Here is a 57,152-nt window from a genome sequence, read left to right on the forward strand (position 1 = left end):
CTGGGTGAGGAAGCCGACGCCGCGGGGGCGGGCCCAGGTGTCGACCATGGCCTGCAGTTCCCGTGCCCGGTCCGCCTCGCCCCGCAGAGCGGCCAACAGACCCAGATACGCGCGGGTGTGATGCGCGAGCAGCAGATATCCGTGGGACGTCGTCAGTTCCAGGCAACGCTGTCCGGTCCGCTCGGCCTCGTCCCACTCACCTACCGCGATCTGGTCCAGCATGATCAGGTGCGATGCCGTCATGCTGTTGCGCACGAAGCCGGTTTCGGCCTCGCGGTCCACGGTGTGCTGGAGATGGCGCCGGTACTGGCCAAGGGTGTCCACGTGGTAGGCGGCGACCCCCAGTCGGCTGATGTCCCACGGTTCCATGCCCGCAAGGTTCGTGAACTCACGCTCCACCCGCTCGCGCACACCCGCACCGTGCCGGACCACGTCGCCCCACGCGTCGCGGTAGACGAGGGAGCGGGACGGGACCAGCGGGCCCAGGGAGCCGAGCAGTTCGCGGGTCTCCTCCCACTGGGCCGGGTCACCGGCGTACTGATCGATCGCGAGCAGCAGGTTCACCAGCCGTGTGAGCATGTCGGACGCCTGGTCCGGCGCACGGTCGCGCAGGCTCGCGATCGTCGCCGACACCCGGCGGTGCGTGAGCCGTACGTCCCCGTCCTCGAAGAGCGCCATGGAGGCCGAGGTGACCACGGCGGCCGGGGGATCGTCGGTCCCCGTTGCCAGGTCGGAGCGGACGAGCCGCTGCGCCTGGTCGAAGAGACCGGCGTGGCCCGCGACGAAGGCCGCGTCGCCGAGCCTGCGGGAGCGCTCCTCGCGGCTATCGCTCAGCTCCGCGGCCCGGGTCAGCCAGGTCACGGCGGCCACCGCGCCGCCGCGCCGGGTCGCCGAATCCGCCGCCGCCTCCAATGTGTTCGCGATCTCCTCGTCGGGGTCGATCACCGAGGCCGCCAGATGTGTGGCACGCCGTTCGATGTCGTCGCGGTGCACGTCGGCGAGGACCGCGTGGGCGGCCCGGCGCTGATTGGGCGTGGCCGTCTGCACCACGGTGGAACGGATCAGCGGGTGCCGGAACACGAAGTCGCCGCTGACGGGGGCGATGTCCAGCAGGCCGGCCGCCACCGCCTCGTGCGCGTCACGCATGCGGTACTGCCGCTGACCGGGTGCGGGCCTCGAACCCGGTGCCGCGCCGACACCGTCCAGGGCGCCGCGCAGCAATTCCTCACGGACGTCGGCGCTGAGCTTGTCGATACGGGTGCGGTACACATGCTGGAGGCGTCGGGGCAGCGGCAGGGGCGTGTCTCGCAGTCCGAGGGACTCCGCCGCCGCGACCTCTGCGTGCGCGCCGCTCAGATGGACGGGCAGTTCGAGCAGTGCCAACGGGTTGCCCTGGGCCCGGTCCAGCACCAGGCGACGGACCTGGGGAGCGAGGCCGGGGTGGCGCAGGTCCAGCAGCCGCCGCGCTTCCTCGTCCGGGAGGGCCCTGACCGGAAGTTCTGGCAGGGCGGCGGTGTCGAAGCCGGACGGCACGTCGCCACGCAGCCCGACGACGAGCTTCACGGAACTGCCGGTGAGCCTGCGCCCTGCGAACCCGATCACCGCGATGCTGGCGGCGTCCAGCCACTGGCCGTCGTCGAGGAGCAGCAGGAGTGGCCTGGTCGAGGCGGCCAGGGACAGCAGGTCCAGGGCGGCGATGCCGAGCGACATGACCGAAGGTGGCTTGCCGGTGCCCCGCCCGAAGGCGGCGTCGAACACGGTACGGTGCACCTGGTCCAAGCCGTCGACGGCGGGCAGCAGGGAGTACAGCAACTGGTGCAGACCGGCGAGGGGCAGCCCGGACTCGGCCTCCACGCCGACGGCCCGGATCACCTCCTGGCCCGCCCGCGCCGCCAGTCGCGCGGCATGGTCGAGCAGGGCGCTCTTACCCACCCCGGTCTCTCCCCGCAGGACGAGTGCCTGCCCCTCGGCGGCCGTCACGAACGCGGACAGCCGCCCCCTCTCGTCGTCTCGGCCGATCATCGTCACGTGTGACTCCACGGCGCCCCCACTCCCCTCGTCACCGGACCAGCCACGTGTGTTCATACTGGAGCATATGTGTGCGCAGGGTCGACCTTGCGGTGCCCCGTGCGGCAGGCGCGGGTTCCGCTCGCCCGTGGCGGCGGCGCACGCCGGACGGCCCGCCCTGGGCCGTTCCGGTGCCAGTGGTCAGTCCTGGACGGTGGCCGCTGACTCACGTTGCGGGTGCTGGGCACGCGCATGACGGTCGCGCGTGTTGCGGTGGTGGACGGTACGCAGGTGCAACTGTCCACGTGCACGGGTGCGGCGTCGCAGAAGTGGGCGGCGCAGTCGAACGGTTCGCTGGTGGCCACACGGTCCGGCAAGTGTCTGGACGCGGCCGGTCCCAGCTCGGCCAACGGCACCAAGCTCCAGATCTGGACCCGCGCGTCCAGCGCCAACCAGCTCTGGAAATTCCCCGCCTGACGGACTGCTCACACCGGCGCCGGGCCGGGCGGGATGCATGTCCTGCCCGGCCCGGTGTTTCTTGTCGTCGAGAGTCGAGAGTCCGGAGCGGGTTCTCGCAGCCGTCAGGTGAACCGGTCCCACGCATCCGACGGCTGCCCGTCCTCCGTCGGATGCGGCGACTGCCGGCGCAGAGTGCCGAGGCCACGCAGAAGCGTGTCGACCACGACGTCGGCCGCCCGCCCGGGGCTCAGATGCGACTGCTGATGCGGCGCGAGTGTCACCAGTTCGACCAGCAGGGCGTTTGCCCAGCTGTGGGGGAGGTCGGGGCGTAGGAGGCCTTCGTGGGTGGCGCGTTGGAGGAAGGTGTCGACTTCCTCGACGCATGCGTCGCGGCGGTTGCGGACGGTGTCGTGGGCGAGCATGCGGGTGAGGTCGACGGGCCAGGTGCGGTTGACGGTGATGATGTTTTCGACGTAGCGGTGCAGGGCGACGGTGACGGGTGCTTCGCGCAGGCGTGCGTCCTGGATGGCTTCTTCGATGGCGGTCACGCGGGATTCGTAGATCGCGGCGAGGAGTTCCTCGCGGGAGGCGAAGCGTCGGTAGACGGTGCGTCGGTCCACGCCCGCTTCGGTGGCGATGCTCGCGATGCTCGCGCCCGGATCGGCGGCGAGCATGCGGGCCCCGGTGGTCAGGACGGCTTCCAGGTTGCGCGCTGCGTCGGCTCTCATGAGTCAAGAGTAACGATGAAGTGGAATATAGAGACTTTCTCTCTACGCTTATGTGTAGCTAACGAATGGAAGTGCTACATTGAAGTGGCAGTTGAACGAGTCGTTCAAACAGACCGAGAGCACCGGAAGAGAGCACGCACATGATCACCTACGACCGGCTTTTCATCGGGGGTTCCTGGGTCGAGCCGAGCGACCCTGAGCTGCTCGACATCGCCTCGCCGCACGACCAGTCGCCGATCGGCCGTGTGGCACAGGCCCGGCCGGCAGACATCGACCGCGCGGTGGCGGCGGCGCGCGCTTCGTTCGAGGCAGGTGTGTGGCGGCTGACCCCGCCGGCGGAGCGGATCGCGGTCCTGCGGCGGTTCAACGCTCTGCGCGAGGAGAGCGCGGAGAAGGTCGCCCACCTGATCTCGCTGGAGAACGGCTCGGCCGGATGGTTCACCCGGGCCGGACAGCCCGGTCTGACCCGGCAGGCGAACGCCTACCTCAAGGCGGCGGAGGAGTTCGGCTGGGAGGAGACCCTGGTCCCCTCCGACCCGGCTTCCCCGGTGCGCAGTGTGGTCCGCCGCGAGGCGGTGGGTGTCGTGGCCGCGGTGATCCCGTGGAACTCGCCGTTCTCCTCGGCCACTTCGAAGATCATCCCGTCACTGCTCGCCGGCAACTCCGTGGTTCTCAAGGTGTCCCCGGAGAACTCGCTGAGCATGGCTTTCCTGGCCGAGCTGCTGGAGCAGGCGGGTCTGCCGGAAGGCGTGATCAGTGTCCTTCCCGCCGACCGGGAGACCAGCGAATACCTGGTTTCCCACCCGGACGTCGACAAGATCGCCTTCACCGGTTCGACGCGGGCCGGCCGCCGCATCGCCTCGATCGCCGGTGAGCAGCTCAAGCGCGTCAGCCTGGAGCTGGGCGGCAAGTCCGCCGCGATCATCCTCCCCGACGCCGACATCGAGAAGGCCGTCGCGGGCCTGAAGTTCGGCTCCCTGCTCAACAACGGCGAGTCGTGCATCGCCCAGACCAGGATCCTCGCCCCGCGCAGCCGGTACGAGGAGGTCGTGGCCGGGCTGAAGGAACTGGTGGAGTCGTTGAAGGTCGGGGACCCCAATGACCCGGACACCTTCATCGGCCCGATGATCCGCCCCGACCAGCAGGAGCGGGTGCGCAACTACATCCAGCTCGGCATCGAGGAGGGCGCCCGTCTGGTCACCGGCGGTCCGCAGATCCCCGAGGGCCTGGAGAAGGGCAACTACGTCACGCCCACCGTCTTCGCCGACGTCGACAACTCCATGCGGATCGCGCAGGAGGAGATCTTCGGCCCGGTCCTGGTCGTCATCGCCTACGACGACGAGGACGACGCCGTCCGCATCGCCAACGACTCCGAATACGGCCTCTCCGGCGGCGTCTGGTCCTCCGACGAGGCCCACGCCCTGGCGGTCGCCCGCCGCGTCCGCACCGGCACCATCACGGTCAACGGCGCCTCCGTCGCCTTCGATGGTCCGTTCGGCGGCTTCAAGGCCAGCGGTATCGGCCGCGAATACGGCGCCGTCGGCCTCGGCACCTACACCGAGTACAAGACCATCACCATCTGACCCGGCAGACACAGACCGATCCGCCGACGGCGGCAGGTGGGCTCGCCCACCCGCCGCCGTCGGCGGCGTTTCCGGCTGTCCACTGTCCACCGGCGGTGTCCGTCAGCGGCGATGCCGCTCACCGCGGCACGGTCAGTGCGGCGCGCCCCGTGCCGGAATCAGTCATCTGACTGTGCCGGTGGCGCTCGGCCGCCCCAAAGCCATGACCACGACCGCTGCGGCGTCCATGCTGACCGAGGTGCTGGAACGTGCCACGGATCCCGCCGCGAACGCGGTCCCTCCGGTCCCTGGGCCACCCTCGCACACCGGGTGCCGCGCGTTCCGGTCCTGCCGGGTGACAGTCAAACAACTGATCCACGGCACGCCCGGTGGTCTCGACAATGGGGACGTTGGCGACAACCGGGAAAGGAACCACACCCCATGACGATCATCACCAGCCCGCTGCCGGACAGAGAACGCGAGATCGCGGGAAGAGCCCTGCAGGCGACCCTCGTCGACCTGCTCGACCTCTCCCTCGTGGCCAAGCAGGCGCACTGGAACCTGTACGGCCCGCGCTTCCGCTCCGTTCACCTCCAGCTCGACGAGGTCGTCACCTCCGCACGCCTCTACGCCGACACCGTGGCCGAACGTGCTGCCGCCCTGGGGGTCAGCCCGGACGGACGGGCCGCCACCATCGCGGAGACCAGCGGTGTGCCTGCCTTCCCGTCCGGCTGGACGAAGGACGTCGACACCGTCGAAGCACTGGTGCGGACGTTCTCCGCGGTCGTCGAACGGGTACGGGGACGCATCGAGGAGACGGGCCCGGCGGACGCGGTGACCCAGGATCTGCTGATCGGGCTGACCGCCGACCTGGAGAAGCAGAGCTGGATGTTCCAGGCCGAGAACCGGACCTGAGGAGCGCGTGCCCCGCAGCGGGTGTACCGCCCTGCGGGGCACGTGTGCGTGGCAGTCCGGAGTGCGGCGCTCTCAACGCCGACGACGCGCCCGCAGAGCCGCTGCCTTGGCGCGGTTCCCGCAGGTTCTCATCGCGCACCATTCCCTCCTGCGGCCCCGGGAGCGATCGAGGTAGACCTGTGTGCAGTCGGGGTGTCCGCACTCACGCAACAGGGCTGACTCCTCGCCCGCGAAGACCTCGACAGCCTCGCGGGCGAGATCGGTCAGGGCCTGGGAGGCGGTACCGAGACGTCTCGCGCCTCCGGGGCACAGGAACGTCGCCACCGGCGTTCCGGCGGCCTGCCGGTTCACCGTGGTGACCGCCCCGGCGGGCAGGGGGCGGCCGTCGATTCGGGCCCGGGCCAGCGAGTAGATCGCCTCCCGCAGGGCCAGAGCCGCGCGCAGGTCAGCCGCGTCGGAACCAGGTTCCTTATCGAGCAGCCCGGACTGCACGAACCAGGCGTCGAGTCGCCCGGGGGAGCCGATCCGTTCGTCGGGAGTCTGCCGGCGACGCGCCTGCAAGGTGCCCACGAAGTCGAGGGCGGGCGTCCTGCACGGAAACACATGTCTCACATGACCCTCCTGGCAGGTGGCTGAACACACCTCAAGAGTAACCGTCTTGACAGGTGACGAAGGTGCGTGGGAATCTTTCGTCACCGGTCAGAACAGTTACTTCTTGGTGAGGAAAGCCCCATGGCAGTCGTACGGTTCCACCTCGTCTCCACGCTCAGCCCGAAGGACGTACTGGGAGTGCTGACCGACTTCGGCCCTTCCCGGGCGGAAGCCTGGCCCACGATCGACGCCGGACACTTCGAGGTCCACGAACTCGGCGACACCTGGGCAGAGGTAACCGAGGGCACCGCCGCCGCCTGGGAGCGCGCGCGCTACGAGTGGACGCCGGGAGGTGACACGGTCACCATCACCACTCTTGACTCCAAGCTCTTCGGAGCCGGTGGCGGCTGGGTCTTCCGGATGACCCCCGAGGCCGACGGAACCCGGGTCGACGTCGAGCTGACGCGGCAGCCGAGCACGCTCAAGGGCAAGATCCTCGCCTCGCTGCTCCCCGTCGTCGCTCCCTCGTCCCTGCGTAAGTCCTTCGCGGGCCCCCTGCAAGCCAACTGACCCGCTCCCGCTGCCTCAAGTCCCCAGGGTCACCGCAGCGGCGGGGCTCACCTCGCGAGGGCCGGCCATGTGCGTGGCCGGCGCCTCCATCGATCGGGGAGTGGGGGACGGGTGCCCTGAGGGTCCTCAGGTTGCTGTGGGTCCTCGGGTCGCGCGACAGGGTCCCCCGTCGGCGCCCGGATGTCGCCGCGTCCTCAGAGGGCGCGGGCGAAGCGGGCGAGCAGCTCCCTCCAGTGCCGCTCGGCCGCCGCCGGGTCGTAGGCGGCGGTGTCGGACTGGGTGTAGCCGCGGTGCGCACCCCCACTTCTCGGCGGTGTTCGGTGCGCGGCCGGTGTCCGCCGTGTATACGTGTTCGTCGATGTCTCTGTTCGCCGGGCCATGTGTGCCAGGTCTGCGGCGTGTTCCGCTGAAGATACACGTATGTCAGTGGCTGTCCCTCGGATCATGTTTCGGACCCGGATCACAAGGGTGGGTGGGGGATGGTGTCGAGGTGTCGCGGCCGATCCTGTTCACGTCCGTCGCGGGCCAAGGATGGGAATCCGTGGACGTGGACCGTCAACTGACTGTTGTCGAGGGCCTGATGCGAGCCCAGAGTGGGAACCGGGGGGTCGGTGGCGTCCTGCCGTCGACTCACCCGAATTCAAGCCCACCCCTCTTTCGTCACCGCCCTAACCGGTGATACGGTCTGATCGGTCTTCGGCGAACCCGAGGCTGCCTCGGGTCGCACACCCGGGTCACGGAGGCATGCACGCGGACATCGTCCGCGGGTGAGCCCGTCGCCCCGGCCCGCTGTCCTGCTCCTCTGCCGTACACATGTGTCGCCATGCGGCCAGGCACCCCTAACTTCTTGGATGGATACCCATGAGACGACTTCTGACTGTCCTCGCGGCCGGTGTGCCGCTGGCTGCGGCGGTGTACCTGCCGACCGCGTCGGCGGAACCCCAGAACGCCGCCGCGTCCACGCCGGTCAGCTGCAGCACCGTGCCGGTGAAGGCCCCGGCGGGTACCGAGGTGGAGTCCGTGACGGCGGTCCGCCAGGCGGGCGGCACCATCGACGGCACCGGGGTCCTGGGCGGGACGGTCTCCGGTGTCCCCGCCTTCTGCGAGGTGACCGTCACCCTCACCCACCCGGGCGACGACGACCACGCCAAGGTGCGGACGTGGCTGCCCGAACAGGGCTGGAACGGCCGCTTCCAGGCGCTCGGAGGCAGCGCCTATCTCGCCGGGGACAACGGTGTCGGTCTGGGCACCGCGGTCAAGAACGGCTACGCCGCGACCAGCACCGACGCCGGCGTCGGTGACGCCGTGGACGTCAGCTGGGCGCTGGACGCCAAGGGGCAGGTCAACACCGCGCTGCTGAACAACTTCGCCTCCCGCTCCCAGCACGAGGCGGCCGTCGTCGGCAAGCAGGTCATCGCCTCGGCCTACGCCAAGCCTGCTTCCTACTCCTACTTCACCGGCTGCTCCACCGGTGGACGCCAGGGCTACATGGAGGCCCAGCGCTACCCCGACGACTTCGACGGCATCCTCGCCGACGCCCCCGCCGTCAACTGGGACGAGTTCGAGGTCGCCACCCTGTGGCCGCAGGTCGTCATGAACAACGAGAAGACCTACCCGGCCCCCTGCGAACTCACTGCCTTCACCGACGCCGCCGTCAAGGCATGTGACTCGCTCGACGGTGTCAAGGACGGCCTGGTCAACGACTCCGCGCGGTGCGACTTCGACCCCCGCCGCCTGATCGGCACCAAGGTCGTGTGCAAGGGCAAGGAGCTGACCATCACCGCGGCCGACGCGGCTGTGGTCCGCAAGATCTGGGACGGCCCGCGCACCACCTCGGGCGAGAAGCTGTGGTCCGGCGTCCCGGTCGGGGCCGATCTGCCGGCGCTGGCGGGTACCTCCGACCCCGACGCCGACGGCAACGTCAAGGGCGTGCCCTTCCCGGTGCCCCAGTTCTGGGTGTCGTCGTGGCTGAAGAAGCAGCCGTCCTTCGACGTCTCGACGATCACCTACAGCCAGTTCACGGAGCTGTTCAAGCAGTCCGAGGCCGAGTACGACGAGATCATCGGCACGGACGACCCGGACCTGTCCGACTTCCGCGCGTCCGGTGGCAAGCTCCTGACCTGGCACGGCCAGGACGACCAGTACATCCCCACCCAGGGCACGGTGCAGTACCGCAAGCAGGTCGAACGGGAGATGGGCGGCTCGAAGAAGGTCGACGACTTCTACCGCCTCTTCCTCGCCCCGGGCACCAACCACTGCGGTCTCAACGGCGGTGACGGTTCGGCCGACGGCCTCGCAGCCCTGACCGCCTGGGTCGAGCACGGCAAGGCGCCCCAGACGCTGCCCGCCACGCTGATCAACTCCGCCAATGAGCAGGTCGACCGCGACCTGTGCAGCTACCCCCAGGTCTCCCGCTACAAGGGCTACGGCGACCCGGACGCCGCCTCCAGCTTCCGGTGCGTCGCCCCGTTCCAGCACTGACCGCGCCGCCGACGACCCGCTGACCTGAGAAAGGCCGAACCATCATGAGTACGCAGACCTCGACGCCGTCGGACCCGGCGGTGACGGACGGACGCTCATCCCTGCTGAGGCTGTACCTGGGCCGTGGCGTCCTCGCCGTGGCGTGGGCCCTGGCGTTCGCCGGAGCCCACGAGGACATCGACGCCGTGGCGATCACGCTGCTGGTCGTCTACCCGCTGATCGACGCGGTGTCCTCGCTGATCGACTACCGGGCCCTGCCCGACGGGTCGGAGCGCCGGGTCACGGCGTTCAACGGGGTGCTGAGCACGCTCGCCGCCGCTGCGGTCGGCATCGCCGGCGCCGGCGGTGTGGCGCCGGTGCTCCACGTGTTCGGTGCCTGGGCCGTTCTCTCCGGCGCGGCTCAGGTGGTCGTCGGGTTCCGGCGCCGCGGCCCCGAGCTGGGCAAGCAGTGGCCGATGCTGATCGCGGGCGGACTGTCCTTCCTCGTCGGCGTCTTCTACAACATCCAGGCCGCGGGCGACGATCCGTCGCTCGACGTGCTGTCGGTCTACGCCACGGGCGGTGGGGTGTTCTTCATCGCCCAGGCCGCGCTGCTGGGCTGGAAGACCCGGCAGCTGCGCACCCGGGCCGTCTGACCCGCCATACCCTCCCGGTGCCGTCCCGGCCCGCGCCCTGTGGCGCGGGCCGGGACTTCGCGTCGTTCCGGACGGGCCAGGCCGTCAGGCGACGCGGTAGTACGCCAATGAGAGTGGCCAGGTCGGCGGCGCCCGCCGGATCGTCCGCATAGCGGGTGATCTGGAGAGGGCCGACCTGCGGAAGCACGATGTCCTCGCGGGCCAAGACGTGGACCAAGGTCAGCAGGGCCGCGCGGGCATTGCGGTCGGTGAAGGGGTGGAAGAACGCCACGTCGAGGTACGCGCGGGCCGCACGGGCCGCCAGCGGGAACTCCGTGCCGGTCGCCTCACGCAGGCAGGCGGCAAAGTCAGCCTGGGTGCGCGGGGTCAGGCCGTAGCGCTCGCGGCCGGCCTTCGCATAGGCGTCGCTCGCGCGGAATGGCGCCTCTGTTTCGCCGAGAACCTCGCGTTGCCAGGCGGCCAGCAAGGCGAAGTCCAGTGGGGCTCCGCGTGTGGCATCGGCGCGGGCCAGGGCATGGGCTCGGAGCAGGCGCTTCGCACGGACGGGCTCGCGTCGGCGGACCGGTCCTTCACACCATGCCCGAGACCCGTCCCGCGCCGTCAGTTCCCGCCGCAGAGCAGGCGCTTGGTACCAGTCGGCCTCGCCTCGCACACACAGCCAGGTCGAAAGGCTCGGCCAGCCCCTCGAAGACCCCACCGACGCCCTGGAGGAATCCCGCCTTGGCCCGCCTGCCTGAAGTGCGAGATGGCCAGCCCCGTCACGCCGGCCACCGGCGCTCATTCGGTCGTCGGGTAACCGATCTGAGCGATGTCCTTGGCCAGATCACCACGTGTCACTTCCGGGTTCAGCGCCGAGACGATCTCCTGGGTCAGCGGTGTGAGATCAAAGACCGCTTGGACCGCGGCCGGGTCCAGCGTGACCTCGTAGACCTCCTCGGCGAACTCCCGGTAGGCCTCGGTACTGCCCGCGATGAGCACATCGAACAGCCACTCGGCACCATCGGCGTCTTCCATGTCCTCGTTCGGCACCTGAACTTCGCCGCACTTCCACTGGCTGTCGGAGCTCTCGCACCAGAAGCAGACGGTCGCTCGGGGCAGTCCGTTGTGGTCGGCGAAGGCGGGCTCGTCAACATAGGGACGGAAGACGTCCGGGACCGAGTCGAAGAGCCCAGGCCAGAGCTCCGGGGGCGAAACGCGATACGCGGACATCGGCGACTCGTGGTCGCACGCCTGGGCATACACCCCAGCGGCGGAGAACACGATGGCGTAGTCGTTGCCGGCGCCGTCCTTCATTGAGGCCATCTCCTCGCCCGGCGACCAGCGGGAATCGAAGGAGTAGTACCTCCACTCCCACTCAGGGCTCAGAACGGCGTCCAGCATCGCCAGGGCCTTGGACCGATCGCGGACAACCGCGATGGCAGGCAGCTGCTTGATCACTTCATGCACTGACACGCAGCTATCCAAGCGGGGCCCACTGGCACCCGCCCCACTGGCCCCATAGCCGCCCCAGCCTCACAACACGCCGAAGGATGATCAACTTGAACTGTCTACATAAACTCTGACATGGCCTTCGGTCTGTATAAGATGCTCGGCTTCCGCTTCGCCCCGCGCTTCAGCGACCTCGCGGACCAGAGGTTCTGGCGGGCCGACCTGCCCGATGGGGAGGCGCAGGCCGCCGGGTACGGGCCGCTGGAGGCCGTCGCGTGCAACAAGGTGAACCTCAAGCGGATCGCCACGCACTGGCCGGACATGCTCCGCGTCGCCGGGTCGCTCATCACGAACCAGGTCCGCGCCTACGACCTGCTGCGAATGTTCGGCCGCGAGGGCCACCCGACCCCGCTCGGCGCCGCATTCGCCGAGTACGGGCGGATCGACAAGACCATGCACCTGCTTGCCCTGGTCGACCCGGTCGACGACACCTACCGCCGACTGATGAACCGGCAGCTGACCGTGCAGGAGTCCCGCCACCGCCTGGCCCGCTACCTGTTCAACATCAAGGCCAGCGGGCCTGGCCACGGCCTGCGCCCTCTTCGGGACCCGGACGCCGTCGAAGACGACGAGGGCAACGACTGAACCGGCCCGCGACGCGCGGTGGAGACATGGCACCTACCCAGCCCGAGCTGTCAGAACGGTGGTTCGGTGCAGTAGGCGCCGTCCCAGGCGTCACCGTCCCACGCGGGTGTGATCGGTTCGGTCCTCGGCTGCTGGAGGACTCGTACAGCGTCTTCGATGCGGCCGAGGTCAATGAGGCGCCCGGCATAGAGAGGGCCGTCGGATGTCGAGTGCTGTTCGAGGACTGCGGCGGCGTCCTCGGTGCGGCCGGCTTCGGCGAGCACGTCGGACAGGGCCCAGGCCGCGTACCAGGTGTCGCCCTCGGGGTGCGCCCGCGCCTGCTCGATCGCTTCATCGAGCAGGCCGCAGTCGGCCATGAGCGGAAGCCGCATCCGGAAGAATTCCCATTCCTCCTTGCCGCCGCTTCGCGCCTTGAGGGCATCGAGGTGGGCCAGACCGTCCCGAGGCCGGCCGTGGTCGGCGTACAGGGTGCAAAGAGTGTGGACAATCCAGTCCTCCGCGCCGCCGGGCCGTTCGGCGAGCGCGCGCATCACCTCGATCGCCTCGTCGCCCCGTCCGTGCCGGACCAGGAGCTCGGACAGTGATACAGCCACATGCCACGTACCTTCCGGCGTAGCACCGAACGTGCGGTAGGCGGCGATCGCGCCTTCCACGTCACCGCCTTCCTCCAGCACTTCGGCAAGACGCTGCACGGCGCGCCCGTAGTGCCCGGACGCCGCGTACGCACGCAGTTCCGTGATCCGACCATGCCTGGCCAGCAGGTCGGCCAGCTGGTCACGGTTGTAGACGGAGGTGAGCAGCTGGCCACGGCCGTTGACGGAGGTGACCTCGCGGGTGTGCAGCAGGGCGATCGCCTCCTCGATCCGGCCCTGGCGTTCCCTGATCGTGGCGAGCAGACCGACTGCGTTGAACGGTTCCATCCGGAGGTTGTTGCAGTCCGGGTCGCTGCAAGCGGGGACCGCCGCTTCTACCCGGGCCTCCAACAGGGCCGCCGCTTCCTCGTCCATGCCCGCCGCTTCGGCGACGTCGACCAGGCACTCGGCGAGGAACCCGTCCTGGACCCCGGCGCGCAGCAGCATGAACGCCTCGCCGCTGCGGCCGTGACGGGCCAGCAGGCGCGCGAAGAAGACCAGCGCCAGCCGGTCACCGGCCTCCGCGTACGGGCGGGACAGCGCGATCGCCTCATCCACCCGACCCCAGCCCTCCAGCAGCTCCGCCCGGGCTCGGGACGCCGGCCACCAGTTCGTGGCGATGTACGGAGCGAGCACCTCCAACGCCTGCTCGCGCCGGCCCCGATGCCCGAGCAGCCGTGCCCACTCCAGCGCGCAGAACCACTCCCCGCGGCCGGCCTGAAACTCCACTTCCCGCTCATGACCGAGTTCGAGAAGCCGCGCCACCAGCAGCGGAGGAATGCAGCCCGTCAACGTTCGGGCCCGGTAGTCAAGATCAGCAGCGTCCACAACAGCGCACCTTAGCCCTCACCACCGACACGGCCCGCACGTCGGAGCCATCGCACGGGAGGGCAGGCGTCAAAAAACCTTGGTTTCCTGAAGGCTCGGCACCCGGCCGGCACCGTACACCGTGATCGACAGCGGCCCGTCCCCGCTTATTCACAGAGCAGTTCGGTGGTGACGAGGGCTCGACGGCTGAAGAGATCGAGGCGGGGATGCTGGAGAAGTCGAAGGAGTACGCGGCGGCGGGCAACCGTGTGCACCTGCCGCTCGCGGAGACGGGCGGCAGGTCGGCCGCCTGACCCGGCCGCCTCAGTGGAGGGGGGCCCGCCAGGCCACCAGTCCCGGCCGGCCCGCCTCCGCGAAACCCACCGCGAACGGCTTGTCGCCGTCGTCCGTCACCAGGTGGATGCTGCACTCCGTCACGCTGTCGCCCGGCGGGATCATCCGGGCGACCCAGTCGGACGGACAGCCGGGGATCTTCGTGTCGAAGACGAAGGGGGCCTTCCCCCGTATCTGCCGACCGCCTTCGGTGAGCAGGCGGACGCGGTCGGCCTGGTCGGCGTAGAGGTCTTTCGGCCCGGTGTTGGTGTAGGTGACCGACACGTAGTACGGGACGCCGCGTCGCTCGTTCTCGTTGAGGTCGAGGTCCAGGCCCGCGAGGTCGGCCGCGCTGCCCCGGCGTACGGAAACCAGCGTGGCGGGCAGTTCGAGGACGCCGTCCTCGCGGGCGTCCCACCGGACGCGGACGATGTCGCCCGGCTCCGCCAGCCCTGCTGACGCCGCCTCGAGGCCGCCCTCGACGGGCCAGGTGGCGACCGCGCCGCCCTCGTCGAGGTAGCCGTCGGCGTTGTGCGTCAGCGACAGCACGCCGACGCCCTTGGGCAACGCGTAGGTCACGCAGGTGCTGTACGAGTCGCCGGGCGCCAGCGTCTTCGGCGCGGTGTCCGCGCAGGGCAGGTCGACCCCGCCCGGCCTGCCGCCGCTGACGTAGACCTCCTCCCCGCGCGCCCAGTCGGTGCCGTTCAGGGCGAAGTTGCTGTCCACCATGTAGGCGGCGGGGATCTTCTTCCGGCCGGTGTTGGTGACCTTGAAGGTGAGGTAGTGGGGGACCATGCCCTTCAGCTCCTCGTCCACGCGCGCCCCCCGCATGTCCTCCTTCGAACCCCGGACCAGGCTCTTGACCGTGACCCTGACCTCGTACGACCGGTGGTCGGTGTCCGTGTGGACGACGTCCCGTGCGCCGGTCCGCACCGGCAGGTCCGTCCAGGAGGCAGGCCTCTCCGCGGCTCGCTCCACGGCCCCGCCCGCGCCCTGTTCCCCCGTGCACCCGGCGAGGAGGGGTATTGCCGCCGCGCCCATGGCGGCCTTTCTGATGTAGCTGGACAGGCGCATGGACTTCCCTTGCCGCACGATGATCCGGATCCGCCGGAGGACTGACGCATCGTAGGACGTCACAGCGGAGGCGGATGCGGCGGGTGGAAGGCCCGGTGCGGTTGCTTTCGCTTCTGGCCCCCTCAGCGAGAGTCTGGCCGAGCCGCAGGACCACGAGAGGCTGGTCGCGTTGCGCGCTCAACGCCGCCGCGCTCGTACGGCTCCACCGGAGGAGGCGCCCGAGACTGGAGAGGCCTCCGCCTGCTGAGCTGCGACCTCGCGCGCAGTTCGGGCCAGTGCTGTCCGCGCTTCTGCTCGGAGACCTTAGTGCCGCATCAGGCCGATTCGCTGCGTTGTGACGTGCTGCGGCACGTGTGCGGGGCACATCCTGCGGCTTGCCGACGAGCCCGGCTACCGGCGGCAGATCAAGACGCAGGCCAATCTGCAGGAGGGCCGCCACGCGCTCGCCCGGAAGATCTTCCACGGTCGAGCCGGGCAGCTCTACCAGAACTACCAGGACGGCATGGAAGACCAGATCGGCGCGCTCGGCCTGGTCCTCAACGCTCTGGTGCTCTTCAACACCCGGTACATGGACGCAGCCGTCGCCCAGCTCCGCGCCGACGGCTTCGACGTCCGCGACCAGGACGTGGCCCGGCTCTCCCCCGTTCGTGCGCCACCACGTCAACATGCTCGGCCGGTACTCCTTCCAACTCCCTGAGCTGCCCGGTGGCCTGCAGCCCCTGCGCGATCTGAGCGCCGCCGACGAGACGTGATCGTGGGCGAGCAACCGTCCTCCGTCCTCCCCGGGCCAGGCGGGTCCGTATCGTAGGCGCGAAGGTTGCTCACATGTTCGGGGGTTGGGTGCACATCGCAGATCACGTCAGGTGGGACCGGGGCTTTCCGGTGAAGTACCTCCTGGTTCAGGAGGACGACGATGGCGTGGAACAGCTCTGGGGGAGGTGCGCCGGCGTCGAAGGGTTGTTCGCCGACCCGGTCCCGCGGCCACGGGAGATCCTCACCCTCCGCGGATGCCGCCCCGACGGTCTCCTGAGCGAGGTCATGGCCGAGCCCGATGTCTCGCTACGGAGTCTGGGCGACGTGTGCGTCGAGGTCTGGGACGACGAGAAGCCCGTGCAGTGGTGGACTCTCGTCGATGCGGTCGTGGTGGCTCATCAGCCCCATCCGGCCGACCCGGAGCGGTACGACATCGTCCTCGTCGCCGGCGTCAGGAGCGAGGAGAGCTTCTTCGAACTGCCTGCCGCACCGCGCTTCGAGCTCTTCGCGGGAACGACGGTCGCTGCGGCAAGTGCAGGCCGGTGCTCCGCCGTTGACGGCCTGTTCAAGGCGCGAGTGGAGCCGGCCCCCGTTCCAATGGAGCTGATCGGCTGCGAGCCTGCGGAGCCCCTGCTCGCGGCGCTGCGGCGACCTCGTCGGTCGGAGCGCGACTGGGCCTACCTCCTGGTGCTGGATCGGCATGGTGCCGTGATGGCCTCCCGCACCGTGGGCCTGGCCATCACCGGAGCGCGACCATCCGTGCTCGGCGGCACGCTCGTCGACATCACCCTCACTGATGGTGGAGACGATCGGCCATCACCGGCGGCCCGCCCAATCTGGGCGCACTGGTATCAAGGCCCGTCGGCAGAGCCCAACATGTGGGCACCGTACGACTCGCGGGGCAGGGCCGCGTGGCTGGACCTCACCACCCGTGCCTGGCGAGTGCCCGCACCCCGACCGGACCACTCCGGCGGCGAGTACCACCTCGACGGCCGGTTCGTCACGGACGTTCCCGGGCTGCACTGCGCGATTGCCGAGGCCCTGCTCGGACCTGGCCGCTACTTTGGGCGGGAGTGGAACGCCTTCAAGGACTGCCTGTGCGGTGGCTTCGGAGTGGCCCCGCCGTTCACCCTGACCTGGCACGACTCCGAAGTTGCACGCCGCGCACTGGCGGACGTTGTGGAGGATCCGGAGGGTCAGCTCTCCTACTTCGAGGAGATCGTGCAACTCCTCGAACGGCGCGGCGTCACGGTCATGCTCCGGTAGGCCGTATGCGCCGAAACGACTACGACTCAGAGACAGGCTGAGCGGGCTTCAACGCCTGCTGTTGCCGGGCGCGAGCAGGCTGGTGACCTCGGCAATCGCCTCCGGCGACGGCTTGAAGTAACGGCGGACATTCTCCGTCTTCTTGTGCCGCGACTTCGCCATCAGCATCAGCAGGCTGGCCCCGGCCTTACCCAAGGTGGGTCAGGCCGGAATGGCGGTACTCGTGCAGGTCCCAGCCCGTGCCCGGCCCGCGCACCGCGGTGTGCTCATCAAGCAGCGCGCGGGCCTGCCCGTAGGAGAGACGGGCGAGCCCAGTGTCCGGGCAGACGTCGCGCGGGCTGACCACCTTGCCGGGGCCCGGACGGCGGTGGGTGACGAACACCGGCCCACGGGTGCGGCCCTTGAGTAGACGCGGCAGCAGCCGGGCGGTGCCGGCGTCCCAGAACACCGTCTCCAGCACGTAGTCGGTGCGGGCGGCGCCGCGGCGGCGGACCTTGGGCTGGGCGCCCTTGGACTTCACCGGGCAGCGGCGGCCGGCCAGGCCCGAGGCCGTCGCTGAGCTGTTCCGGGCCTACATTCGCTCCCGCCAGCACCTGCCCTACGCCAGCAGCAGAAGCTTCCAGTGGCTCTTCCCCGGCCGCCAGCCAGGACAGCCAATGAACCCCAGCAGCCTCCGGGCCCACCCGCACGAGATCGGTGTCCCCCCGCAGCGCGGCAGGACCTCCGCGATCCGCCAACTCGTCCTCCAGGCCCCGGCACCCGTCATCGCGAAGGCACTCGGCTACCACGACAAGACAGCCACCCGCCTGGTCACCGAAGCCGGAGGAACCTGGAGCCCATACGCCCCCGATGACCACACGCGGTGACACCCGTCAACCCGCAGCGGAATGCAGGGCTCCTCGGGTTGTGCAGACGACGTCAGGTCAGCCGCCCTCGAAGCCCCGAAACGCGCCCGATGCGTCCGCAGCATCGGCGAAGTCGGCGAAGTCCATGTTGGCGATCGTCAAATTGGCGGAGACGTTGACATAGCAACGAGGTGCAACACGGAACGTCCGGCCGGGTTCGTCATACAGATCGACGGCCAGGAGGGGATGCTCCTCATCCGTCATGGTGATCGTGTCCGCGACGAATAGGTGGCAGAGCTTGTCATCATCGTCAGCGGCCGCATCTGCGTCCACCAGCATTTGAACGCTTACACCGTTGAACGAACGATCGCTGACATATGTCGCGTGACGGTACTTGTCAGCGCCATCGATTGCCGCTCGCACTGCCTCCCACGCCGCGTCGCTGCTGAAGTCGATACGCAAGATGAGCGAGGTCAGATACTCGGGTTCAGGCAAGGCCATGCTGGCGATCCTCCCACCTGACCGGCCATGCCCGACACACAAGGTCTGGCCCCCTCCGTCTTGTCAGTACGCCGCCAGCACCGCGGCACGAGCCAGCCGTGACTCATCGTGTCCGCTGCATCAGGCGGCTCGCGAATACGCGACACCTCAACATGCGAGCCCACCAGTCTCAACCCCTGGGTCGTCCGGCGGGGCGCGCCATTCGTCCTCGGTCGCGGCCGGCCGGCAGCCCGGGCAGACCGACCGGCGCGCGTCCGTCCCGAAGGCCGGACCCGGGCTGACTCTGCCGTCCTGATACGGGCACTGCTCGTGGCGGCTCAGGGGACGCCTCTCCCGTTCCGCCGGTCTCGTGGGGTTCTCTGAGGACGGCCGGGTGGCGCCCTCGGGCCATCGCCCTGCGAACGAGCCCGGTCCGGTGCGGGGTCCAGGCCCGCCCGGCACGGGAACCCGGACACGCCACAGGGGCATGCGCGCCGCGCATGCCCCTGTGGCGTTCGGGGAACTCAGTTGTCGCTGTTGAAGATCGTCAGCACGCGCAGCACCTCCAGGTAGATCCACACCAGCGTCAAGGTGAGACCGAAGGCGGCCAGCCACGCCTCCTCGCGCGGGGCGCCGTAGGCGACGGCGTCCTCGACCTGCTTGAGGTCCAGGGCGAGGAAGGCCGCGCCGAGCAGGATGCCGACGACGCCGAAGATGATGCCCAGGCCACCGCTGTTGAAGCCGAGGCCGTTGCCCGCGCCGAAGGCGGAGAAGAGAAGGTCGGCGAGGAGCAGCAGGAGGAAGCCTGTCGCGGCGGCGGCGACGAACCCGGCGAACCGCTGGTTCACGCGGATCCAGCGCATCCGGTACGCGATGAGCACGCCCGCGGAGACCGCGAAGGTGCCGAGCACCGCCTGGACGATGACCCCCGGTGAGATGTACGTGGAGACCGTGCTGGAGAACACACCGAGGAACACCCCCTCGAACGCCGCATATCCGAGGATCAGCGCCGGTGTCGGTGTCCGCTTGAACGACTGGATCAGCGACAGGACGAAGGCGACGAGGGCGGCGCCCACGGCGATGCCGTAGGACCGGCCGAGGTTCGCCTCGTCGACGGGCAGCAGGAGCCAGGACAGCACGGCTGTCAGGGCCACGGTGCCGAGGGTCGTCGCGGTGCGGACGATGACGTCGTCCATGGTCACTGCACTCCGGCCGGCCCACGCCCCGGTGGCCGTGGCCGTGTCCGTGTCGGCAGCGGGGGCGTAGGGGTTGGTCCCGTAGCCGCCCGTCAGCCCGCCGCCGACCGCGGTACCCAGCGGCTCGCGCGGGTACGCGCCTGCCCGGCCGGCGTCACGGTTCGCGCCCCCCCAGCGGGAGAAGATCGGGTTGCTGGTCCTCACGTCATTCCTCCTCGTCCGCCGCACTCGCGGCCTGCCGCACAGCGTTGTCGTCGGGGCGCCCGTGGTGGCACACGTGTGACCGTGGAACATCCACCGGGGCGACGACTGCAACCCTGTTCGTCACCACTCTGACAGGTGACGGAATGGGAAGCAAGTTCCGCGGTGGCCTGCCCTCCCCGCCGGGGCAGGACATGCGGTCATTCGGACGGCATGCCCGGTTCGTCGAGCAGTTCCATGAGGAAGCCGTCCCAGTTCAGACCGTCCATCTCCGCCTCGGCCGAGACGATCCGGTAGGTGGCGTCGAGCCACTCCGCCAGCGCCTCGGTGGGCAGCTCGAACAGGGCTTCCACCTCCTGGGACTCCAGGAGCAGCCACGACGAGGGCTGCTCCCTGGACAGCGTCGGCCACATCCGCACATCGCCGGCCCCGCTCATCGACGCCACTCCGCGGTACAGGAGTTCACGGCCCAGGTGCCAGATGAGGCTGGGCCCCCGTTCCGCCAGGAACTCCACCGTGATCACTGCGGCCACGTCCGGGTCGAAGCAGAACTTCGCCCGCATGGGCAGCCGGGTGAATTCATCGAGCATCTGGTCGAGATCCAGGAACAGGGAAGGCACGAGTGCGGGCGCCGAACGCGCACGCAATGACGGCTGATCACGATGCATGACGGGAGTTCCCCTCCGTGGGACGAAGTCTGCGAGCTCCACTCTTCGCCCGGGGACGGACCCCGCACATCGGTCAGTTGACGGTCGAAGGCCGGGGCGACGCCCGGCGGTTGACGGTACCGGGACGTGCGGTACGGATCGCCGAGGATGTCCCGTAAGTCAATTGGCTGCCGCGTCCGGGAGGGCCGGGCGGGATACCGGTCACGCCGGAGCCCTGCTTCCGGAAGTGCGGGATGAATGCCTTGGTGAGTGCGATCAGGCCGAGGACGTTGGTCTGAAACCGGCGGTGGGCCCGCTCCACGGTGGTGGCCTCCAGCGGGCCGGCCCGGTAGCAGCCGGCGTTGTTGACCAGGGCGTCGACCCGGCCGAAGCCGCTGGAGGTGCCGGGCGAGGTGTTCCCTGTGTACGGGATACGGGATGCATGTTGCGGGCTGGCTGTACTCACACGTATGACCAATACGCACATGGTTTCCGAGGCTGCTGAAGCCTTCCAGGATGCGACCGAGGCGCTCGTCGGCGTCCTGCCGAACGGCTTCCACGCGCGAGCCGGCGGCGCCCTGCTGGCGGTCACCGGCTCGGTGATTCCCGCGCTCAACGTGATCACGAGCGTCGCCACCGCACCTGACAAGGCGGAGATCGGCCTGCTGTGCGAGAAGGCCGAGCCTCACCTCCAGCAACTGCCCCGGAGCATCCGGCTGCGGGGCGAGGCGGACGAGGAGCTCGCGGCGATCGCCGCCGCCCGCGGGCTCACCACGCGCACTCAACAGCCCTTCATGCTGCTTCCGCTGGAGGACGAACCGGCCGCGCCGCAGTCCGGCGGGAACTCCGTGACCGTGCGTCCCCTGCGGAACGACGAGTACGAGACCTTCGCCGCGGTCCTCGGTGCCGCGTTCGGGGCGCCGCCCGCGGTCATCACCAGCCTCTACACGCCCTTCGTCCTCGGCCAGGCATTCGTCAAGGCGTATGTCGCCGATGTGGACGGTGTCCCCGCGGCGGCGGGGCTGGCGGTTCTCACCGAGCGGCATGTCGGGCTCGCCACCATGGGGACCCTGCCCGAGTGCCGGCGGCGCGGTCTCGGCCGGGCGGTCACCGAGGCGGCCCTGAGGGACGGGCGGGCCGCCGGCGCCCGTACGGCCTACCTGCACTCCAGCGACGAGGCGGTACCGCTCTTCGAGCAGGTCGGCTTCCGTACCGAGGAGTCGTGGACCTCCTTCACGGCCTGACGTGCGACCCCGCGACCGTCGGCCACCCGTTCTCCTCACCCGTCCCGGTCCGGACGCGCTTCAGGCGGTCCGGCCGGTGAGCGGGAGGTGAGCTAAGAGCCGCTTGTGCGTCTGATCCCACGGAGAGGGACCGAAGGGACCGGCATCCGGGATTGTGGAGCGGTCCCGCATGGTCACCTCCGGTGCCGATGGGATCGCAGGGTCCGCTGTCGGCGCCGGAGGGGCGCTTGCCCAGGGGCCGCTCCGCTCGGACGGTCTACAGGCCCAGGTCGAGGGCCAGGCACGAGTAGTACTTCCACGAGTTCTCGTCGCTGTAGGAGGCGTTGCCCCCGCTGCTCGGCGCGGCCTCCGTCTCTTCGGTCATGTCCTCGAAGCGGATCCGCTCGGGAAGCTTGCCGAAGCGTGCGTGCCGTGCCGCCGTGTCGGCATCCGTGGTGAGTTCCTTGTTCATGACCATGCTCCACTTCGCTGATCGTGGATCGCGTCCTGCCTGTCGCCTTGGGCGACCGTCATCAGCGTGCACCTCCATTCGTCACCTGTCAAGGCGGTGACGAAGGTCACGGTAGGAGTCATGGAAGACGCCTGCGGGGGCGCGCCTGCACACGCACATGCCGGTGCGGCGAGGCAGGCGCGTATCGCGAGTGTGCACATACGTGCGTGCGAACAGGTGACGCGTGGGAGGAGGGCCGTGAGCAAGTGCGTTGCAGGGTGGCCCCAGCAGTTGCTAGCCTCCTCGACGTGTTGATCGAAGTGGACAGAGCCTAGCCTGAGCCCACCGCCTGACGGTCCGGGTCCAGGCTTCACCCTCGTGTGACCCCTTGCCAGGACTCCGGCACGGCGGGCGTGCTCACGTCGCCCATGCCCAAGCGGCTCTGACCTTCCCCGGCCCGTCTCCGCCGATCACTCACCGCTGCGACAGGAAACCCTGTCTGCCTAGAACACCTGCATGTTCTCTGTGTGTGTGCAGTTCTTCGGACTGTGCCGTTCCTTTTCGGTCAGAGCGATGTCATACGGAAACGGAACCATCGCGCATGATGAACAAGAAGTCCCGGTCACGAACACGCCACCGCCGAGCCCACTGGAAGGCGGCTCTGCCTCTCCTGGCGAAATGCGCCAATGCGGACTGCGGTCTGCCGACCCCGCCGCACGCCGCTTGCCAGCACTGCGGAACATACCGGGGCCGTCAGGTACTGCCCCCGGCCGCCTGACGTCAACGGCCTGACGTCAACGGCCTGACGTCAACGGCCTGACGTCAGTGGCCGGAAAGTGATGCCGGGGTACCTGTCGTGCCCCGGCGCAGATCCGGTCTGACACGGCTTCGACGAAGGCCGGACCCGGCGACCCATGTCCGCCGGGTCCGGCCGCCCGCTCCCGGTGCGGCGGAGTCACGCGCCTTCCTCCCACGTGCCCGGCCATTCCAGGAGCGCGCGACCATGTGCCACGTCCTGCCCCCTGCAGGGCGTCACCACGTGGTCGCGGACGATGACCTGCGGGTTTGTCTGCCGGTGGGCGAGCGGGTGCCCCGGCAGAACGCTGTATCGGGCGTGATCGGGACCGCTGGAGCCAGGGCCGTCCCGGGCGCACAGCCGGTCAGATCAGTCCGCGGGCGGCTGCCCGGACGCCCGCCTGGAAGCGTGTGTCGGCGCCCAGCTTGGCCAGGACGGCGGCGACGCGCCGGGTGGCGGTGCGGGTGCTGCACCCGAGCTGGTGGGCGATGGCCTGGTCCTTGAGCCCGGCGTTGAGCATGCCGAGCAGGACGACATCGTCCGCGTCGAGGCCGTCGTCCCCGGCGGGCGCCGGTCCGGTGAGTGGCTCGGCGCGGTCCCAGTAGGCCTCGTAGAGCTCCATCAGGGCGTCGAGTACAGCGGAGCGATGGATGACGACGAGGTTGTCGTAGGCCGGTCCGGACAGGGGGACCAGAGCGATCCGTTTGTCGATGATGTGGAGTTTGAACGGCAGGGACGGCAACATCCTCGACCGCTCGCCCAGTTCGGCGAGCCGGAGCAGTGTCGCGAACCGCCCGGGCCGTTCCATGGACTGGGGGCAGTAGATCGACCGCACGTCGATGCCCCGCCGGAGCCACTTCGTGGTGATGCCCAGCTCGTCCTCGTCGCTGTGGTGCCGGCCGTGCGGGCGGTCCACGTAAGGCGGTCGGTCCAGGGCCCAGACGTGGCTGGTCACACAGGCGCCGATCTCCTCGATCCGTTCCAGGATCAGCTCACGGTCCGACAGGACCTCCACCAGATTGTCCGGATCGGAGCGCAGTCGGCCCGCCCGGTGGCGCTCGGCGATCCGGTCGATCTCCGTGCGCGCCGAGGCCAGCGCGGTCTCCGCCTCCCACTGACGTCTGGCCAGCAGGGGCAGCAGTGCGGTCTGCGGGTCCGTTGCCCGGTAGTGGCCTCGGCCGGTGACATACAGGAGCCCGAGGTCTTTCAGACGGGTCAGGCACTGCAGGACGTGGTGCTCCGACGTGTTCAGGGAGGCGGCTATGTCCGCGACGGTCGCCCGACCGTGGTCCACACAGCACCGATAGATCTGCTCATCGGATTCGGCTATGCCCAGGGCCGTGAACACGTATGCGTACCTCCGTCGATCGACACATGACATTTGTGGCGCGGTTGGTCATCCGTCCAAACCCGCCAGCAGAGTATCTGGACACGTGTCCGAGGTACAGCGTTCACTTTGCACGCTGCGACGGTGCATTGTTCCGTGTGTGGCACCGGCCGTCGTCACACTCCCCGCTCCCGCATGTGGTCGGGGCAGGGTGAACGAACCGGGTGATCGGCTGAGGGAGGCGTGCGCTGGTGAGACGGGCCAACACCGATGCCGGTCGACTTCCAGCACTTTCCGTGCCGCGGTTCGTCGGGCGGGACCGGGAGGTTGCTGTGCTCGGCGAGGCGCTTGGGCAAGCGCCTGCCGTGGTCCTGATCGACGGTGAGGCGGGCATCGGCAAGACCCGGCTGTTGCGGGAGTTCCTGGTGTCCCCGGGCGAGCATGGCCGTCGAGTCCTGGTCGGCACCTGCCCGGAGCTGCGCGTGCCGTACACGCTCGGCGCGGTCGTGGACGCGGTGCGCGACGGTGTCGGCAGCGTCTCCGGGCTGGGGCTGAGCGGACTGTGCGGCGCGCTGCGGCCGCTGTTTCCCGAGTGGGCGGCCGACCTGCCGCCGGCGCCGGAGCCACTGGAGGACGCGACCGCCGCCCGGCACCGGCTGTTCCACGCGTTCGTCGAGGTCCTCAACCGACTCGACGTGGCGGTGCTGGCACTTGAGGACGTGCACTGGGCGGACGAGGCGACTCTGGAGTTCCTGCTGTTTCTGGTCTCGCGCCGACCCCAGCCGGTGAGCGTGGTGGTGACGTACCGGCGGAAGGAAGTGCCCCCCGATTCGCTGCTGTTGAGGCTGTCCTCCCGGCTGCCCGCCGACGCACACCTGGTCAGGCTGGAACTGAAGCCGCTGGGGATCGGCGAGACCGCCGCCATCGTCTCCTCGATGCTGGCCGACGAGCCTCTGTCGACCGAGTTCGCGGCCTTCCTGCACGCACGAACGGAAGGCATACCGTTGGCGGTCGAGGAGTTGGTGCGGTTGATGCATGACCGGGCCGACCTGATCCGTCAGGGCGGCGGTTGGGCGCGCCGCCGGCTGGACCGCATCGAGGTGCCGCCCACGATCCGCGACGCCATGCTGGAACGGGTGGGGCGGCTACCGCCCGATATCCAGGCAGTCCTGTACGCCGTGTCGGTGCTCTCCGCTCCGGCCGACTACGTGACCCTGAAAGCGGTGACCGGTCTGTCCGAGGACCGGTTCGCGGGGCCGGCGGCCGATGCGCTGGGGTGCGGTCTGCTGCGTGAGGACGGACGTGGGCATTGGTCGTTCCACCACGCCCTGGCGCGTCAAGCCGTGTACGAGGCCATTCCGGCCCAGGAACGGCGTGCCCTGCATGTGCGCGCCGGCCGGGCGTTGGAGAATTCGCCGTTGCCGCCGGTGGCGCAGTTGGCCCGGCACTTCCGGCTGGCCGGCGATGTCGAGGCATCGTGCCGGTACACCGAGCAGGCGGCCGACCTCTCCACGCAGACCGGTGACGTGGCCACCGCGGCACTGCTGCTGCACAACCTGGTCTCCACCGTCGCTCTGCCGGTGGAGCCGCTGGTACGGCTGGCGATGAAGATCCAGTTTCAGGCGCTGCCCGGCTCCGACCCGTACTCCGCGATCATTGAATCGTTGCAGTCGGCCCTCCGGACCCAGGCTCTGACGCCGCAACAGCAGGCACCGGTCCGATTCCAGATCGGCCGGGTGCTCATGGTGGCGGGTGTCATCGAGGCGGGTCGGCACGAGATATTGAGAGCGGTGCCCGACCTCGCGCCGGACTCGCTGGAGGCGGCACGAGCCCGAACCCTCCTCGCCCTGCCTCTCGGGAATGCGCAGCCCGTGTCGGAGCATCTGCGGTGGCTGGGTGAGGCACCCGCGGTGGCGCCGTCGATCCCTCCCCACGAGCGGCTGCGTCTGGTGCAGGAACGCGCCTTCGCGCTGCTGCTGCTCGGTGAGGTGGCCGGGTGGACGGAGGCCCGGCGGATCCCGGACGATACCGCCGATCCGCGGGAGGCGGCGACGCTCGCGATAGGCCACAGGAATGTCGGCGATGCGGCGATGCGGTGGGGACGGAGCGATGAGGCCGGCGCACGACTGGCCAGGGCCCAGGCACTCGCCGAACGCCACGAGCTCCGGGACTACCTTGGGCCCATCGCCTCGAGCCGGGCCCACCTCGACTGGTTCACCGGCGCCTGGGCGGGACTTGCCGGGAGAGCGGCCCGGCTGATCGACGACGAGGACGGGGTGCCGCTGAAGGACCGGTGCGAGGCGGTCCTCGTGGCGGGCTTGCTCCAAGCTGCCGCCGGAGACCGGACAGAGGCCGCGGAGCGTCTACGTTTCGCCGCGCAGGACGACCAGCAACGCATCGAGGCCGCGGCCGCGTTGGCCCAACTGTGTCTGCGCGACGGCAACATCGACGAGGCACTCCGCCTCACGGAGGAGCCGGCCGAGATCAGCGTCGGCACGGGAATCTGGTCCCGGGCCGTCGAGGTCGCGCCGGTACGCGTCGCGGCCCTCGTGGCCGCCGGCCGGCTCGGCCACGCCGCCGACCTGGTGACCACGTTCGAACGGGCCTTGGACGGCAAGGACGCTCCGGCGCCGCAGGCATCCTTGGCGCTGTGCCGCGCCGTGCTGGCCGAATCCGACGGCCGACTCACCGACGCCGCAGGGTTGTTCGCCCGGGCGGCCGACGCATGGCAGGCGCTGCCGCGCCCGTACGACGCCCTGCTCGCTCGGGAGCGCCACGCCCGTTGCCTGCTCGCCGCCGGCCGGCACGAGGCCGGCCTGCTGATCCTGTCCGACGTCTCACGGGCGTTGGCGGACCTCGGCGCCCACAACGACGCCGACCGGGTGGCACAGACCCTGGACGAGCGAGGGCGGGACACCCGGGTGGCGCGGGGTCGGGGCCGCCCCGGCTACGGCAACCGGCTTTCCCCGCGCGAGCTGGAGGTGGCTCGTCTGCTGGTCGGCGGCCGGACGAACCGTCAGATCGCCGAGACGCTGGGGGTGTCGACGCAGACCGTGGCCAGCCAGTTGAAGTCAGCCATGCGCAAACTGTGTGTGACGTCGCGTACCGTACTCGCGCTCAAGGTCGTGGAGTTGGGTCTCGTCGGTGAGCAGGGGCAACCGCCGACGGGCGACGAGAAAATTCCACCGTCCTCGCCCGGACGCGAAGAAAAGCGCGTGAGCGGGCGACGGCTTTAAATCCCGCATCTGACCAATCGAGCCGCAACCGGGATCGGTTGCACACTCGTCGCCATGGTGCCCGCAGAACCGTTTGTACCCCAGCCGGCAGGTGACCCAGCCGTGCCGGCACGCCGGGCGAACGACAAACCGTTACCGGCAGGACCGCCGGCCGAGCCGGCAGACGCCCCCACCAGCCGGAGCGAGGGCGATGCCGACGACGTCGACGAGTACGAACCGCTCTAGCAAGGGGGCGCATGGCCGGACCGTGCTTGCCCGGGCGACGACCTTGTGCTCATCCGCCGTCTGCCCTCCCCAGATGTTCCTCGTGAATGCAACAGGAGATCGATAGATGAAGCGAAGTCCGACAACGCAGCGTCTCAGAACGCGCTTGGGCGCGATGACCGTTGGTCTTGCCGTCTTCGGGGCGATCATGTCGCCCACGGCGGTACACGCCACCGATTCGGCCCGGCAGGCGTCGCACCCGGACGCCGTGCAGAAGAAGGTGTCACCGACCGCCGATGACGACCTGCGCAAGATTGTCTCCGCGGCCGGCGGGACCGTACCGGTCACACTGATCACCGGTGACAAGGTGGACGTCGGCGTCGACGCCGACGGCCGACCGGTCGCCCGCAACGTCGAGAGCGCGGCGCGGCCCGAAGGCACCCCGGTCGTTTTCCAGACCATCACCCACCTGGGCACCGTGCACTTCGTGCCGAACGACGCACTCGGACTGCTCGACGAGGGACTGCTCGACTGGGGGCTCTTCGACCTGACCGAGCTGGTGGAACTCACCGCGGCCGGCAAGACCGAAGCGGCCGGCAAGACCGGCGAGGTGCCGGTGCTCGTCACCTACACCGACAAGAGTGCCGCGGCCAAGGCTCCGAAGCCGGCCGGCGTGACCGGCGGCAAGGCGCTGCCGAGCGTCAACGGCCGCTCGATGAAGATCGACGGCGGCGGCCGGTGGTGGCAGCAGGTAAAGGGCAAGACGGACACCCGCTCGAGCGTCGCCCGGTCCGCCGGGTCGCTGTCCGGGGTCAAGAAGGTGTGGCTCAACGGGATGGCCAAGGTCACCCTCGACACGTCCGTGCCGCAGATCGGCGCGCCTGTCGCCTGGGACCGCGGGTACGACGGCGCGGGTGTGTCCGTGGCAGTGCTGGACACCGGCATCGACCCCAAACACCCGGACGTGGCCGGAAGCATCATCGACCAGGTCGACTTCACCGGCAACCCCAACGGCCCCCGCGACGGGCACGGGCACGGCACCCACGTGGCGTCCACGATCCTGGGCACCGGCGCCGCGTCCGACGGGCGGTACAAGGGTGTCGCCCCCGGCGCCAAGCTGCGGGTCGGCAAGATCTGCGACGACACCGGGCACTGCCCCGAGGACGCGATCATCGCGGGCATGGAGTGGGCCGCTCACTCCGGGTCGAAGGTCGTCAACATGAGCCTCGGCGATGTCCCCACCGACGGGACCGACCCGCTGAGCCAGTCGCTCAACGAGCTCAGCCGCAGCACCGGAACCCTGTTCGTGGTGGCGGCGGGCAACAGCGGCCCGACGAGCGGAACGGTCCTCAACCCGGGCTCCGCCGACGAGGCACTGACCGTGGCGGCGGTGGACAAGCAGGACAAGATGGCCGGTTTCTCCAGCCGCGGACCGCGGGTCGGGGACGGCGCCGCCAAGCCGGACATCGCAGCTCCGGGTGTCGACATCGTCGCGGCACGTGCCGCCGGTACGACATTGGGCACGGCGGTGAACGAGTACTACGTCTCGTCCAACGGGACCTCGATGGCCACACCGCATGTGACCGGTGCCGCGGCCATCGTCGCTGAGCAGCATCCGGACCTGACCGGCCGGCAGATCAAGTCGTTGCTGATGAGCACGGCCACCGACCTGGGCTACGCCGCGACCGCGCAGGGTGTCGGGCGGGTGAACGTCGCCGCCGCGATCGATCCGCGGATCACCACGGCGGGAAACCTGGGCTTCGGCCGCCTGGCGTACCCGCACACACCGCAGACGAAGAAGGTCACCTACATCAACCACACCGACGAGGCGACCACGCTGCACCTCACGGCGTCGCTCTCCTCCGCCGGGAAGCCCGCCCCGGCCGGCCTGGTCAGCCTCAGCACGGATGAGGTGGTCGTCCCTGCGGGCGGATCGACCGAGGTATCGGTGACATTCGACGGCCGGAGGGCCGACACCGACAGGGCCTTCGGCAACTACACGGGCACGCTGAGCGCCAGGGACTCCTCGGGAACCCTGTGGGCGGCCACACCGGTCACCACCTACCTCGAGCCCCCGAAACTTCCCCTGACCGTGAAGGTCGTACCCCCGCCGGGTGCCACCGACATCCGGTACGGCTACGCCACTTTCATACCGGTGGACGACGACGAGATCCCCGGCCTCGGCAGGGTTCCGGCGACCGTCGCCGGCGGGGAGACGGTCACCGCGTCGCTCTTCACCGGAACCTACGCGGCCACCTTCCCCGTCAAGTGGCGGGACGCGTCCGGGGAGTGGCAGCAAGCCACACCGATGGCGCCGGAGGTGAGTCTCACCAAGGCGACCACGGTCACGCTGGACCTGCGCGACCTCAAGCGGGTGAGCGTGCAGTTCCCGGAGACCACCGAGGTCTACGCCATGGTCGACCTCACGACCCGGTACTCGGCGGACCGTGCATGGGTGCTCTCGGCCTCCATGGTGACCGGGTACGACGGCACGACCAACTGGTGGACGCTGCCGACCGAGAAGGTACGCACGGGAACCCTCACCGAGGAGATCACCACCGTGCAGACGACTCCCATCGTCACCATGAGGGCCACCGGCGGCGGTGCTCCCTTCAGCCTGGCCGCCCGCTACCGGACCCCGGACGTCTCGCTCGTAGGCTCGCAGACATGGCTCAAGGACGGGAAGTCGGTCCGTCGCAATGTCTCGGTCCCGATCGCGCGACTGCCGATCAAGGGAGACGTACCGGTGGTCTACGCGGGCACCGGGACCGCCTCCGAGCTCGCCGACACACACGCCCGGGGCAAACTGGTGCTGCTGACGCCGACCGACATCTGCCAGGACACCTGTGACTTCCCGAAGCTCAGGGACGAGCGGGTGGCCGCCGCTGCCGCCGCCGGCGCCGTCGGTGTACTGGTCGCGGCACCGGGTCTCACCTCACTGGGCGGCTCCGCACAAAGCACCGTCTGCGCCGACGGGCCGAACAGCTGCCCCGAGGTCCAGCCGTACGCCGCACTGCCGATCGTGAGGGTGCCCAACGCCGAGGCGGACCGCCTGATCACGCGGATCAAGGCCGACGCCGACGTCGAGATCACTCTCGGTGGCGCAGCCACGCCTAAGGCTTATGCCGCCCATTACTACTCGGACGGTCGGATCGCCTCGAACCCCGAGCGCCGGGTCGGTACGGAGCAACTCGACAGGGTCGACCACCACTTCCACGCCGACCGGCCCGGAGTGGTCACCAACATGGCCTGGACGCAGCTGTCGGATTCCGTGCCGGGCGGGGTCAGCATGTACCTGCCCCGTGCGGCCACACAGCAGACCATGACCACCTTCATCAAACGGCAGGACAACGCCATCAGCCAGTTCCTCACCGCCTGGGCCGACCAGGGAGACGACCCTGTCCTGGTCCGGGACCGCAGTGAGAGCCGGGAGATGGTACTCACCGGACAGGACGAAGCCCACTGGAACCAAGGACCGCTCGTACCGGGCGCCGCGCCGCAGGTGCGGAGCAAGTCCGGAATGTTGTTCGACACGGCAACGCCGTGCTCGGGCTGCCGACAGGGCGACACCTTCTACCCGACCTTCCAGCTGACCAGCAGCGGCGGTGCCCGCCAGGCGATGGCCGGAATCGTCGACAACGACCAACTCGCGGAACTCCTCTTCGGCGCCTATGCCTGTGGTCCGACGACCCCGCCCACCCAGCCGACCCTCGACTACACCTGCGACTTCACCTTGCGCAACCAGTCCGGTGACGAAGTCGAACGCCGTCTGACGCCACTGCAGTTCGACTACTGGGGGCTCCTCACCATCACCGGCAAGCTCGCCGGCTACGACCTGCCGGCGGAATCGGGCCGGTACACGTTCGAGGCCAGGACCAACGGGGTCAGGACGGAATGGACGTACAGCTCCGACAAGCCGGCCAAGGATGACGCTCCGCAGCTCCACCCCTGTGTGGGCAAGGTGATCGGCGACAACCAGGCGGCCTGCCGGCCGGAGCCGCTGACCTTCCTGCGGTACGACCTCGGTCTGGCCCTGGACAACACCGCCAAGGCCGGGGCCACCCATCAGATCACGATCGTCGGCTACCACCAGGAGGGCCTCACCGCCTCGCCCAAGCTCACCTCCCTGCACGTCGAGGCCAGCTACGACGGGGGCAAGACCTGGCGTCCGGCGTCCACCGAGGAAGCCGGGACGGACACCTTCACCGCGACGATCAAGAACCCGAGCCGGAAGCAGGCGCCCGAGGGCGTCGGGCTGCGGATCAGCGCGACCGACAGCCAGGGCAACACTGTCAAGCAGACCCTCCCCACGGCGTACAAGCTGCGCTGACGGGTGCCGCTGCAACGGTGAACCAGCCGAAAGGTCATAGGCCGGGGCGAGACCGAGCTCTCGCCCCGGCCGTCCGCTGTCCCTCGACCACACCCCGACAACCCCGGGTGCGCGCAGCGTCGGCGGCACTCAGTCCGTGGACCACTTCTGGTTGGGGCTACCGGCGCAGGACCACAGCTGGAGCCGGGTGTCTATCGAGCAGTAGTGAACGAAGCCAACAGCACGTGCGCTCTCTCAGCGCGATGGCGATACCAAGCCCAGTTCATAGGCGATGATGACCAACTGGACCCGGTCACGGGCCGCCAGCTTGGAGAACAGCCGCCTCACGTGGGCCTTGGCCGTGGCCGGGCTGATGAAGAGCCGGCCGGCGATCTCGTCGTTGGACAGGCCGCGTCCGATGAGGGTGAGTACCTCGCGTTCCCGGTCGGTGATGCCTTCGGTCGCCCCGTGCCGGGGCGCGGCCGTGGGTTCGGGGCGTGCGGCGAACTCCTCGATGAGGCGGCGGGTCACGCGCGGCGCGATCAGGGCTTCGCCGACGGCGACCACACGGATCGCGGTGAGGATGTCGTCCAAGTCCATGTCCTTGACGAGGAATCCGCTCGCGCCCGCGCGCAGCGCGCCGTAGACGTACTCGTCGTCGTCGAAGGTGGTGAGGACGAGGACCCGTGCCGTGTTCGGGCCGGCGGTGATCAGCCGGGTCGCCTCGATGCCGTCCATGCCGGGCATGCGGATGTCCATCACGACCACATCGGGCCGGACGTCCTGGACCAGCTGGACCGCTTCCGCGCCCGTGCCGGCTTCTCCCAGGATCTCGAGATCCGGGCTGTCCGCGATGAGCACGCGCAGCCCGGCGCGCACCAGCGGCTGGTCATCGACGAGCACGACACGGACGCGGTCAGCAGTCATCGCATCCCCGCCGGCACCGGCAGCCGCGCCGCCACGCGGAAGCCGCCTTCGGGACGGGGCCCGGCGGTGAACTGGCCGTGCAGCAGGAAGGCCCGTTCGCGCATGCCGGTGATGCCGTAGCCGATGCCCGCAGGTGTGGGCCCCTGACCGTCGTCGGTGATCTCGATGGACAGTTCGTCCTCCTGATAGTCGATGACCACCCGGCACTCGTGCGTGTCCGCGTGGCGAACCACGTTGGTCAGGCCCTCCTGGATGATGCGGAAGGCGGACAGTTCGATGTCCATGGGGAGCGGGCGCCGTTCTCCTCGCCACTCCACGTCGACCCTCACGCCGCCATTCCGTGTGGTCGCGACCAGCCAGTCGACGTCCGTCATGCCCGACGCGGGGGCCAACGGCGCCTCTTCTGGCTCGGCCTTGCGGAGGGATCCCAGCATGCGCCGCAGCCCGGCCAGGGTGTCCCTGCTGGTGGTCTCGATGGTGGCCAGCGCGTTGCGGGCCTCGGCCGGCTGGGTGTCGATGACCCGGCGGCCCGTGCCGGCCTGGATGGCGATGATGCCGAGGCTGTGCGCGACCATGTCGTGCAGCTCGCGGGCAATCCGCAGCCGCTCGGCGGTGACTGCTTGCTCCGCGGCCTGGACCCGCACCGTTTCGGCGTGCTCGCGGCGCTCTTGGACGAGATAGCCGGTCAGCCAGGCAAGGGCGAGCATCAGAACGAGGAACACGATGGTCGAGACGAAGACGTCCCGCCCGGTTTGGTAGTAGCCGGCGGCGGCGATCTGCTCGGCGAGCGTCAGCGCTGCAGCGGCGAGCGCGATCCGGCGCGTCCGGGTGGCAGCGATCCAGGCGACGGCGAGACCGGTCAGCAGAGCCTGCAGACAGCCGATCTGCCATGCCTGCCCTGGCGCCATGAAGGGGAACGCCGAGGCCAATTTCGACGCCGCTGTCGAAGTCGCAGCGAACGAACCGGCGAGCATCAGCATCAGGGCCGGCAACGGTCGACGCCGCAGCAGGGGAATGGTCAGAACCGAGAGTACGGCCGGCAGGAGGAGCCGCACACCGGTGGGTTCGCGTTCGTTGAGCACCGCGACGTACAGCAGGATCGGGTAGGCGAGGGCCCCGCACCAGGCCAGGGCCTGCGCCACGGCCGGCCGCAAGCGCCAGGAGAGGGCGGCGCGGGGTGAGACGCTCATGCCGCGATCATAGGTACGGGCCGGTGCCGGGGCATCGGCCTTGGGACGTACGCCCCGAGGCTACAAGCGGATCCTGAGAGTGTGGCCCGCGGGCCGATGCCGTGCGGGCGCGGCACACGGCACCGTGGGCCGGGTGATCGAAGCCAACGAACTGACGAAGCGATACGGCGCCACCACCGCCGTCGACCGCCTGACCTTCATCGTCCGCCCCGGCCACGTCACCGGGTTCCTCGGCCCCAACGGCGCCGGCAAGTCCACCACGCTGCGGATGATCCTCGGCCTGAACGACCCCAGCAGCGGCACCGTCACCGTCGACGGCCAGCCGTTCCGGGGACGCCCACGAGGGCTGCGGCACGTCGGGGCTCTGCTTGACGCCCATGACGTGCACGGCGGACGCACTGCACGGTCGCATCTGTCGGCACTGGCGCACAGCAACGGGCTGCCGCGGCGTCGGGTGGACGAAGTCCTGGAGGAGGTGGGACTGACCGCCGCTGCCCGGCGCCGAATCGGGGGGTTCTCGCTGGGGATGAAGCAACGGCTCGGCATCGCCGCCGCGTTGCTCGGTGACCCGCCCGTCCTGCTGTTCGACGAGCCGCTCAATGGGCTGGACCCGGAGGGCGTGCTGTGGGTGCGCGGCCTGTTCCATCGGCTGGCCGCCGAGGGCCGTACGGTGCTTGTCTCCAGCCATCTGATGCGCGAGATGGAGCACACCGCCCAGCAGCTGATCGTCATCGGCCGGGGCGAGCTGATCGCCGCGGAGAGCCTGGCGGAGTTCGCAGCCCGTGGCACCCGGCTGACCGTGACCGTCCGAACGCCCGAGGTCGCCCGGCTGACGTCCGTCCTCGCCAAGGAGGGAGCGGCCGTCCGCGGTGAGGCCGACGGCTCGTGCACGGTGACCGGCATGGGTGCGGATCGCATCGGCGAGCTCGCCTTCCACAGCCGCGTCCTGCTGCACGAACTCGCCCCCCGCTCCGCCTCCCTGGAAGAGGCGTTCATGGGACTCACCGCCGACAGTGTCGAATACAGCGCAGGAGATGCACGATGACCGCACAGACAGTCGCCGAGCCCAAAGCGTACGCGACCGCCCTCGACTCACCCACCCGGTTCCACCACCTCCTCATCGCCGAGTGGATCAAACTGTGGTCGCTGTGTTCCACCTACTGGGTCCTCGGAATCGGCTCCCTGGCCGTCATCGGGATCAACGTGAACTCCGCTCTGTCGAATGCCGACCGGCTGGCGCATCAGCCCGAACTGCCGCCTGCCCCACCGCCAGGGCGTCCCGAGCTGCCGCAGATGCTGTTCGATCCCCTGGCGTCCGCCTTCGTCGACCCAGCCTGGCAGCTCCTCATGGTCATCGCCGGCAGTGTCGGCGCCATCGCCGTCTTCGGCGAGTACACCAGCGGACAGATCCGCACGACCTTCGCGGCCGTTCCCGCACGCCGTGCGGTGATGACAGCCAAGGCGGCCGTCATGGCGGCTGTCATGCTCGTCCTCGGCACGGTCATCGCCGGCGCCTCGTTCGGCGTCACCCAGGCGATCCTGCAAGATCACCACGGCATGTCCATCGGCGACCCCGGCGCACTGCGGGCCGTCGCCGCATCCGCGCTACTCGCGCCACTGTGCGCCCTCGTCGGCATGGCCCTCGGGGCGCTCATCCGCCACGCCGCGGGCACCGTCGTCGCTGTCGTCGGCGCGCTCCTGCTGCTGCCCACGCTGTTCATGGGCGAGACCTATCGGTGGGTCAAGGAGATCGGCAACGCGATGCCGCTCACCGCATGGCGAGCTCTGGTCCAGAACCCTGGACGGGACTACAGCGTGGACAAGTACCCGGTATCGGTCACCGAAGGGTGGATCGTGTTCGGGGCATGGTCGCTCGTCGCGGCGGCCGTCGCCGTGGCCGTCGTGCACCACCGCGATGTGTGAGCGGACCAGGCGGGTTTCTCGTTTCTCACACATGACCAGTTGCGCGAGTTCTGCGAGAGCCCCGGAGTCGATCACGTTTCCGCAGGTCGCCGTTCACAGAAAACCTCTCAAACTCCAGCGTTCTGCGAGACAGTTCTGACACACTGCCGAGGTAGAACTGACGCTCAATCAAGCCGCAATCGCGGTAGAGCGAAACGACTGTCCGAACTGTGAAACCCCGGCGGGGAGTCCGTGCCGCACACGCGGCGGGGTGGGCGGGTCGCTCGGAGTGGGTCAGAATCCGCGGAAGACGCCGTCGTCGTCGGCGGCGTCCACGAACTCCTCCCAGTCCATGTTGGCCATGGCGATGTTGTTCTCGATATCCAACAGATGCGCTGCCACGACACGGAGTTCGTCGAAGCCCTGCTCCGGTCCGTCGTCTTCCTCGTCCTCGTCCTCGCCCGTCGTCATGACGGCCAGCAGCGGCATCCCCGGGTCCGTCAGAGCCTTGCTGTCCGCCACGATCAGCAGGTCGTCCTCGGCGGGTGCGAGCGCTACGACCTCCTCGGCGGCCAGGTCGCGGTAGGCGGGGTCGTCCACGATGTGGAGGTCGGCGAGGAAGTCGTCCTCGTCCGGGGTGGTGACCAGCGACGGTCTACGCGAGCCCGTCGGCCGCAGCCGGTAGGTGCTCGTCCGGCCGGCCTACGGGCTGCGAGGTGCCGGAACCGGACAGTCCTCCGACCGAGACCGCCGGCGCCATGACGCCGCTGACGCAGTCATTCGACGGATGTGTGCGCCATGTCGGTTCGCCAAGACTGAACAGGCGCTCGTCAACAGCGGCGAGCCCCGGTGCGTGCGGCTCCCGCCCGAGCGGTTCTCCTTCCGCACCGGACGCGCTCACGACCGACGAAAGGCCACCCGTATGCCCACCTTCGCCGACCACGTCATCGGCTCGCTGAACTTCGTCGAGCTGGAGACGAAGGCGGCCGGCATCGTCAACTACGCGACCGAGCTGGACAATCCGCAGCTCGCCGAGGTCGCGGCGGCGATCGGGCTGTGGGCCCGACGGGTCGAGCGGCCCGGCGATCTGGAGGATGCGCTCAAGGGCGCCTTCGCCCACGACGGCCCGGCCCTGGCCGAGGTGATGACCGCCCGCCAGGAACTGTCCGTGCCTCCGGCGATCATGGTGGAGCAGGCCAAGGGCTTCACCGTTCCTAGCCAGTGTGCGTGAGTGAGTTCTGGGCCCACTGTTGCGTACTGGGCGCATCCCGAGCGGTGTTGGATGCGCTGGGTTCCCGCGTTCGCGTCCCGTTCGGTGACGGCCCTCTCGGGGGCCGGTCCGTTGCGGGTGGGCGGGTTCCCTCACGCCCCCGGTCACCTGGTCCGGCCTGGGCGGTCCGATGCCCCGCACGATCGCTCCGGTCGTGCGGGGGCGGTGCCGTCCGACGCCGGATCGGGTGTCCGAGGGTGCGTCGTCCGATCGCGACACCGGCGGCATCGTGACGGGACATGGTGCGGTGCGGGGTGACCAGTGGTTTCTGCCAGTGCTGGGCACCCCACAAAGTGGTGTAGGCGGGGTCGACCGCGACAATGCTCAGGCCGTGTTCGGTGGCCATCGACACCAGCCGGGCCTTCAGTTTCCCGGTCGGGATGCCGGAGATGAGCTGCCGGAACCGTTTGCGGCGGCCGTGTTTCTCCCGGGTCTTCTCGGTGGTGAAGTCGAGGTCTTCGATGCCGATCGCGGCGACACCAGCCTGCTTGGCCCAGTGGATCAGGCGGGTCAGGGCGTGGCGGAGCTGTGCGTCGCGGTGACCGGCGGTCCCGGACAGGTCGAAGCCGAAGCGGTGCGGGTCGCCGACGGGGTTGCCGTGCCGGTCGAGGCGGTAGGCGGCGAAGTGGTCGGCGTTGGTGTCGACACCGATCATGCCCCGGGCGCGGGCGGCCTCCAACGGGATGGTCTTCACGACGGGACGCTGCCAGGATGCGGTGAGGTACCAGCGGCCGCGCTCCGTATCGAGGTGGATGCGGTAGGCCACAGCGCGGTTTGCGGCGATGCGGTCGGCCCACTCCGCACCCCGGTGCGCAAACGCGATCCGGGAGGCGAGGACGTACCGGCCGTGCCCGGCGTTGGCCAGGTGCGCGAACGGGGCAGGCAGCCTGATGCTCACCTCACCGTCCGGGGTGACGCGGATCGTCTCGTTCCCGAACCGCTTCCCCGACTCACCATCCGCCGCGATGAACCACCGCTCCGCCTCCCAGCGTTCCCGCCACTGGCCTTCGGTGAGCCCGGCCTGGGCGAGGTGGTGGCGGGTGTTCAGGAGACGTCTGCCGCCCCGCACCACCCGCACCCGCCCGGCCTGCCACTCAGCGACAACGGCCGCATGCCGCGCCTCCAGTGCCGCGAGGCGGCGGGACTTGCGGAACCACTCACTCCGGGAGCGGTAGCCTCCCGCGGCCCGCTTCGTTCCGGGTTCACCGACCGGGAGAGACAGGCGGTGCCGCAGCGTCCTGATCCCGGCTGCCAGCGTCTGGATGTGCGCCGCCTGGCAACGGCGCGCGAGCGCCCACTGGTCGTGCGTGGCCTTGGTGATCGCACCCGCGATCCTGGACGACGACTCCCTCGTCAGCTCCCGCTTACGCAACGCCCAGCTGTCCGCACCGTGCTCCAGACCGTCCGCACAGCGGGCCCTGAGATCACGGGAAGCAAGCGCACCCTGATGCTCACCGACCGCACGCAGCACCCCCTCGTCCCGGGGAGTGAGGTGCCCCAGCCGGTCCCGGACCGCCACCCCGCAAGGCCCCGGCACCACGAAGGACGCGGCCAACTCCCGCACACCACCCACCACACCACCCCCTCCCGCCAGGCCCGGCACCCGCTGTCCAGCCCAACGAGCAACAGCCGCCAAGGTCACCCATTCGACCCCAGAACCCCCGTTCCCACCCCCACAAACCCACCGACAGGACCACTCCCACACACCACCACTCACTTCAACTCAGCCAACCGACAGCAGCTCACAACCCTCTACGCGATCCGCACCGTCCTGTCCGGCCGGGGCGGAGAACTGCTCGAACTGGTCACCACGAACGTCGCCCGCCGGATCCTGCGCTGACCGCCCGAGCGAGAAACATATCTGTTCGACACATGTGTGCTTAAGCACACCCGAACCGCTTGCCCGAGTCGACCAGCACACTTAATAGTTGCCTCAAGCAATAACATGGAGGTATGTGTGGCCGATAGAGCTCAGTACGAAGAGCTGATGCGGCAGCTGAGCGCCGTCGGATGCGTACGGCGGGAACTGGGCCGGATCCTCCCGGACGGCTGCTCCAGCGGCTCCGCCACGGTGCTGACGCTGCTCGCTCGTGACGGCGAGATGCGCATCGGCAGACTCGCGGAACTGCTCGCCGTCGACATGTCGGTCACCAGCCGCCACGTCACGCACCTGGCCGCCCTGGGCTGGATCGACCGAAGCCCCGACCCGGCGGACGGGCGCTCGCGGATCCTGCGGCTGACCCCCGAGGGCCGGGCCCGGCTCGCGGAACTGTCCGAACGAACCGCCCAGTTGCTCGCCCAGCGGCCGAACGACTGGAGCGACGAGGACGTCCGCCGGCTGACGTGGCTCATGGCCCGGCTCCGGGCCAGCTTCCACGACCCGCGGAGCGACCCGCGTGCCGGGCCGCCCGAGGACGGCGCCCGGTCCCCGCGTACATCCGCAGTCACCACGTAAGGAAAAAGAAACCTCATGACAACCACCCCGGCCGGTGTGCGGGCTCACGCCCACCACGGAGGAGGATCTCCCCACGCGCCGATGACACACCCACAGATCATGCGCGCGCTGTCGGGACTGCTGCTCGGCCTGTTCTGCGCCATCCTGTCCTCGACGGTCGTCACCAACGCGCTGCCGAGGATCATCAACGACCTCGGCGGCGGCCAGTCCGCCTACACCTGGGTCGTCACCGCCTCCCTGCTGGCGGTGACGGCGTCCACCCCTCTGTGGGGCAAGCTCGCCGACCAGTTCAGCAAGAAAATCCTGGTCCAGTCGGCGCTGGTCATCTACGCCATCGGGTCCCTGGTGGCCGGCCTGGCGCCGAACCCCGCGACGCTGATCACCGCCCGCGTCATCCAGGGCCTGGGCGGCGGCGGTCTGTCCGCGCTGGCGCAGGTCGTCCTGGCCGCGATGATCTCCCCGCGTGAGCGCGGGCGCTACTCCGGCTACCTGGGCGCGACCTTCGCCGTCGCGACCGTCGGCGGCCCGCTCCTCGGCGGCGTCATCACCGACACCAGCTGGCTCGGCTGGCGCTGGTGCCTCTTCATCGGCATCCCCTTCGCGCTCGTCGCGCTGGTCGTGCTCCAGCGGACCCTGAACCTGCCGGTGCTCAAGCGTCAGGTCAAGGTCGACTGGGCCGGCGCCTTCTTCGTCACCGCGGCCGTCTGCGTCCTGCTGATCTGGGTCACCTTCGCCGACGACACGTACGACTGGCTGTCCTGGCAGACGTACACGCTGGTCGGCGCGTCGATCGTGCTGGCGCTGATCTTCCTGTTCGTCGAGACGAAGGCCGGCGAGCCGATCATCCCGCTGCGGCTGTTCCGCAACCCCACCATCACCCTCGCCTCCGTCGCCTCCCTCTTCGTCGGCATCGCGCTGTTCGCGAGCACCGTCTTCTTCAGCCAGTACTTCCAGCTGGCGCGCGGCGACTCCCCGACCAAGTCGGGCGTCATGACGATCCCGTTCATCGCGGGCCTGTTCGTCTCCTCCACGGTCTCCGGCCGGATCATCACCCGTACCGGCAAGTGGAAGGGCTGGCTGCTGACGGGCGGCATCCTGCTGACGGCTGGTCTGGCCCTGCTGGGCATGCTCCGCTACGACACCTCGTACCTGTACATAGCCTCCTGCATGGCGTTGATGGGTCTCGGCGTCGGCATGACACTGCAGAACCTCGTGCTGTGCACGCAGAACCAGGTGTCCCCGAGCGACCTGGGCTCCGCTTCCTCCACGGTCACCTTCTTCCGCTCCCTGGGCGGCGCACTGGGTGTCTCGGTGCTCGGCTCGGTCCTCACCACCCGCATCGGCCACTACGCCCGCGAGACCATCACCCAGCTCGGCCCGCAGGACCAGGCGGCGGCCGCGAAGTCATCGGGCAGCGGCGCGCTGCCGGACCTGGACATGCTGCCCGGCCCGGTCCGCACGTGGCTGGAGAGCGCCTACGGGCACGGCATCGGCGACATCTTCATGTACGTCGCCCCGATCGCCCTGATTGCCTTCCTGGTGACGCTGTTCATCAAGGAGGTTCCGCTGCGCGCCTCCAGCGGCCTGGACCAGACCGCCCTGGCGGTGCAGGACGCCGAGGCCGTCGCCGGGGCGCCCGTGCCGGCGACGGCCGTCGACGCCGCCGTGCGGGCCACCGCTTCCGGTGCTCCCGATGCGGCCGGTGCCTCCGGCGCACCCGGCGGCATCGCGGTCCGCGGCCGCGTCCGCGTCGCCGAGAGCGCGCCCGCCCCGCAGGGCTCGGTCACGCTGACCACCGTGGAGGGCCGCGAGCTCAGCTGGTCGGCCGTCCAGGCCGACGGCTCGTACACGCTGGACGTCCCCGGCATCGGGCAGTACGTCCTCATCACCTCCGCGGACGGTTACCAGCCGCAGACGTCCACGATCGTGGTGGACGACGAGTCGGTCGTCCACGACGTCCGGCTGACGGCGCCCGCGGGCTGACCGTGTACGGCGACGGTTGCCGTCCCCGACCGGGGGAGCGGCACACCGTCGCCGTACCGCTCCCGCCCCTGCGTCCGGTCTCGCAGATGCGGCATGTCCGTACGTGGTCCTCGTACGACGTGCGTGCTTGCTCAAGTGGGTCCTGACCCAAGGGCCGTCCCGTAATTCCTGGCGGGCGCGCGACGACAGCTACGGCACCTCGTCGCGTTGTCGGAACATCTGAATACATCCAGTATGCGGACGTCCCTCCGCCTTGCGATGCACCTCCGTGGAGAGTTGTCCCAGCGGCTCAACGGCTCCCATCTGATGCGGGGTTCACGCTTCAGGGCGAGAGGCTGGCCGTACCCGGCACCGTGCGTGCTGCTGCACGTGTTCACATGCCTCCCGTCGGACGACTGTCACTCATTCCGGACGGTGCCATGCGCAACGCCCTCGATGCCGGCCGGGGGACGACGATGAGGGTCTCCACGGAGTCGTCGACAAGATGAAGCGACCCCTGGTGAGCACCCGTCAGACCTGTGTGACACCTGCCCAGTTGGCGCCGCTCCAGGCACACGTGAGACTCATTGAGAGGGCTTCTCGCTATGCCGGTTGGGCTTCGCGACGGATCAGCCCGGCCCGTAGGACGTTGAGAGCACCGACGGTGTCCGCGTGCGCGCTGTGGCCGCAGGCGACGCAGTGGAACTTTGCTTGTGTGGGCCGGTTCTCCTTGGTGGTATGCCAGGATCACATACCAGCGCTTGCCCTCACGCTTGACCGAGACGGTTGTGACATGGCCGACCACGGGCCGGTGCTGGTGCAACTTGACGTGCCCGACACCTTGCAGGCGGACGCGGGCCACCGGGTCGTGCGGGGTGGCATCCCAGCGGCAGCCGTCGCCGTCCTTGGGGAACGCCACCGTGTCGAACCGGCCAAGTCCACGAAAGCGCGGGTATCCGGGCTTATCTTTGGCCTTGATACGGCGGAAGAACGCCGCGAACGCCTTGCCCGGACGCCGCAGCGTCGCCTGTTGGCTGGAGAACGACCAACGGCCCGGGCGGACGGGGCGAGGCAGGGAGACATCTGTCAGGCGCTCCAGGTGAGTCATGTGTGTTGTGCGGGAGGGTCGTCGAGTACCCGATGGACGGGGGCGGCAGCGCCGCGGTCACTTGGCTGACAGGCCGGTCGGCCCGTGCGCTCGCGACGGACGTCAGGGGCTGGGCTGCCGTGCGGCCTCAGTCCAGTGCCTTCAACGCTCCGGTGACGGCGAATTCCAGGAACGTCCGGTCGACGCGGGCCTGGCCCATCACGCGAAGACCCTGGATGAACGTGATGAAGAAGCGGGCCAGTTCCACCGGACTGTGCTCGCTGCCCAGTTCTTCCCGGTCCCTGGCGCGTTCCAATGCCCCGGTCAGCACGGACTCCATGGCGGTCATGGTCGCGTGCGCCTGCTCCGCCGTGCCGTCGTGGGTTGCACGCTCGGTGGTCGCGTTGACGAGCAGACAGCCGTGCTGCCGGTCCACCGCGTCGGTCGTGACCATCGCGATCAGGATTCCTCGCAACACCGTACGGATGCCGGCACCGGCCCGGACGTCCCGGTCGAGAGCCGCGACCAGATCGTCGCAGTAGCGTTTCAGGGCCTGTGCGTAGAGGCCGTCCTTCGAACCGAACGCCGCGTACAGGCTGCCGTTGCCGATTCCCAGCAGTTCCGTCAGCTGTGGCACCGGCGTGGAGTGATAGCCCTGTCTCCAGAACAGGCGCATGGCCTGTTCCACTGCCACGTCGGTGTCGAATTCACGAGGGCGTGCCACAGCGAGATCCTTTCGTCGGCGAAGTCCTCGGGCGTGCGGGAAGGCGATGGTCAGGGCCCGAGGCGGGCGGGGCGTCCGGTGGGGTGCCCGCTCGATCTGCCGGCCGGGGGTTACTGGGGGTGTGGGAACGGAACACCGTTCTGACTCTGGCACGGCGGCTCTCAGCGAGCATGAGTCGATCGACTGTAAACGTGAAGCCGCCGGTTGATTTCGTTGCTTGTGCAGGTTTGTAGGTGAGTTTCGGATTCGGCGAACATTACGTTGAGGATGCTGCCCCCTCTCGACGGCAGTGGCGGGCGCGTCAGGTGGGGTGCCCTTCCCACGTGTCATCGCGGGCCGACCGGATTCGAAACTGCTCACGCAATGTATGCCGCCTCATCTCACGCACGGTCTCCTGGTGGCGAGAAGGAGCGGGATCCTGCACGAAATGTGGGCCAGAACCTGCTGCCCACCCATGGTGTGGCCATCCGTGGCACGATCGGGTTCCATATCGATATGACCAGAGGCATGTCTGGCCGGGTGTTCTGCGGTTAGCCTCGACGACATTGACGGCAACAGTCCGAGGACTAACATGCAGGAGCACCTGAACCCCCCTCTGGAGCCCGGTAGCGCGCCCCGGCACGCGGCTGCCATAGTCGCGAGCGCGGCCGACATCAGCGGTGCGGAACTGGATTACAGCCCCGAGAGCATCGATCTGGTCGAGGACATAGTCGACGGCTTCCGTGCCGAAGGTGTCACGGGCGAGCACATGGCCGAATCCCTCATCGCGTTCGGTTGTTACATCGGCGAGATACTGACCCGTCACGTCGGAGGAGCCTGGCGGCAGGACCCGATGGTCTCCCCTATCGCCGTCCCCCTCGTCGTGGAACTGCCCGACGCACGGGAATGCCGGCCGATCGACTGGGTCTTCCGCCGGCTTGAGTTCGGAGCCGACGTCAGTATTCGCGACCTCTACGCGGCGGCCGACGCGGGAGACGGCCCCCCGGACGAGCAGACACGGACGTGAGGACGTGTGCGCGGATGACAGGCGTGTGTGGGTGAGGCGCCTGAGTGTGTCTCCTGACATACATGTGTGACTGGCAGGCAGGCGCGAGCGTGTCCCCGAGTCGCGCCGGCCTCGGGAGCCGGCGGCGTGGCAACGCTCTCGGAGCCGGGCACCGCGAAGGGGACCCGCAGACAGGCCCGATCTCGCGTACAGAGCCGGTGGTTCGGATGACCGGGATGCCTTCAGCCCCCGTGTTGGTCCCTCAGCACCTGGGTGAGCTGCGCCCGCGCCGTCACACCCAGCCGGGGGAAGATGCGGTAGAGGTGCGTCTCCACGGTTCGTGGTGAGAGACCGAGCTGTTCGCCGATCTCACGGTTGGACAGTCCACGGCCGGCGAGTTGGGCTATCCGCAGCTCCTGGGCGGTCAGAAGGCCAGGGGCCGCGGCGGGCTGACGCGCGTCCGCGGCGCCGCCCTCCGGGCGCTCGACGGATGCCCGCGGCTCCTCGGTGATCCGCCCGGTGCGTGCCTCGGCGCCCATCTCGGTGAAGGTGGCTGCCGTCCGGAGCAGGGTGGCACGGGAGCCGGCGTACCGACGACGGCGCCGCAACCACCGCCCTTGAGCCAGGTGCAACGGCGCCTCCAGGACGGGCCGGTGGGACAGGTCCCCGGCAAAGGCTCGTGCGAACAGGGCCTCCGCGTCCCGGTCCAGGTCTTCGCATTCGGCGGGTTCCGACGTCGCGAAGCCCTGCCTGACGCCACCGATCCGTGGCGCGGCCGACAGGAGCGGAGGAAGGTCTCCCGCCGGGCGGAGCGCCGCCGCCAGAAGCGGATCCCGTGTTCCCGAGGGAAGGCGCGTGGCACCCGGCGCCATGGCGGAGACCGGCCGGTAGGACCACGCCGACGCGTAGGGCAACGCATCCAACTCGGCGGACGGGGCCGCTGCGAGCGGGCCGAGGAGCGTCTCCGGAAGACCGGCGACGGAGACCTGACGCGTACGGTGCGGGCGCGCGCTCATCAGCAGAGCCGTCGGGTGGCCCTCGGTCCGACGGGCGACGAAGGAGAGCACGTACCCGCCGGGCTCGTCCCGTGCGTCCCGGTCGTCGACGGTCACCAGCAAGGGGCGCACGGCGCCCACCGACTCCAGGAGGCCGAGAACGGCGAAGGACAGCCGCGGCAGGCCGCCCTGGTCGGGGGCGGTGCCGACCGGCAGCATCTCCACGGCTTCCAGCCGCCCCGCTGCCAGGGTCCGGCCAGGGTTCTTCAGGACCGGCCGGAGAATCCGGAGCAGACCGGCGAGGCCGGACGGGTTGCTGCTCCGTACGCCGGCGCAGTGCAGCACGCGCATACCGGCATCGGCGGCCGACCCGGCGGTGGCTTCCAGCAGGGCCGACTCGGCCGAACCGGCGTGGCCGCCAACCACCCGGGCCGCCCCGTGGACCGTCACCCCGCGCAGGAGGTCCCGGCGCGCCCGCGGCTCCGGATCACGGCCGACGAGCCAGGGGCTCCCCGGCGCAGTCATGGGAAGAGGGGCGACGAGCGAGAGCGTGTGCTGACCCGCCTTTCCGGCGGCGGGAGGGGAGAGCCTGGTCTGCATGTTCATCGATGCCCCTGTTCCGCGGTGAACGGTCCCCTCCGACCCAGGGAGCGCCCTTTTTTGTCTGCACCCATCCCAATGGAGAGACGCCGGCAGAACCAGGCAGTTCGCGTGCAGCTTGCCACCGCGGAGGGGAGAAGCCGGTTCAGGACAGACGACGGGCGGCGTCATCCCGGGGCCTGCTTCGCGCGGACGGCCGCGGATGCGTCGGACGGCGGCTGTCATCGCAGCGGCGCGTCACCTCTCAGTGGGCCTCGTCGAGCGCCCCGGCCCTGGCCCGCATCTCCTCGGTGCGCGGATCGCCGATCGCGCTCAGGAGCCGGGCGGCTCGTGTCCAGCTCTCACGTGCTTCCGCGTCGTCTCCGCGTTCCAGTTGGGCCGACGCGATGTGATCCAGCACGTCGGCCTGGTTGTAACTGTCGAGAACCTCTTCGTACAGACGCAGGGACCTGCGGTAGTCCGCGATCGCGGCATCGAGCTTGCCCAGGCGCTGCCGGGCATACCCGATGCTGTCCCAGGTCGCCGCCTCGCTCCGGCGGTTCCCGGCCTCCCGCAGCATGGGGAGCGCTTCCTCGCACATGGCGATGGCCTGCCGGTGATCGCCGAGCAGCGTCAGGTACCAGCCGACGGCGTTGAGTTCGCGAGCCTCGCTGCCGCGGTCCCCGAGCGTCCGGAAGAGCGCCAGAGCCCGCCTGGCATGGTGCAGTGCCTCGGTGTGGCGCCCCTGCCGGCCACGCACCCAGCCGATGCTCCGCTCAGTGGCGGCCTGCTCCGCAGGGGTCAGCCGGTGCAGTTGGCCAAGCATCAGACCGACCTGCTCCTCGGCCTGTTCGACCTGGCCCGTCTGGGCCAGTGCGCGAGCCAGGCTCGAACAGTTCCTGGCGATGGCGGTCGGATCGTCCAGTACCAGGGCCGCGTCCAGACCGATCCGCTTGGCCGAGATCTCGTCGGCCCAGCGGCCCATGATCGAGTAGTAGCTCACCCAGTCGTGCGTGAGGTACATGCGATAGCGCAGCAACCGCGGATCGTTCATGGAGCGCAGGGCGGCCGCGACGGTCGACTCCTCCTGACGGAACCACTCCAGCGCCTCCTCGCGGGTGTCGACCACGACACTCGTCACATCCTCGGCCGAGGGGGCGGGCACTTCGAATCCGGGGCGTCGGTCGAGAACACGCGTGGCCGCGTGGGCGTTGTGGCGCAGGTAGTCCAGCAGACGTATCTCGGCCCGCAAACGGTCGTCCTTCTCCTGCTCGACGAGCTCGGTGCCGTAGACCCGTACCAGGTCGTGCAGCACGTATCGGCCCTCCGCGTCACGCCAGAGAAGGTTCGCCGAGGTCAGCTCCCGCAGATGCCGCCGGGCCGCGGCCATCCCGGTCCCCGCGAGCGAGGCGGCGGCCTCCGCCGACACCGACGGCCCGGGGCTCAGGGCCATATGCCGGAAGAACCGTGCGGTCTCAGGCGTCAGGGCCCGGTAGGACCAGGAGAACACCGCGCGGACATCGTCTCGTCGGCCACCCGCGGACAGGGCGTCCAGCCGAGGCCGGGACTCGCGCAGCTCGCGCACCCCGATCCGCAGCGGGACCTGCGGAGCAGCGCTCAGCTGCGCACCGACGATCGCGACCGCCAACGGCAGAAAACCGCACAGCTCCACCAGCTCGGATGCCGCCTCCGGCTCCGCCCGGCATCGTTCCTCGCCGATCCGCGCGGCCAGAGCCGCCAGCGCCTCCTCACGGGTCCACACGTCCAGACTGAGCATGGAGGCGCCCTCGGTCACAGCCAGACCGGACAGCTGATTGCGCGAAGTGATGATCGTCAGGCACCCCCCGGAGGCCGGCAGCAAGGGCCTGACCTGCTCCGCGTCCCGTGCGTTGTCGAGTACGACGATCAGCTGCCGGGACATCGTCTGCTCCCGGAACAGCGCACTGCGCTCCTCGGTGCCGCTGGGTACGCTGCCGCTGGGCACCCCCAGCGCACCGAGAAACCCGCCCAGGGCCTCACCGGGGTCGAGAGGCTGTCCGGAGTCCTCGAAACCGCGCAGGTTCACATACAGCTGCCCGTCCGGGAAGTGGTTCGCCACCTGATGCGCCCACCGCACGGCGAGCGTCGTCTTGCCGACACCCGCCATGCCACCGATCGCGGAGATGACGACATGCCCTCCTCGCCCGGCGACCTGCGAGGTGAGTCCGTGGACGGCAGCCAACGCCTCGTCCCGGCCGCGGAACGTCACGAGGTCGGGCGGCAGCTGCCGCGGAACCTGCCCCGTGCGCCGCGCCGACGCCTCCACGAACCGCTGCCGTTCGTCCCCGTCCAGCTCCAGGGCGTCCATCAACTCGCTCAGCGTCGCCTGCCGCGGCAGGCTGTGCCCGCGCTCCATGTCACTGATGGCCCGGACGCTCACCCCTGAGGCCTCGGCGAGGCTCTCCAGCGTCAGCAGCGAACGCTGCCGCGCCTCACGCAGCAGCCGGCCGAACGCCGTTCTGTCCATCTCCACCCCCGAGGGACGTGCCCTGGGAGCCCTTCCCTGACCAGTGCCGTCACGTGCGAACACCGCGAACCTACCAGTTGTGGAATGGACGTTAAAGCAAGTTGTGAATGCCGGAGCGGAGCGCACTCGTGGGACAACGGCAATGCCTCGCAACTGCCTTGAGCACGCCGCCCGGAGCAGGCACCGGCGGTTCTGTGCAGGAGCTGCCCGTGAACGTGGCCGGCCCGACTCGGCTCGCCCGGAGGGCGTGTTCGATCCGGCGGTGCCGACCTCACCGACCCCGTACGGCAGTGGGCGCCGACGGCCGCTGGAATGCGACCGCTGGAATGCGACCGGGCCCCGAGTGCCCGGTGCCGGGCGCCGGGCTCCGGCCTCGCACCGGACGATCCCGCTCGTTGTGGAACTGCCCGGTGCACGCGAGTGCCACCCCATCGACCGGGTCTTCGGCCGTCGCGAGCACGGGAGCGACGTCAGTGTCCGCCACCTGTACATGGCTGCCGACCGTGCTGGCGGCGCCGGCTCGAGCCCCGCCGGAGCCGCGATTACGGCGCCCAGGGTTCATACCTGAATGTTAAAGTTTTTCTGCGCCGGACAGGTGCGATGGCCGTGGTCCGGAGACCGACCGGCTACCCGGCCGAGGACTCCGCGGACGACACGTGTGCGATAGGAACACTTGGGTGGGGGAGGGCATGGCATGGGTGCACGCACTCCGGGCGGCAGCGGCCTGATCGGCCGCGAGCGGGAGCGGGATCTGGTGTCGGCATTCCTGGCCGGCCTGTCCGATGGTGGTCGAATCCTGCACCTGAGCGGCGTTCCGGGCATCGGGAAGACCGCCGTCGTACGGTTCGCCGTGGACGCGGCGGCACGCCAGGAAGTCCCCGTACTGTCGACGTCCTGGGTCCCCGACGAACGGGGACTGCGTTACGCCGCACTGCACGGACTGCTCCGTCCCCGTCTGCCGCGACTTCGTCAACTGCCTCCGGAGCAACGCTCGTTGCTGGAGTCGGCGTTCGCGGGTTACGCCGCGGAACCGGAACCGGAGCCGGAGCACCTGGCACGGTCCGCGCTGCGCCTGCTGGCCCTGGCGCCGGGCCCCGTCCTGGTCTGCGTGGACGACTTCGACCGGCTCGATGCGGCGAGCCGTGACACCATCGGTCACATGGCCCGGCTGTGCGGGCCGACCCAGGTGAGCCTGGTCGTCGCCGAGCGAGCCGCCCCGGCGGCCTGGCTGCCGGCCGACGCACTCACCACCGTTCTCACCCCCCTCCCCGCTGCCGAGGCCCGTGAACTCGTCCACCGTTCCCGGCCGTCCGCGGCCCACGCGGAAGCCGAGCTCGTCCTCGCCGTGGCACAGGGCAATCCGCTCGCGCTCACGGAGCTGTCGCTCGGCGGCAACGGCCTCAGGGACGCGGCCGGCTTCGGCATGCTCCCCGCCACCCCCCGCCTGGCCGACGCGTACGCGGAGGACCTGCGGGCACTGTCGGCAGCCGGCCATGGTGTCCTGCTCACCGCGGCGTTGAGCACCTCCTCGGCCGTCCAGGAGATCCTGGACGCCGGCGCGTGTCTGCCGGGCGGTACGCAGGCGGCCCGGGCCGGACTGGCGGAGATCGCCGAGCGCGGTCTCGTCGGCGTACGCGAACACCACATCCGGTTTCCCGAGCCGCTCATCCGCACCGCGGTCCTGCACACGGCTTCGGCCGCACGTCGCATGGCCGCCCACGCGGCGCTCGGCCAGAGCGTCACGGACCCCGCTCACGCGGCCTGGCACACGGCCCAGTGCGTGACCGGTGCTGACGAAGAACTCGCCAAGCGGCTGGAATCACTGGCCGAAGGTCCCTGGCCGGGCGCCGGCCTGCTGAGAGCCCTGGCAGCACTCGAATGCGCCGCCCGGCTGTCCGCGGACCCGGAACGCCGAGCGGACCGCCTGCTCCGCGCCGCCGAACTGGCGTGCCACCACGGTCTGGTGGAGCAGGCCCGTCAGCACGCCCGTGGCATCGATCCCGACGAACTCGGAGACCTCGGCAGCGCCATGCTGCTGTGGCTGCACGACCTGGTGCCGGGGAATCTGCCCGTCGGCCGTGAACGGATCGCGCAACTGTGCTCCGCGGCCCGTGCCGTGGCCCCGGCACATCCCGTTCTCGCGCAGAAACTGCTGCACGCCGCCGCAGGCCGATGCTGGTGGCAGCAGGCCGGCGCCACCGACCGCGACCTGGTGGTGCGGACGTTGAAGGAACTGCGGACGCCACCATGGGGGACACGCGACATCGCTGTCCTGGCGCTGACCGATCCCCTGTCGGTCAGCCACCTGCCCCTGCAGACATCGGAGCCCCCCGACCCTGACCAACGGCTGCTCCTCGGCCAGGCCGCCCATCTCACCGGCGACCTCGCGCAGGCGGCGGTGTTCCTCCAGGAGGCCGAAGCAGCCGCCCGTGCCGACGGCCGCCACGGACGGCTGCCGCACATCCTCGCGGCGAGGGCGCTGGGCGAGATCTGGCGGGGCTCCGAATGGCGCACTGCTGAAGCGATGGCCGCCGAGGGCCGGATGATCGCCACCGGACTGGAGCACCGCAACTTCGCAGTCCGGGCCATCGGAGCCCAAGGCGTCCTCGCGGCCCTGCAGGGACGGCACGACAGAGCCCGGCAATGCGCTGCGGAGATCGACAAGGCATCCCTGCACCTCGGCCAGGGGCAGCACCTGAGCCTGGCCACCCTCACCCGGGTTCTGACGGCCTCCGGCACGGGACGGTACGCCGAGGCCTACACCCAACTGCGTGCGTCGTTCACCGAACTGCTGACGCCATACTCGTTCGAGCAGTTCTGGGGACTGGCCTTCCTCGTCGAGGCGGCGCTGCCCGCGGGGGAGGCGGACGACGCCAGGGCAGTCGTCGAGCAGATCGATCACCGGACCCGGACAGGGCGGTCGCCCCTGCTCGAAAGGATTCTGGACTACGCCGGCGCGGTCCTGGCCCCGGACGAGGAGGCGGAGAACCGCTACCGCGCGGCACTCGGCGACGGGTCCGAACAGTGGCCCCTGCTGTACGCCATGACGCAGTTCAGCCATGGCGTGTGGCTCAGGCGCCGGCGCCGTGTTCTCGAGTCACGCGCACCCCTCACCACGGCCGAGTCCGTCTTCCGGTCCCTCGGGGCCATGCCCCGCGCGGAGCTGGCGGCCGCGGAACTGAGGGCGGCCGGCCTGGCGGACACCACCGAGTCCGGGAACACCGCGGCCCAGGTCCTGTCCCCGCAGCAACTCACCATCGCCCGCCTCGCGGCCCAGGGGCTGACGAACCGGGCCATCGCAGAGCGCCTTCAGCTGTCGCCCCGCACCGTGGCTTCGCACCTCTACCAGATCTTCCCCAAGCTCGACGTCACTTCGCGCGCGCAGCTCGCCGAGAAGCTGGACCCGCGCTGACACACACAGCCCGCATGCTGCCGTGGGCCGACGCGCGCGGAGGAGGGGCACGCTGGCCCCAGCGGTTGACGGTTCGAACTTGTTGGTCCCGACTTGTCGAACTTGTTGGTCCCGACTTGCCGCAGGGCGGTCGCTGAGGTTCGCTTGGTGATCAGACGGTCGGCTGGCTGGCGGCAGTCGGGTGCGGGATACAGCAAGCATCGGACAACCACCACATGAGGAATTCGACCACGCGGACGACTCACCGCTGCCGTCCCGCTTCCACGGCGCCCCGCCCGGTTCAGGGGCTGTGCCGCTGTCCGGCTCGGCTTTCGTGTCGTGCTGAACGAAAGGGCCAGAGCGATGGCATACGCCGTGCACCACCGTACCGTGGCCGTCGACGGCTTCGAGGTGTTCTACCGGGAGGCCGGTAACCCTCAGGCGCCCGTCGTGGTCCTGCTGCACGGTTTTCCGACAAGCTCGCATATGTTCCGCAACCTGATCCCGGCCCTCTCGGACCGTTACCGGATCATCGCGCCCGATCACATCGGCTTCGGCCAGTCGGCGATGCCGAGCGTCGATGAGTTCCCCTACACCTTTGACGCCCTCACCGAGATCACCTCAGGGTTGCTCGACCGCCTGGGCGTCAACCGGTTTGCCATGTACGTACAGGACTACGGCGCACCCATCGGGTGGCGGCTTGCGCTGCAGGACCCGCAGCGCATCACCGCGATCATCACTCAAAACGGCAATGCCTACAACGACGGCTTCGTCAAGCCGTTCTGGGACGGCCTGTTCGCCTACGCCAAGGCACCGGGTCCGGAAACCGAAGCACCGGTGCGCGGCGCGCTGACCGCCGAGGTCACCCGCTGGCAGTACGTGAACGGCGTAGCCGACCAAAGCCTCGTCAGCCCCGACAACTGGGTCCACGACCAGGCGCTGCTCGACCGGCCAGGCAACGACGAGATCCAGCTGAAGCTCTTCCGCGACTACCCCACCAACGTGGACCTCTACCCGGCCGTGCACCAGTACTTCCGCACCTCCCAGGTGCCGCTGCTGGCCGTCTGGGGCGCGAACGACGAGATCTTCGGCCCGGAGGGCGCGAACGCCTTCCAGCGGGACCTGCCCAAGGCCGAGATCCACCTGATCGAATCCGGGCACTTCGCCCTGGAGAGCCATCTGGAGACCATCACCCAGCACATTCGCGACTTCCTCAGCCACGCCATCGCCTGACGCGGTCACAGGACGCCGTGGCGCGGCCGGCCTCGCGGAAACCTGTTCCGGCCAGGGAAACGAGCAGGCTGCCTTTTCATTTCAGGAGAACGGTTATGCGTCCGATCGTTATTGAGAAATTCGGTGGGCCGGCCGCGCGCACCACGTCTCTCGCGGCGTCCTCCTCCCAGCGGGCGCGTTCGAGCAGGTGGTGCAGGCGATACGGCCGGTCCAGGCCGACTGCCTCCGCGATCGACCAGCAGCTGCCCACAACGCCCGGCATCAGTAACCCGCGCAGGTAGAACACTCCGTTGGCCCGCAGGTCGCGGCGGCGGTATACCGGCGCGAGGTCTGCGGCGAGTTCGGCGAATACCGCTTCCATCTGCTCGGGATCTGTACTGCGCCCCAGTGCAGATCCCGAGCCGTGGTCACCGTGTGCGGGGCCTGTCACCTCCGATACCGCTGCGCCACGGCCGTGAAGGCGGCCTTGGGTTCCCATTCCATGTCGGGGTAGGTCTGTCCCCGGCGCCCTTCGAGGAGTTTGACGATGCCCAGGCCGGCCCGGTCCAAGTCGTTCCTGGGGTCGCCGTCCGGGCGGTGCGGGTAGCCGGGCAAGGCGAACAGGAACACGAACGCGCTGTCCACGCCCTCGGTCTCGAAGATCTCCAGCAGTTCGCTCAGATATGCGGCCTGGCCGGCCTCGTCACGCTCGTATATGCCGTTCAGGCGTACCGGGGCCTTGGTCTGCGGGTCGTACTCGACCACTTCCAGCACCCGTCCACCGCGGTCTCCCGCGCCGCGGTAGGCCGCGGTGCCGAACCCGGTGATGGCGAGCGGCTTCGAGCCTTGGGCCAGGGTGCGCACCGCGTCCCGGAACCGGTCGGCGACCTCGGCGGAGCGGATCAGCTCGAACGTCACCATGTCGAAGGGAGTCCAGTCGACCTGCTCGAACTGGATGGATGCGTAGGTGAGCTTGCCCTGGAAGCGCTCGCGGACCGTGGCCGCGGCCTCGCGGAGGAAGGCGTTGATGCGCCCGCCGAGCTCGCGCATCGCTTCGGCCCGCCGCTCGGGTTGGCTCATCAGCTGCTCGACCCGCTCCTCAGGGCTCTCTCCGGACAGGAACCCGCGGTTCATCACGCTCAGCTCGACCCCTGCGACGAACACGACTGTGGCCCCCTGCTGCCGGAGCCGTTCCGCTCGCTCGGCGCAGTCGCGGAAGAGCATGAGGATCTGCTCCGGATCCAGCTCCAGCGGATAGGGCGAGAACCAGACCTCCAGGCCGAGCTCGGCGGCGGCACCGGCGGCCAGCTCAAGTCGGTCCGGGTCGCCGCCGATGATCTGGATCGCGTTGCAGTGCAGGTCGCCGCGGATGATGGCGAGCTCGCGCCGGACCACCGCGGGGTCGAAGTGCTCGCGGGATATCTGGCCGTGCACGACGAATCCGGTGTCGTAGGTCATTCCTCTTGCTCGCATGGTGACGTCCTCTCTGTCGGTCTCGGTCGGGTCGAGGCTGACAGGAAAAGTGCGTGCACGCAAGTTTGCGTACGCGCAACTTTGCGCGTGCGCAGCCCTGTGTGGAACGCTGACACCGTGACGACACCACCACCAGGGCTGCGGGAGCGGAAGAAGCAGGCCACGCGCGAGGCGCTACGCGAGGCGGCCCTGCGCCTGGCCGTGGAGCGCGGACCGGACCGGGTGCGGGTCGAGGACATCGCCGAAGCAGCCGGGGTCTCGCCGCGCACCTACAACAACTACTTCGCCAGCCGCGAGCAGGCGATCGTCTCCGCTGTTACCGCGGACCGGGAGGCGCGCATCGCCGCGGCGGTCGCGGCCCGGCCCGCAGGAGTGCGCCTGGCAGACGCCATCACCGAAGCAGTGGTCGAGCAGTACACGAACACCGGCGAGCGCGAACACAAGGCGCTGCTGCTGATCACCACCCAGACCGCGCTGCGCGACGCGTTCCTCGATACCACCGCCGGCATCGAGCCCCCTCTCACGGCGGTGATCGCCGAACGCCTGGACGAGGCCGAAGCGCACACAGCCCGCGTTCTCGCGGCAAGCGTGGCCGCGGCAGTTCGCATCGCACTGGAAGGCTGGCTCCGGCCGACCGGGAACGCAGAGGCCGCCGAGTTCGGCGCCGGAGGACTGGTCGTGCCCTCCGGCTCACTGCCCGACCAGCTCCGCACGGCGCTGGCCCCGCTCGCGCCCGCGTTCGACGCCGCCGAGCAACACACCCATCCGTGAAGCCGACTCAACTGGGGCATCCGCTGAACAAACAGTAGATCCGGAACATGCCGATGCACCCGGCCATCATCCTCGGCAGCCGATTCAACGTAGATGGCGCTATGTCAGGTCGCGATCTACGACTGGAGCATTAAGGGCTGTCCCGTAATCCCTGGCGGGCGCACGACGCTCCAGACGATCGCGGAAGAAGTGGCGGCGGGCCGCCTCAAGGCGAAGCCCTCTCGAGTGTTCCGTTTCGACGAAATACACGAAGCCCATCGCATGATGGAGTCCGGCGAAGCAAAAGGCAAGATGGTCGTCGTTCGTAATTGACCTGCTACCTGTCGCCAGCGACGGCCACCCACCGGGGTTCGGCACCGTGCTCCCGGTAGCTTCCCTGTCCAAGGACAGCAATCGACTGAGCTGCTCGAATCCACCTCGGGCCGCCGGACTGCTCTCGGCGCCCGTGCTCCGGGCGGTGTCTGATCTACTGCCTCGACGAACCGGAGGCTGGGAGCAAAACGATGGGTGTTCTGACCGACTACTTCCGCGCGGCGGACGCCGCATCGGTTGTGCAAGCGCTGGAGCAGACGGATGGCGGGTCCCCACTCGTGGGCCCGGAGTGTCCTGTCTTCGACGGAGTCGAAGCCAAGCGCGTGGACCCGGCCGTCATCCTGGCGAAGCTGATCGCTGCCATCCAGCAGATTCCCTGGCGCGTGGATCTGGTCGAGGAGACGACCGTGTGGCCGACCTCCCCAGCCCCCGGCTCGGACAACCTTGAGGACGAGGACAACCCGTGGGTAACGGGGCCTTGGGTGTCAGAACTCCATCCTCTGGCACGGGACACTCTGGCGGCAGTGGGCGACTCCGAAGTGCCAACCATTGTCGCTAGGTGGGTGCAAGCAGAGGAACTGCGCGGAACGCGCGTCGAAGACCTGCAGCCGCTGGCCGAAGAGCTCATCCTGCTCGCCAGGCGGGCTCGCGAAGCCAGCGAACAGCTCTACTGCTGGATGTCTCTGTGAGGCTGCCCGAGCTGGATGTCCGCATCACCCCGTCCGAGCGGACTGTGTTCGCTGTCACGCACCACGAACCGACTGCCTTCATTGTCGAACAACTGGCTTCGACGGCAGCCGACAGTTACTCGGAGGCTGCGGGGCCGCCCGCGTGATGACAAGAGCTGGAACATCCCGTCAAGGGCGCCGTCGGCGTCGCCTGAGGCGATGACCTTCGGTCACCCTTGACCGGCCCCCCGCCTGGCCTCCGGTCAGCTGGCCCGGGCTTGTTCGGCTTGAGCCTTGGTGTGAGCGGGGCGGAAGGACTCAGTCCCACAGTCACCTCGAAACGGCTCCCGCAGCCACGCATATAACCATCCGCGCGAACCACGACACCAAGTGACCCGCCCAGACCGTCGTACGCCTCAGCCGACCGGCTCGTTCCGCAGGGCCGTGGCCAACTGAGCCCGCGTTGTCACGCCCAGCCGGGGAAAGATCTGATACAGGTAGGACCCGATCGTCCGCGGTGACAGGCCGCACTCCGCACCGATCTGACGGTTCGAGAGCCCCTGACCGGCAAGGGTGGCGATGCGCAGCTCCTGCGCACTGAGCAGTCCCGCGGCCGGCGCCGGCCGGGGCACACCCGAAGTGACGGTCCCCGCACTCTCCCCGGAGGCCCGTAGCTCCTCGCTGATCCGCGCGACACGAGCCTCCGCTCCCATCATGGCGAAGGTGGCCGCCGCCTGGCGCAAGGTGACGCGGGAGTCGGAGAACTCGCGCCGCCGTCGCAGCCACCGCCCGTGAGCCAGGCGCAGAGACGCCTCCAGGAAATGGTGGTGGGACAGGTCCATGGCGAAGGCCCGCTCGTACAGCGGCGCGCCGTGCTGATCGTCCGCCAGGACGGCCTGTGCCACAGCGAGTCCGACCGAGACGATCGGGGCGTGCCCGGGC

At 69.5% G+C, this 57,152-nt stretch carries 47 protein-coding genes and 5 pseudogenes (1 of these 52 running past the window's edge); 25 read left to right on the top strand and 27 right to left on the bottom strand.

All coding sequences use genetic code 11. The features are described 5' to 3' along the window. The coding region (locus ACFU8W_RS26570) for an AAA family ATPase (protein ID WP_384042278.1) at positions 1–2,022 on the bottom strand (2,022 nt) is incomplete at its 3' end. A gap of 237 nt (positions 2,023–2,259) precedes the next feature. Here ACFU8W_RS26570 and ACFU8W_RS26575 point away from each other — a divergent pair. Beyond that, positions 2,260–2,484: an RICIN domain-containing protein gene (locus ACFU8W_RS26575; RefSeq protein WP_384041889.1), complete on the top strand. Its 225-nt coding sequence runs from the start codon at positions 2,260–2,262 to the stop codon at positions 2,482–2,484. A 104-nt stretch (positions 2,485–2,588) separates the two neighbouring features. On the opposite strand, the gene ACFU8W_RS26580 is transcribed toward ACFU8W_RS26575, so the two are convergent. Next, positions 2,589–3,140, bottom strand: a complete 552-nt coding sequence (locus ACFU8W_RS26580; protein WP_384042281.1) for a TetR/AcrR family transcriptional regulator — start codon at positions 3,138–3,140, stop codon at positions 2,589–2,591. Positions 3,141–3,334: 194 nt separating this feature from the next. On the opposite strand from ACFU8W_RS26580, the gene ACFU8W_RS26585 reads away from it, so the two are divergent. After that, complete coding sequence (locus tag ACFU8W_RS26585) at positions 3,335–4,777, top strand: aldehyde dehydrogenase (protein ID WP_345512152.1); 1,443 nt, start codon at positions 3,335–3,337, stop codon at positions 4,775–4,777. 420 nt (positions 4,778–5,197) lie between these two features. Further along, positions 5,198–5,671 carry a DNA starvation/stationary phase protection protein gene (locus ACFU8W_RS26590; protein ID WP_384041892.1) on the top strand — a complete coding sequence of 158 codons (474 nt, stop codon included), beginning with the start codon at positions 5,198–5,200 and terminating at the stop codon, positions 5,669–5,671. A gap of 72 nt (positions 5,672–5,743) precedes the next feature. Here ACFU8W_RS26590 and ACFU8W_RS26595 read toward each other — a convergent pair whose 3' ends face one another. Further along, positions 5,744–6,283: a CGNR zinc finger domain-containing protein gene (locus tag ACFU8W_RS26595; protein ID WP_384041895.1), complete on the bottom strand. Its 540-nt coding sequence runs from the start codon at positions 6,281–6,283 to the stop codon at positions 5,744–5,746. 120 nt (positions 6,284–6,403) lie between these two features. On the opposite strand from ACFU8W_RS26595, the gene ACFU8W_RS26600 reads away from it, so the two are divergent. Further along, complete coding sequence (locus ACFU8W_RS26600; RefSeq protein ID WP_384041898.1) at positions 6,404–6,832, top strand: hypothetical protein; 429 nt, start codon at positions 6,404–6,406, stop codon at positions 6,830–6,832. A 194-nt stretch (positions 6,833–7,026) separates the two neighbouring features. Here the strand turns inward: ACFU8W_RS26600 and ACFU8W_RS26605 are convergent, their stop codons facing one another. Continuing rightward, a complete protein-coding gene (locus ACFU8W_RS26605; RefSeq protein ID WP_384041901.1) occupies positions 7,027–7,212 on the bottom strand; it encodes a hypothetical protein in 186 nt (61 codons plus the stop codon). 481 nt (positions 7,213–7,693) lie between these two features. Between ACFU8W_RS26605 and ACFU8W_RS26610 the strand changes: the two genes are divergently transcribed. Together ACFU8W_RS26610 and ACFU8W_RS26615 are read left to right on the top strand one after the other, a co-directional pair. Next, on the top strand, positions 7,694–9,313 hold the full coding sequence (locus ACFU8W_RS26610; RefSeq protein WP_384041904.1) for a tannase/feruloyl esterase family alpha/beta hydrolase: 1,620 nt from the start codon (positions 7,694–7,696) through the stop codon (positions 9,311–9,313). Positions 9,314–9,357: 44 nt separating this feature from the next. Further along, on the top strand, positions 9,358–9,948 hold the full coding sequence (locus ACFU8W_RS26615) for a DUF308 domain-containing protein (RefSeq protein ID WP_384041907.1): 591 nt from the start codon (positions 9,358–9,360) through the stop codon (positions 9,946–9,948). Here ACFU8W_RS26615 and ACFU8W_RS26620 read toward each other — a convergent pair. Beyond that, positions 9,887–10,414, bottom strand: coding sequence for a hypothetical protein (locus ACFU8W_RS26620; RefSeq protein WP_384041910.1), 528 nt, complete (start codon positions 10,412–10,414; stop codon positions 9,887–9,889). The two genes, ACFU8W_RS26615 and ACFU8W_RS26620, sit on opposite strands and share 62 nt — an antisense overlap. A gap of 311 nt (positions 10,415–10,725) precedes the next feature. Next, on the bottom strand, positions 10,726–11,400 hold the full coding sequence (locus tag ACFU8W_RS26625; RefSeq protein ID WP_384041913.1) for a hypothetical protein: 675 nt from the start codon (positions 11,398–11,400) through the stop codon (positions 10,726–10,728). Between the two features lie 105 nt (positions 11,401–11,505). Here ACFU8W_RS26625 and ACFU8W_RS26630 point away from each other — a divergent pair. Next, positions 11,506–11,940 (top strand): annotated as a pseudogene (locus ACFU8W_RS26630) (Tn3 family transposase); the annotation flags it as partial. A gap of 131 nt (positions 11,941–12,071) precedes the next feature. Here ACFU8W_RS26630 and ACFU8W_RS26635 read toward each other — a convergent pair. Both ACFU8W_RS26635 and ACFU8W_RS26640 read right to left on the bottom strand, forming a co-directional pair. Then, positions 12,072–13,481, bottom strand: a complete 1,410-nt coding sequence (locus tag ACFU8W_RS26635) for a hypothetical protein (protein ID WP_384041916.1) — start codon at positions 13,479–13,481, stop codon at positions 12,072–12,074. A gap of 303 nt (positions 13,482–13,784) precedes the next feature. Next, positions 13,785–14,867, bottom strand: a complete 1,083-nt coding sequence (locus ACFU8W_RS26640) for a hypothetical protein (protein WP_384041919.1) — start codon at positions 14,865–14,867, stop codon at positions 13,785–13,787. Positions 14,868–15,228: 361 nt separating this feature from the next. Here ACFU8W_RS26640 and ACFU8W_RS26645 point away from each other — a divergent pair. Both ACFU8W_RS26645 and ACFU8W_RS26650 read left to right on the top strand, forming a co-directional pair. Then, positions 15,229–15,619: pseudogene (locus ACFU8W_RS26645) on the top strand (Tn3 family transposase); the annotation flags it as partial. A gap of 166 nt (positions 15,620–15,785) precedes the next feature. Next, a complete protein-coding gene (locus ACFU8W_RS26650; protein ID WP_384041922.1) occupies positions 15,786–16,886 on the top strand; it encodes a barstar family protein in 1,101 nt (366 codons plus the stop codon). 48 nt (positions 16,887–16,934) lie between these two features. Here ACFU8W_RS26650 and ACFU8W_RS26655 read toward each other — a convergent pair. Further along, positions 16,935–17,427: pseudogene (locus ACFU8W_RS26655) on the bottom strand (site-specific integrase); the annotation flags it as partial. A 115-nt stretch (positions 17,428–17,542) separates the two neighbouring features. Between ACFU8W_RS26655 and ACFU8W_RS26660 the strand changes: the two are divergent. Next, the gene (locus ACFU8W_RS26660; RefSeq protein WP_384041925.1) at positions 17,543–17,752 is read left to right on the top strand and encodes a hypothetical protein; all 210 of its coding nucleotides are present in this window, start codon (positions 17,543–17,545) and stop codon (positions 17,750–17,752) included. Positions 17,753–17,809: 57 nt separating this feature from the next. Here ACFU8W_RS26660 and ACFU8W_RS26665 read toward each other — a convergent pair whose 3' ends face one another. The 4 genes from ACFU8W_RS26665 to ACFU8W_RS26680 all read right to left on the bottom strand — a co-directional run bounded on the left by ACFU8W_RS26665 (position 17,810) and on the right by ACFU8W_RS26680 (position 20,721). Next, positions 17,810–18,232 carry a DUF6924 domain-containing protein gene (locus ACFU8W_RS26665; RefSeq protein ID WP_384041928.1) on the bottom strand — a complete coding sequence of 141 codons (423 nt, stop codon included), beginning with the start codon at positions 18,230–18,232 and terminating at the stop codon, positions 17,810–17,812. 503 nt (positions 18,233–18,735) lie between these two features. Continuing rightward, positions 18,736–19,611 (bottom strand): Bax inhibitor-1/YccA family protein, encoded by an 876-nt coding sequence (locus tag ACFU8W_RS26670; RefSeq protein ID WP_384041931.1) that lies wholly within the window; start codon positions 19,609–19,611, stop codon positions 18,736–18,738. A 197-nt stretch (positions 19,612–19,808) separates the two neighbouring features. Next, entirely contained in the window at positions 19,809–20,276 is a 468-nt protein-coding gene (locus ACFU8W_RS26675; RefSeq protein WP_384041934.1) for an SsgA family sporulation/cell division regulator, read from the bottom strand. A gap of 73 nt (positions 20,277–20,349) precedes the next feature. Next, positions 20,350–20,721 carry an SDR family NAD(P)-dependent oxidoreductase gene (locus tag ACFU8W_RS26680; RefSeq protein WP_384041937.1) on the bottom strand — a complete coding sequence of 124 codons (372 nt, stop codon included), beginning with the start codon at positions 20,719–20,721 and terminating at the stop codon, positions 20,350–20,352. 4 nt (positions 20,722–20,725) lie between these two features. Between ACFU8W_RS26680 and ACFU8W_RS26685 the strand changes: the two genes are divergently transcribed. Beyond that, a complete protein-coding gene (locus ACFU8W_RS26685) occupies positions 20,726–21,499 on the top strand; it encodes a GNAT family N-acetyltransferase (RefSeq protein ID WP_384041940.1) in 774 nt (257 codons plus the stop codon). Between the two features lie 256 nt (positions 21,500–21,755). Here ACFU8W_RS26685 and ACFU8W_RS26690 read toward each other — a convergent pair whose 3' ends face one another. Then, entirely contained in the window at positions 21,756–21,950 is a 195-nt protein-coding gene (locus ACFU8W_RS26690; RefSeq protein WP_266993403.1) for a hypothetical protein, read from the bottom strand. Positions 21,951–22,533: 583 nt separating this feature from the next. Between ACFU8W_RS26690 and rpmF the strand changes: the two genes are divergently transcribed. Next, the gene (gene rpmF, locus ACFU8W_RS26695; protein ID WP_384042284.1) at positions 22,534–22,707 is read left to right on the top strand and encodes a 50S ribosomal protein L32; all 174 of its coding nucleotides are present in this window, start codon (positions 22,534–22,536) and stop codon (positions 22,705–22,707) included. A 382-nt stretch (positions 22,708–23,089) separates the two neighbouring features. Here rpmF and ACFU8W_RS26700 read toward each other — a convergent pair whose 3' ends face one another. Further along, on the bottom strand, positions 23,090–24,073 hold the full coding sequence (locus ACFU8W_RS26700; protein ID WP_384041943.1) for a transcriptional regulator: 984 nt from the start codon (positions 24,071–24,073) through the stop codon (positions 23,090–23,092). Between the two features lie 230 nt (positions 24,074–24,303). Here ACFU8W_RS26700 and ACFU8W_RS26705 point away from each other — a divergent pair, with 230 nt between their 5' ends. Together ACFU8W_RS26705 and ACFU8W_RS26710 are read left to right on the top strand one after the other, a co-directional pair. Further along, positions 24,304–27,288: an AAA family ATPase gene (locus ACFU8W_RS26705; RefSeq protein WP_384041946.1), complete on the top strand. Its 2,985-nt coding sequence runs from the start codon at positions 24,304–24,306 to the stop codon at positions 27,286–27,288. 379 nt (positions 27,289–27,667) lie between these two features. Continuing rightward, positions 27,668–31,822, top strand: a complete 4,155-nt coding sequence (locus ACFU8W_RS26710; protein WP_384041949.1) for a S8 family serine peptidase — start codon at positions 27,668–27,670, stop codon at positions 31,820–31,822. A 234-nt stretch (positions 31,823–32,056) separates the two neighbouring features. Here ACFU8W_RS26710 and ACFU8W_RS26715 read toward each other — a convergent pair whose 3' ends face one another. Next, positions 32,057–32,728 (bottom strand): response regulator, encoded by a 672-nt coding sequence (locus ACFU8W_RS26715; RefSeq protein ID WP_384041952.1) that lies wholly within the window; start codon positions 32,726–32,728, stop codon positions 32,057–32,059. Then, positions 32,725–33,918, bottom strand: coding sequence for a sensor histidine kinase (locus tag ACFU8W_RS26720; RefSeq protein WP_384041955.1), 1,194 nt, complete (start codon positions 33,916–33,918; stop codon positions 32,725–32,727). The genes ACFU8W_RS26715 and ACFU8W_RS26720 overlap by 4 nt, the downstream gene beginning before the upstream one ends. A gap of 133 nt (positions 33,919–34,051) precedes the next feature. Between ACFU8W_RS26720 and ACFU8W_RS26725 the strand changes: the two genes are divergently transcribed. After that, entirely contained in the window at positions 34,052–34,963 is a 912-nt protein-coding gene (locus tag ACFU8W_RS26725; RefSeq protein ID WP_384041958.1) for an ABC transporter ATP-binding protein, read from the top strand. Then, positions 34,960–35,841 carry an ABC transporter permease gene (locus tag ACFU8W_RS26730; RefSeq protein WP_384041961.1) on the top strand — a complete coding sequence of 294 codons (882 nt, stop codon included), beginning with the start codon at positions 34,960–34,962 and terminating at the stop codon, positions 35,839–35,841. The genes ACFU8W_RS26725 and ACFU8W_RS26730 overlap by 4 nt, the downstream gene beginning before the upstream one ends. Before the next feature lie 273 nt (positions 35,842–36,114). Here ACFU8W_RS26730 and ACFU8W_RS26735 read toward each other — a convergent pair whose 3' ends face one another. Further along, positions 36,115–36,498 carry a DUF6924 domain-containing protein gene (locus ACFU8W_RS26735; protein WP_384042287.1) on the bottom strand — a complete coding sequence of 128 codons (384 nt, stop codon included), beginning with the start codon at positions 36,496–36,498 and terminating at the stop codon, positions 36,115–36,117. A gap of 244 nt (positions 36,499–36,742) precedes the next feature. Here ACFU8W_RS26735 and ACFU8W_RS26740 point away from each other — a divergent pair, with 244 nt between their 5' ends. After that, the gene (locus ACFU8W_RS26740; RefSeq protein ID WP_384041963.1) at positions 36,743–37,051 is read left to right on the top strand and encodes a thiamine pyrophosphate-dependent enzyme; all 309 of its coding nucleotides are present in this window, start codon (positions 36,743–36,745) and stop codon (positions 37,049–37,051) included. Here ACFU8W_RS26740 and ACFU8W_RS26745 read toward each other — a convergent pair. After that, complete coding sequence (locus tag ACFU8W_RS26745; protein WP_384042290.1) at positions 37,035–38,663, bottom strand: IS200/IS605 family accessory protein TnpB-related protein; 1,629 nt, start codon at positions 38,661–38,663, stop codon at positions 37,035–37,037. The genes ACFU8W_RS26740 and ACFU8W_RS26745 overlap by 17 nt on opposite strands. A gap of 384 nt (positions 38,664–39,047) precedes the next feature. Between ACFU8W_RS26745 and ACFU8W_RS26750 the strand changes: the two genes are divergently transcribed. Together ACFU8W_RS26750 and ACFU8W_RS26755 are read left to right on the top strand one after the other, a co-directional pair. After that, positions 39,048–39,545, top strand: coding sequence for a MarR family winged helix-turn-helix transcriptional regulator (locus ACFU8W_RS26750; protein ID WP_384041966.1), 498 nt, complete (start codon positions 39,048–39,050; stop codon positions 39,543–39,545). Positions 39,546–39,626: 81 nt separating this feature from the next. Next, positions 39,627–41,528 carry an MFS transporter gene (locus tag ACFU8W_RS26755; RefSeq protein WP_384041969.1) on the top strand — a complete coding sequence of 634 codons (1,902 nt, stop codon included), beginning with the start codon at positions 39,627–39,629 and terminating at the stop codon, positions 41,526–41,528. A gap of 582 nt (positions 41,529–42,110) precedes the next feature. Here ACFU8W_RS26755 and ACFU8W_RS26760 read toward each other — a convergent pair. The 3 genes and pseudogenes from ACFU8W_RS26760 to ACFU8W_RS26770 form a co-directional block, all read right to left on the bottom strand. After that, a pseudogene (locus ACFU8W_RS26760) lies at positions 42,111–42,200 on the bottom strand (hypothetical protein); the annotation flags it as partial. Positions 42,201–42,237: 37 nt separating this feature from the next. Continuing rightward, positions 42,238–42,573 (bottom strand): annotated as a pseudogene (locus tag ACFU8W_RS26765) (RNA-guided endonuclease TnpB family protein); the annotation flags it as partial. A 169-nt stretch (positions 42,574–42,742) separates the two neighbouring features. Next, on the bottom strand, positions 42,743–43,318 hold the full coding sequence (locus ACFU8W_RS26770) for a TetR/AcrR family transcriptional regulator (protein ID WP_384041972.1): 576 nt from the start codon (positions 43,316–43,318) through the stop codon (positions 42,743–42,745). Between the two features lie 571 nt (positions 43,319–43,889). Between ACFU8W_RS26770 and ACFU8W_RS26775 the strand changes: the two genes are divergently transcribed. Further along, positions 43,890–44,324, top strand: a complete 435-nt coding sequence (locus ACFU8W_RS26775) for a hypothetical protein (RefSeq protein ID WP_384041975.1) — start codon at positions 43,890–43,892, stop codon at positions 44,322–44,324. 221 nt (positions 44,325–44,545) lie between these two features. On the opposite strand, the gene ACFU8W_RS26780 is transcribed toward ACFU8W_RS26775, so the two are convergent. Both ACFU8W_RS26780 and ACFU8W_RS26785 read right to left on the bottom strand, forming a co-directional pair. Then, positions 44,546–45,904 carry a LuxR C-terminal-related transcriptional regulator gene (locus ACFU8W_RS26780; protein ID WP_384041979.1) on the bottom strand — a complete coding sequence of 453 codons (1,359 nt, stop codon included), beginning with the start codon at positions 45,902–45,904 and terminating at the stop codon, positions 44,546–44,548. A 238-nt stretch (positions 45,905–46,142) separates the two neighbouring features. Further along, positions 46,143–48,383, bottom strand: coding sequence for an ATP-binding protein (locus tag ACFU8W_RS26785; protein WP_384041982.1), 2,241 nt, complete (start codon positions 48,381–48,383; stop codon positions 46,143–46,145). 694 nt (positions 48,384–49,077) lie between these two features. On the opposite strand from ACFU8W_RS26785, the gene ACFU8W_RS26790 reads away from it, so the two are divergent. Beyond that, the gene (locus ACFU8W_RS26790; RefSeq protein WP_384041986.1) at positions 49,078–51,795 is read left to right on the top strand and encodes an AAA family ATPase; all 2,718 of its coding nucleotides are present in this window, start codon (positions 49,078–49,080) and stop codon (positions 51,793–51,795) included. A gap of 342 nt (positions 51,796–52,137) precedes the next feature. Next, positions 52,138–53,007, top strand: coding sequence for an alpha/beta fold hydrolase (locus tag ACFU8W_RS26795; protein WP_384041989.1), 870 nt, complete (start codon positions 52,138–52,140; stop codon positions 53,005–53,007). Positions 53,008–53,083: 76 nt separating this feature from the next. Here the strand turns inward: ACFU8W_RS26795 and ACFU8W_RS26800 are convergent, their stop codons facing one another. Together ACFU8W_RS26800 and ACFU8W_RS26805 are read right to left on the bottom strand one after the other, a co-directional pair. Then, complete coding sequence (locus ACFU8W_RS26800) at positions 53,084–53,368, bottom strand: transposase (RefSeq protein ID WP_384041992.1); 285 nt, start codon at positions 53,366–53,368, stop codon at positions 53,084–53,086. Positions 53,369–53,433: 65 nt separating this feature from the next. Then, positions 53,434–54,444, bottom strand: a complete 1,011-nt coding sequence (locus ACFU8W_RS26805; RefSeq protein WP_384042293.1) for a hypothetical protein — start codon at positions 54,442–54,444, stop codon at positions 53,434–53,436. Positions 54,445–54,576: 132 nt separating this feature from the next. Here ACFU8W_RS26805 and ACFU8W_RS26810 point away from each other — a divergent pair, with 132 nt between their 5' ends. The 3 genes from ACFU8W_RS26810 (at position 54,577) to ACFU8W_RS26820 (ending at position 56,231) form a co-directional block, all read left to right on the top strand. Then, entirely contained in the window at positions 54,577–55,230 is a 654-nt protein-coding gene (locus tag ACFU8W_RS26810) for a TetR/AcrR family transcriptional regulator (protein ID WP_384041995.1), read from the top strand. Between the two features lie 93 nt (positions 55,231–55,323). Beyond that, on the top strand, positions 55,324–55,542 hold the full coding sequence (locus ACFU8W_RS26815) for a zinc-binding dehydrogenase (RefSeq protein WP_384041998.1): 219 nt from the start codon (positions 55,324–55,326) through the stop codon (positions 55,540–55,542). A 191-nt stretch (positions 55,543–55,733) separates the two neighbouring features. After that, on the top strand, positions 55,734–56,231 hold the full coding sequence (locus ACFU8W_RS26820; protein ID WP_384042001.1) for a hypothetical protein: 498 nt from the start codon (positions 55,734–55,736) through the stop codon (positions 56,229–56,231). Positions 56,232–56,626: 395 nt separating this feature from the next. Here the strand turns inward: ACFU8W_RS26820 and ACFU8W_RS26825 are convergent, their stop codons facing one another. Continuing rightward, positions 56,627–57,152 carry the 3' end of an AAA family ATPase gene (locus ACFU8W_RS26825; protein WP_384042004.1) on the bottom strand. The gene runs 2,267 nt beyond the window's last position, so only the last 526 of its 2,793 coding nucleotides appear in the window; its start codon lies beyond the right edge, outside the window; the stop codon is at positions 56,627–56,629.

It is taken from the genome of Streptomyces sp. NPDC057565 (assembly GCF_042801455.1).
GTDB lineage: Bacteria > Actinomycetota > Actinomycetes > Streptomycetales > Streptomycetaceae > Streptomyces > Streptomyces yanii.

Excerpts from the sequence above, each read along its gene's own strand:
- ACFU8W_RS26590 (WP_384041892.1), top strand. The coding sequence starts at position 5,198 with ATGACGATCATCACCAGCCCGCTGCCGGACAGAGAACGCGAGATCGCG.
- ACFU8W_RS26800 (WP_384041992.1), bottom strand. The coding sequence starts at position 53,368 with ATGGAAGCGGTATTCGCCGAACTCGCCGCAGACCTCGCGCCGGTATAC.
- ACFU8W_RS26585 (WP_345512152.1), top strand. The coding sequence starts at position 3,335 with ATGATCACCTACGACCGGCTTTTCATCGGGGGTTCCTGGGTCGAGCCG.
- ACFU8W_RS26820 (WP_384042001.1), top strand. The coding sequence starts at position 55,734 with ATGGGTGTTCTGACCGACTACTTCCGCGCGGCGGACGCCGCATCGGTT.
- ACFU8W_RS26640 (WP_384041919.1), bottom strand. The coding sequence starts at position 14,867 with ATGCGCCTGTCCAGCTACATCAGAAAGGCCGCCATGGGCGCGGCGGCA.
- ACFU8W_RS26685 (WP_384041940.1), top strand. The coding sequence starts at position 20,726 with ATGACCAATACGCACATGGTTTCCGAGGCTGCTGAAGCCTTCCAGGAT.
- ACFU8W_RS26600 (WP_384041898.1), top strand. The coding sequence starts at position 6,404 with ATGGCAGTCGTACGGTTCCACCTCGTCTCCACGCTCAGCCCGAAGGAC.
- ACFU8W_RS26775 (WP_384041975.1), top strand. The coding sequence starts at position 43,890 with ATGCAGGAGCACCTGAACCCCCCTCTGGAGCCCGGTAGCGCGCCCCGG.
- ACFU8W_RS26690 (WP_266993403.1), bottom strand. The coding sequence starts at position 21,950 with ATGAACAAGGAACTCACCACGGATGCCGACACGGCGGCACGGCACGCA.
- rpmF (WP_384042284.1), top strand. The coding sequence starts at position 22,534 with ATGAACAAGAAGTCCCGGTCACGAACACGCCACCGCCGAGCCCACTGG.
- ACFU8W_RS26610 (WP_384041904.1), top strand. The coding sequence starts at position 7,694 with ATGAGACGACTTCTGACTGTCCTCGCGGCCGGTGTGCCGCTGGCTGCG.
- ACFU8W_RS26660 (WP_384041925.1), top strand. The coding sequence starts at position 17,543 with ATGAACCCCAGCAGCCTCCGGGCCCACCCGCACGAGATCGGTGTCCCC.
- ACFU8W_RS26720 (WP_384041955.1), bottom strand. The coding sequence starts at position 33,918 with ATGAGCGTCTCACCCCGCGCCGCCCTCTCCTGGCGCTTGCGGCCGGCC.
- ACFU8W_RS26665 (WP_384041928.1), bottom strand. The coding sequence starts at position 18,232 with ATGGCCTTGCCTGAACCCGAGTATCTGACCTCGCTCATCTTGCGTATC.
- ACFU8W_RS26805 (WP_384042293.1), bottom strand. The coding sequence starts at position 54,444 with ATGACCTACGACACCGGATTCGTCGTGCACGGCCAGATATCCCGCGAG.
- ACFU8W_RS26615 (WP_384041907.1), top strand. The coding sequence starts at position 9,358 with ATGAGTACGCAGACCTCGACGCCGTCGGACCCGGCGGTGACGGACGGA.
- ACFU8W_RS26715 (WP_384041952.1), bottom strand. The coding sequence starts at position 32,728 with ATGACTGCTGACCGCGTCCGTGTCGTGCTCGTCGATGACCAGCCGCTG.
- ACFU8W_RS26790 (WP_384041986.1), top strand. The coding sequence starts at position 49,078 with ATGGGTGCACGCACTCCGGGCGGCAGCGGCCTGATCGGCCGCGAGCGG.
- ACFU8W_RS26580 (WP_384042281.1), bottom strand. The coding sequence starts at position 3,140 with ATGCTCGCCGCCGATCCGGGCGCGAGCATCGCGAGCATCGCCACCGAA.
- ACFU8W_RS26780 (WP_384041979.1), bottom strand. The coding sequence starts at position 45,904 with ATGAACATGCAGACCAGGCTCTCCCCTCCCGCCGCCGGAAAGGCGGGT.
- ACFU8W_RS26575 (WP_384041889.1), top strand. The coding sequence starts at position 2,260 with ATGACGGTCGCGCGTGTTGCGGTGGTGGACGGTACGCAGGTGCAACTG.
- ACFU8W_RS26710 (WP_384041949.1), top strand. The coding sequence starts at position 27,668 with ATGACCGTTGGTCTTGCCGTCTTCGGGGCGATCATGTCGCCCACGGCG.
- ACFU8W_RS26785 (WP_384041982.1), bottom strand. The coding sequence starts at position 48,383 with ATGGACAGAACGGCGTTCGGCCGGCTGCTGCGTGAGGCGCGGCAGCGT.
- ACFU8W_RS26740 (WP_384041963.1), top strand. The coding sequence starts at position 36,743 with ATGCCCACCTTCGCCGACCACGTCATCGGCTCGCTGAACTTCGTCGAG.
- ACFU8W_RS26815 (WP_384041998.1), top strand. The coding sequence starts at position 55,324 with ATGGCGCTATGTCAGGTCGCGATCTACGACTGGAGCATTAAGGGCTGT.
- ACFU8W_RS26795 (WP_384041989.1), top strand. The coding sequence starts at position 52,138 with ATGGCATACGCCGTGCACCACCGTACCGTGGCCGTCGACGGCTTCGAG.
- ACFU8W_RS26605 (WP_384041901.1), bottom strand. The coding sequence starts at position 7,212 with ATGGCCCGGCGAACAGAGACATCGACGAACACGTATACACGGCGGACA.
- ACFU8W_RS26675 (WP_384041934.1), bottom strand. The coding sequence starts at position 20,276 with ATGCATCGTGATCAGCCGTCATTGCGTGCGCGTTCGGCGCCCGCACTC.
- ACFU8W_RS26730 (WP_384041961.1), top strand. The coding sequence starts at position 34,960 with ATGACCGCACAGACAGTCGCCGAGCCCAAAGCGTACGCGACCGCCCTC.
- ACFU8W_RS26755 (WP_384041969.1), top strand. The coding sequence starts at position 39,627 with ATGACACACCCACAGATCATGCGCGCGCTGTCGGGACTGCTGCTCGGC.